This window comes from Verrucomicrobium spinosum DSM 4136 = JCM 18804 (assembly GCF_000172155.1).
GTDB lineage: Bacteria > Verrucomicrobiota > Verrucomicrobiia > Verrucomicrobiales > Verrucomicrobiaceae > Verrucomicrobium > Verrucomicrobium spinosum.
Genome location: NZ_ABIZ01000001.1, coordinates 403701 through 461371 on the forward strand (window position 1 = coordinate 403701; position 57671 = coordinate 461371).

At 62.1% G+C, this 57671-nt stretch carries 42 protein-coding genes and 2 tRNA genes (1 of these 44 only partly in view); 29 read left to right on the forward strand and 15 right to left on the reverse strand.

The window, feature by feature from the left end:
• Positions 1-354: 354 nt before the first annotated feature.
• A complete protein-coding gene (locus VSP_RS01505; RefSeq protein ID WP_157210680.1) occupies positions 355-1638 on the reverse strand; it encodes a Gfo/Idh/MocA family protein in 1284 nt (427 codons plus the stop codon).
• 248 nt (positions 1639-1886) lie between these two features.
• Here VSP_RS01505 and VSP_RS38760 point away from each other — a divergent pair, with 248 nt between their 5' ends.
• Positions 1887-3056, forward strand: coding sequence for a dioxygenase family protein (locus tag VSP_RS38760; RefSeq protein ID WP_009958254.1), 1170 nt, complete (start codon positions 1887-1889; stop codon positions 3054-3056).
• Positions 3057-3321: 265 nt separating this feature from the next.
• On the opposite strand, the gene VSP_RS01515 is transcribed toward VSP_RS38760, so the two are convergent.
• Positions 3322-4455: a hypothetical protein gene (locus VSP_RS01515; protein WP_157210681.1), complete on the reverse strand. Its 1134-nt coding sequence runs from the start codon at positions 4453-4455 to the stop codon at positions 3322-3324.
• Positions 4456-4552: 97 nt separating this feature from the next.
• Between VSP_RS01515 and VSP_RS01520 the strand changes: the two genes are divergently transcribed.
• Together VSP_RS01520 and VSP_RS01525 are read left to right on the forward strand one after the other, a co-directional pair.
• A complete protein-coding gene (locus VSP_RS01520; RefSeq protein WP_009958256.1) occupies positions 4553-5836 on the forward strand; it encodes an NAD(P)/FAD-dependent oxidoreductase in 1284 nt (427 codons plus the stop codon).
• 98 nt (positions 5837-5934) lie between these two features.
• Positions 5935-6939: an LLM class flavin-dependent oxidoreductase gene (locus VSP_RS01525; RefSeq protein ID WP_009958257.1), complete on the forward strand. Its 1005-nt coding sequence runs from the start codon at positions 5935-5937 to the stop codon at positions 6937-6939.
• 163 nt (positions 6940-7102) lie between these two features.
• Here the strand turns inward: VSP_RS01525 and VSP_RS01530 are convergent, their stop codons facing one another.
• Positions 7103-8026: a CREC-EF hand family protein gene (locus VSP_RS01530; protein WP_009958258.1), complete on the reverse strand. Its 924-nt coding sequence runs from the start codon at positions 8024-8026 to the stop codon at positions 7103-7105.
• 1048 nt (positions 8027-9074) lie between these two features.
• On the opposite strand from VSP_RS01530, the gene VSP_RS01540 reads away from it, so the two are divergent.
• Entirely contained in the window at positions 9075-9548 is a 474-nt protein-coding gene (locus VSP_RS01540) for a hypothetical protein (protein ID WP_009958262.1), read from the forward strand.
• Between the two features lie 840 nt (positions 9549-10388).
• On the opposite strand, the gene VSP_RS01545 is transcribed toward VSP_RS01540, so the two are convergent.
• The gene (locus VSP_RS01545) at positions 10389-13418 is read right to left on the reverse strand and encodes a M28 family peptidase (RefSeq protein ID WP_009958263.1); all 3030 of its coding nucleotides are present in this window, start codon (positions 13416-13418) and stop codon (positions 10389-10391) included.
• Between the two features lie 734 nt (positions 13419-14152).
• Here VSP_RS01545 and VSP_RS01555 point away from each other — a divergent pair.
• The 8 genes from VSP_RS01555 to VSP_RS33355 all read left to right on the forward strand — a co-directional run bounded on the left by VSP_RS01555 (position 14153) and on the right by VSP_RS33355 (position 24881).
• Entirely contained in the window at positions 14153-14638 is a 486-nt protein-coding gene (locus VSP_RS01555; RefSeq protein WP_009958265.1) for an EVE domain-containing protein, read from the forward strand.
• 11 nt (positions 14639-14649) lie between these two features.
• Positions 14650-15315, forward strand: coding sequence for a 3-keto-alpha-glucoside-1,2-lyase-like domain-containing protein (locus VSP_RS33350; protein WP_009958266.1), 666 nt, complete (start codon positions 14650-14652; stop codon positions 15313-15315).
• A gap of 1086 nt (positions 15316-16401) precedes the next feature.
• Positions 16402-17817, forward strand: a complete 1416-nt coding sequence (gene leuC / locus VSP_RS01565; protein WP_009958268.1) for a 3-isopropylmalate dehydratase large subunit — start codon at positions 16402-16404, stop codon at positions 17815-17817.
• A 48-nt stretch (positions 17818-17865) separates the two neighbouring features.
• Positions 17866-18465 carry a 3-isopropylmalate dehydratase small subunit gene (gene leuD, locus VSP_RS01570; RefSeq protein WP_009958269.1) on the forward strand — a complete coding sequence of 200 codons (600 nt, stop codon included), beginning with the start codon at positions 17866-17868 and terminating at the stop codon, positions 18463-18465.
• Positions 18466-18895: 430 nt separating this feature from the next.
• Complete coding sequence (locus tag VSP_RS01580) at positions 18896-20572, forward strand: putative manganese-dependent inorganic diphosphatase (RefSeq protein ID WP_009958271.1); 1677 nt, start codon at positions 18896-18898, stop codon at positions 20570-20572.
• Between the two features lie 680 nt (positions 20573-21252).
• Entirely contained in the window at positions 21253-22017 is a 765-nt protein-coding gene (locus VSP_RS01585; protein ID WP_009958272.1) for a hypothetical protein, read from the forward strand.
• A gap of 644 nt (positions 22018-22661) precedes the next feature.
• The gene (locus tag VSP_RS01590) at positions 22662-23897 is read left to right on the forward strand and encodes an MFS transporter (protein WP_009958274.1); all 1236 of its coding nucleotides are present in this window, start codon (positions 22662-22664) and stop codon (positions 23895-23897) included.
• Positions 23898-23948: 51 nt separating this feature from the next.
• Complete coding sequence (locus VSP_RS33355; RefSeq protein WP_009958276.1) at positions 23949-24881, forward strand: DMT family transporter; 933 nt, start codon at positions 23949-23951, stop codon at positions 24879-24881.
• Positions 24882-25336: 455 nt separating this feature from the next.
• Here VSP_RS33355 and VSP_RS41835 read toward each other — a convergent pair whose 3' ends face one another.
• Positions 25337-25828, reverse strand: coding sequence for a hypothetical protein (locus tag VSP_RS41835; RefSeq protein WP_156345935.1), 492 nt, complete (start codon positions 25826-25828; stop codon positions 25337-25339).
• A gap of 343 nt (positions 25829-26171) precedes the next feature.
• Here VSP_RS41835 and VSP_RS01610 point away from each other — a divergent pair, with 343 nt between their 5' ends.
• Together VSP_RS01610 and VSP_RS01615 are read left to right on the forward strand one after the other, a co-directional pair.
• The gene (locus VSP_RS01610; protein WP_157210682.1) at positions 26172-27596 is read left to right on the forward strand and encodes an arylsulfatase; all 1425 of its coding nucleotides are present in this window, start codon (positions 26172-26174) and stop codon (positions 27594-27596) included.
• 75 nt (positions 27597-27671) lie between these two features.
• Positions 27672-29039, forward strand: a complete 1368-nt coding sequence (locus tag VSP_RS01615) for a sulfatase family protein (RefSeq protein ID WP_009958281.1) — start codon at positions 27672-27674, stop codon at positions 29037-29039.
• Here the strand turns inward: VSP_RS01615 and VSP_RS01620 are convergent.
• Positions 29025-29489, reverse strand: a complete 465-nt coding sequence (locus tag VSP_RS01620; protein WP_009958282.1) for a methylglyoxal synthase — start codon at positions 29487-29489, stop codon at positions 29025-29027. The two genes, VSP_RS01615 and VSP_RS01620, sit on opposite strands and share 15 nt — an antisense overlap.
• Positions 29490-29668: 179 nt before the next feature.
• Positions 29669-32512 carry an ATP-binding cassette domain-containing protein gene (locus VSP_RS01625; RefSeq protein WP_009958283.1) on the reverse strand — a complete coding sequence of 948 codons (2844 nt, stop codon included), beginning with the start codon at positions 32510-32512 and terminating at the stop codon, positions 29669-29671.
• 150 nt (positions 32513-32662) lie between these two features.
• On the opposite strand from VSP_RS01625, the gene VSP_RS38765 reads away from it, so the two are divergent.
• From VSP_RS38765 to VSP_RS01650, 5 genes are all read left to right on the forward strand, one after another.
• Positions 32663-33286, forward strand: a complete 624-nt coding sequence (locus tag VSP_RS38765) for a YMGG-like glycine zipper-containing protein (protein ID WP_009958284.1) — start codon at positions 32663-32665, stop codon at positions 33284-33286.
• A gap of 181 nt (positions 33287-33467) precedes the next feature.
• Positions 33468-33704, forward strand: coding sequence for a hypothetical protein (locus tag VSP_RS01635; RefSeq protein ID WP_009958285.1), 237 nt, complete (start codon positions 33468-33470; stop codon positions 33702-33704).
• A 283-nt stretch (positions 33705-33987) separates the two neighbouring features.
• Positions 33988-35277 carry a S41 family peptidase gene (locus VSP_RS01640; protein ID WP_009958286.1) on the forward strand — a complete coding sequence of 430 codons (1290 nt, stop codon included), beginning with the start codon at positions 33988-33990 and terminating at the stop codon, positions 35275-35277.
• A 133-nt stretch (positions 35278-35410) separates the two neighbouring features.
• Positions 35411-35484 (forward strand) — tRNA-Gln (locus VSP_RS01645).
• 49 nt (positions 35485-35533) lie between these two features.
• Positions 35534-35607, forward strand: a tRNA-Gln gene (locus VSP_RS01650).
• A 52-nt stretch (positions 35608-35659) separates the two neighbouring features.
• Here the strand turns inward: VSP_RS01650 and VSP_RS01655 are convergent.
• Both VSP_RS01655 and VSP_RS01660 read right to left on the reverse strand, forming a co-directional pair.
• Complete coding sequence (locus VSP_RS01655; RefSeq protein WP_009958287.1) at positions 35660-35857, reverse strand: hypothetical protein; 198 nt, start codon at positions 35855-35857, stop codon at positions 35660-35662.
• Positions 35858-35905: 48 nt separating this feature from the next.
• Positions 35906-36151: a hypothetical protein gene (locus VSP_RS01660; protein ID WP_009958288.1), complete on the reverse strand. Its 246-nt coding sequence runs from the start codon at positions 36149-36151 to the stop codon at positions 35906-35908.
• A 257-nt stretch (positions 36152-36408) separates the two neighbouring features.
• Here VSP_RS01660 and VSP_RS01665 point away from each other — a divergent pair, with 257 nt between their 5' ends.
• On the forward strand, positions 36409-37029 hold the full coding sequence (locus VSP_RS01665) for a class I SAM-dependent methyltransferase (protein WP_009958290.1): 621 nt from the start codon (positions 36409-36411) through the stop codon (positions 37027-37029).
• Between the two features lie 776 nt (positions 37030-37805).
• Here VSP_RS01665 and VSP_RS01670 read toward each other — a convergent pair.
• The 5 genes from VSP_RS01670 to VSP_RS01690 all read right to left on the reverse strand — a co-directional run bounded on the left by VSP_RS01670 (position 37806) and on the right by VSP_RS01690 (position 45594).
• Positions 37806-39026, reverse strand: a complete 1221-nt coding sequence (locus tag VSP_RS01670) for a VWA domain-containing protein (RefSeq protein WP_009958291.1) — start codon at positions 39024-39026, stop codon at positions 37806-37808.
• A gap of 36 nt (positions 39027-39062) precedes the next feature.
• Positions 39063-41441 carry a DUF5682 family protein gene (locus tag VSP_RS01675; protein ID WP_009958293.1) on the reverse strand — a complete coding sequence of 793 codons (2379 nt, stop codon included), beginning with the start codon at positions 41439-41441 and terminating at the stop codon, positions 39063-39065.
• Between the two features lie 38 nt (positions 41442-41479).
• Positions 41480-42556, reverse strand: a complete 1077-nt coding sequence (locus VSP_RS01680; RefSeq protein ID WP_009958294.1) for an ATP-binding protein — start codon at positions 42554-42556, stop codon at positions 41480-41482.
• 73 nt (positions 42557-42629) lie between these two features.
• Complete coding sequence (locus VSP_RS38770) at positions 42630-44165, reverse strand: DUF5691 domain-containing protein (RefSeq protein ID WP_009958296.1); 1536 nt, start codon at positions 44163-44165, stop codon at positions 42630-42632.
• 52 nt (positions 44166-44217) lie between these two features.
• A complete protein-coding gene (locus VSP_RS01690; RefSeq protein ID WP_029190093.1) occupies positions 44218-45594 on the reverse strand; it encodes an SWIM zinc finger family protein in 1377 nt (458 codons plus the stop codon).
• 93 nt (positions 45595-45687) lie between these two features.
• Between VSP_RS01690 and VSP_RS01695 the strand changes: the two genes are divergently transcribed.
• The gene (locus tag VSP_RS01695; RefSeq protein ID WP_009958300.1) at positions 45688-47022 is read left to right on the forward strand and encodes a glucuronyl esterase domain-containing protein; all 1335 of its coding nucleotides are present in this window, start codon (positions 45688-45690) and stop codon (positions 47020-47022) included.
• Between the two features lie 99 nt (positions 47023-47121).
• Here the strand turns inward: VSP_RS01695 and VSP_RS01700 are convergent, their stop codons facing one another.
• Positions 47122-47400, reverse strand: coding sequence for a hypothetical protein (locus VSP_RS01700; protein WP_029190095.1), 279 nt, complete (start codon positions 47398-47400; stop codon positions 47122-47124).
• A 307-nt stretch (positions 47401-47707) separates the two neighbouring features.
• Here VSP_RS01700 and VSP_RS01705 point away from each other — a divergent pair, with 307 nt between their 5' ends.
• The 8 genes from VSP_RS01705 to VSP_RS01745 all read left to right on the forward strand — a co-directional run.
• Positions 47708-48025, forward strand: a complete 318-nt coding sequence (locus VSP_RS01705) for a DUF7587 domain-containing protein (RefSeq protein WP_156345931.1) — start codon at positions 47708-47710, stop codon at positions 48023-48025.
• A 23-nt stretch (positions 48026-48048) separates the two neighbouring features.
• Positions 48049-48576 carry a hypothetical protein gene (locus VSP_RS01710; RefSeq protein ID WP_009958305.1) on the forward strand — a complete coding sequence of 176 codons (528 nt, stop codon included), beginning with the start codon at positions 48049-48051 and terminating at the stop codon, positions 48574-48576.
• Positions 48577-48726: 150 nt separating this feature from the next.
• Positions 48727-51345 (forward strand): sensor histidine kinase, encoded by a 2619-nt coding sequence (locus tag VSP_RS01715; protein WP_009958306.1) that lies wholly within the window; start codon positions 48727-48729, stop codon positions 51343-51345.
• A complete protein-coding gene (locus VSP_RS01720; protein WP_009958307.1) occupies positions 51342-51992 on the forward strand; it encodes a response regulator in 651 nt (216 codons plus the stop codon). Before VSP_RS01715 ends, VSP_RS01720 begins: the two co-directional genes overlap by 4 nt.
• A 1195-nt stretch (positions 51993-53187) precedes the next feature.
• The gene (locus tag VSP_RS01730) at positions 53188-53865 is read left to right on the forward strand and encodes a hydrolase (RefSeq protein WP_029190096.1); all 678 of its coding nucleotides are present in this window, start codon (positions 53188-53190) and stop codon (positions 53863-53865) included.
• A 45-nt stretch (positions 53866-53910) separates the two neighbouring features.
• Positions 53911-54462, forward strand: coding sequence for an antibiotic biosynthesis monooxygenase (locus VSP_RS01735; RefSeq protein ID WP_009958312.1), 552 nt, complete (start codon positions 53911-53913; stop codon positions 54460-54462).
• A gap of 42 nt (positions 54463-54504) precedes the next feature.
• Positions 54505-56367 (forward strand): amidohydrolase, encoded by a 1863-nt coding sequence (locus VSP_RS01740; RefSeq protein ID WP_009958313.1) that lies wholly within the window; start codon positions 54505-54507, stop codon positions 56365-56367.
• A gap of 23 nt (positions 56368-56390) precedes the next feature.
• On the forward strand, positions 56391-57671 hold the 5' portion of the coding sequence (locus VSP_RS01745) for an alginate export family protein (protein ID WP_009958314.1). Its footprint extends 21 nt past the window's final position; only the first 1281 of its 1302 coding nucleotides appear in the window; the start codon lies at positions 56391-56393; its stop codon lies beyond the right edge, outside the window.

Consider the following 57671-nt stretch of genomic DNA (forward strand, 5'->3'; position numbering starts at 1 on the left):
AGCAGAGGGGTTGAGCGGGGAATGCGGTGAGTGTGCCGATCGTATGGTGCGTCAGTCGCGGGATATCTGCTGCAGACGCTTCAGTTAGTGCCTCCTCACGTCGACAACCACGCCCGGTGTTGGGGGGTGGTTCGGCAGAGGGAACGACGCCATTGCCAATGGGAGATCGGGCAGGCTGAGGCGTGTGGCGAGGCTCTGTTTGTTGTTCAAACTTTAGTTTGCTCAGTTATTCAATCGAGGACTGAGCAAACTAAAGTTTGAACTACAAACAGTATCCAATAGCGCCCCCAAACCGTGCGGGAGCTCAAGTCTTGCGTCTTCTGTCTTCTAGTCTTCTGTCTCCCGCAACGCGGGCTACACCGCCCGGTCATAAAGCTTCTCGAACACCTTTTCCGGACCTTCGGCGGCGCGCATGGGATCGACGATGGTGATGCCATCTGGGCCAAAGCGGGCGGTCACCGGGGCACCGTTGCCTTCGTTGAGGTACTTGAAGTTAAGGTCGCGAACCACGGCGGCGGCGTGCACAATCGCGGTGGTGATGCGGGCGTCTTCAGCGGTGGGGTAGATGGAGGCCACGTCATCCAGGGTGGATCCGTGGAACTTCACACGGCAGATGGCAGCGAGGCCGACGGTGAGGCTGTCCACGCCGTAGCCCAGGTAGCCGCTGGTGCCATCGGGGCGGGCTACTTCGCGGGTAAAGTGGTTGTTGCTGGTGCGGGAGCCGCCGCCAGCGTTCCAGAAGCGGAAGCCGCGGTACTGCTGATCGCTTTCCACCTTGCCATCGGCGCCGACGATCTCGTGGCCCTGGTTCACGGGCGCTTCGAAGTCGGCGGGCGTGATCCAGTTGTTGTGGAAGTTGATGCTCATGCCGTTCTCGAACTCCACGCGCACCTGCACGGCGTCGTAGGCATTGATGCCATCGCGCACAAGGCGCTTCTTCTGGCCGACGGCGGAGAGGGAGACGGGCTTGCTGCGGTAGTAGCTGTAGATCAGGTCCGTCCAGTGCGGGCCCACGTAGCTGAAGGGATCGCTGCTTTCCACCCACTTGAAGGTGCTGGTGCTGACCTCCAGCGGCTCTTCCAGATAAGCGGTGCCGTAGAGCGGAGCGCCGATGCGATTCTGAATGTCGTTCTTGATGCGCAGGTGGTCGGGATCGTAGCGCTTGTGCATGTCCACCGCGACCACGCAGTTCTTTTCCCGGGCGAGATCGATGATCTGATCCGCCTCATGAATGCTCAAGCACATGGGCTTCTCCGTCATCACGTGCACGCCCTTGGCCAGGGCGGCGAGGATGGGCTCAGTGTGGAGATGGTCCGGCGTGGCCACGGCCATCACGTCCAGATCCGGGAAGTCGCGCAGGATGTCATCCCACGGGGCTTCACCGTGATAAGCCTTGGGTTCGCGTCCGGTCATTTCCTTGAAACTGGCCGCAGCCTTGGCGGCGGAGCCGGGCGAGCGGGTGGCCACGGCCACGAGGTCAAAACGGATGAGGGCAAAGTCGCGGCTCCACGCATCCAGTCCCACGCGGGCGAGCTGGCCGGCGATGCCAAAGCGCTGGAGATCGGCATAGGCACGGGCATGCACGTCACCGCCGAACATGCCGGCGCCGACCAGGGCGATCTTGATGGTAGTTTCCATGAACGTGAGGGAAATGCGGATGGGGAAAGGATGCGACCCAGGAGGGGGACGGTGCGGCATCTTCGATGAACTTGTGGCGGATTGCTCCTCGTTTCCTCCCGACTTCAGATACAATTGTACCAGCCCGTTGTCATCCGGGCTCTTCGGCAAAACCGCGTTCCGGGGGAAATCTGCACGACTTTTTTCATTAGGCCGGGTTTTACCCGCCATGGCCCAGTCGGGCCGCGTTCACCCTCCCTGCCACCTCCATGCACCTCGTCACCTCGCGCACCCTTGCCACCCGTCGGCGTATCCTGGCCCAGCTTGCTGCCGGGGGCGCATTCTCCACCGTGAGCGGCCTCTTCGCGGAGGCGCTGACGGTCACCGCCAAGCTGACGGAGGGGCCCTACTACCCGGCCAACACCCCGTTCAACAACATCCCTCTGGACAAGGACAACGACCTCGTCCTGCTCAACGACAGTCTGACACCCGCGACGGGTCTGGTCACCCATGTGGCAGGGCGGGTGCTGGATCGCAACGGCAACGCGGTGCGCGGGGCCCTGGTGGAGATCTGGCATGCGGATCACCATGGCGAGTACATCCAGAGCACGACGGCGGTGCGCAATCCCAAGTCCGACCCGAATTTCGCGGGCTTTGGCCAGTACCTCACCGGCAAGGACGGTGCCTACCGCTTCCGCACCATCAAGGCCGGGCTCTATCGCGGGCGCACGCGGCACATTCATGCGGCGGTGACGCTGCCCGGCGAGAAGATCCGTACCTGCACGCAGCTCTTCTGGGATGAGCCTTCCTATGATCTGAATGGGAAGCTCTGGGCCCAGCAGAATGACAACGACGGCGTGCTGGGCGGGGTGCGCGATGCCTCACAACGGGCGGCACTGATCCGGAAGTTCAGCAAGGTGGCCGGAGCGGCGGGGGACGAGGAAAGCACGGTATGGGACATCGTCATGGGCAGTGCGGCCATGGAGCCGTCCTATCCCAACACCCCCGGTGGTGAACTCATTGTTCCCGGTGAAGCCGTGGGTTCGGATTCAGGTTCGGCGAAATCACGCTGGAAGATCGCCGTGCCCGCCTATCCCGGATATGCCTATGAGGTCTATGCCAACCCCACGCACGGCACGCCGGGTTATGCGGCCCTGCCCTTTGCCCTCACGGCGGAAGGCAAGGTGGACCGCAACATCACCGTGGCGGAGAAGGAGGGGACGCTGACGCTCTATGTGGACAAGCCCTCGGTGAAGGGGGCGTATCTCGTAGGGTATCGAGTTCCCGGAGCCAACCTCGGCACGCCATCCGGCCGTGGCATGGGGCCCGGGGGTGGCAGACGGCCTGGTCAGGGGCAAGGACCGGGGCCGCAGGGGGAGGGCGCCGGGCGTCCGGGTGGAGAGGTCGGGGAGTTGTTGTTTGGGAATGGGCCTTTTTAGGGGCACAAGACGCAAGGGCGCACGCGCAGGATTGCTGTTGGAAGCTGTTATAAGTTCAAACTTTAGTTTGCCTCAGTTGTTCCATGGAGGACTGAGCGGGCTGAAGCCTCAGTACGCTTTATTCCAGATGCACTGAGGCAAACTAAAGTTTGAACTACGAACAATCTCCCGCTGCCGAATTAACCAAGCACCAAGCACTAAGCACTAAGCACCAAGCACTAAGCACTAAGCACTAAGCACTAAGAACCAACAAACCCTTCCCCCCCTATTTCACCTCGAACGTCCTGCCATCCACGAGGCGTTCGTCTTGGAACAACTCGACCTTGAACTTGCCCTTGGGCAGGCCGTTTTTGGCTTTGAGGGTGGTGCTGATGGATTGATGAATCGTGGAGGGGATGGTGGCGGTGGCGATGACCTGATCCTTGGCGGAGCCGGCCTCGATGGCGGTCCAGACGAAGCGGATGCCTTTCACCATGGTGGGCTGTTTGAGCTCCCAGCCGGCGTGCAGCACCTTGTCCTGCGGGGTGAAGGCGCTCACGGTGGTTCCGGGGCCCCCGCGGCCGTCGTCTGAGGAGAGCTTGAAGGAGGTGGTCTCCACCGTCTGGGTGAGGGCGGGGCCGTTCTTGATGGTGAACTTCTCCCGGGACACTTCGCGGCCGTTCATGAGCAGCACGGCTTCATGCGTGCCGGCAGGCCAGCCGCCGTTGGGGATAAAGGAAAAACGGAAGGGGCAGCCGGTCTTGTTCTCCTTCAGCGTGATGCTGCGGGTTCCCTCCGAGTCGGTCATGCCGCCCAGCACCCAGCCCACTTCGATCCAGGTGCCCAGGCCAAGGTCGGCGATGCCGCTGAAGACCACCTTGTCCTTCGTGTCGAACTCCCGGGTCACGTCCACGGGCTGATTCTTGTCATCCAGCCCTTTTGAAAGCGTGACGGACTTCAGCTCACTGACGATGGCATCCTTGGGCGGGCTTACGCGGAAGGGGAAGGTGCCCAGAGGCTGGCCGTCCAGGGTGACCACGGCGCTGTAGCAGTCACCCACCGGCAGAGGTTGGTCGTGCGTGAGGTTGAAGCCTGCGAATGTGTTCTGCCCGGCGGAGAGCAGGATGCCCTTGTTCACCGCGGCCACATCCACCTCGGCCTCGGCAATGACGTTGTCACGAAAGAGGAACTGTGTGGCCACCTTGCCTGTCTTTGGCCGGCCCTTGAGCTCTACAGAGAGGTAGATCGTCTCGTCCGGGTAGAAGGCTTCCGCCTTGTCTTTGGGAGCTTGTGAATCCAGGAGCCCATGGCAAAACGTAGCTGATTTGAATGGAGACTCATCCCCAGAGGCAGCACCGGCGGCTCCCCACATCAATATTGCGGCAAGGACGGGCAAAAAGCTGCCATGGAGATTTTTCATGATCCGTTGTAATCACAAATTCGGCCTGCTGACAACTGACAAAGGCTTGTCCAAGTGCCGGGCGCGATTCGGCCCTGGAAATGCTAAGACCCACTGAATGAATCTCACGGAAGAACCATCCCCACCCCAGCCTCGTGTCGTCATCATCGGGGGTGGTTTTGGCGGGCTTGCCGCCGCCAAGGCCCTGGACAAGGCTCCGGTGAAAGTGACGCTGCTGGACCGGACGAACCACCACCTCTTTCAGCCACTGCTTTATCAAGTTGCCACGGCGGCACTCTCCCCGGCCAACATTGCCCAGCCCGTGCGCTCCATCCTGCATCACGCCAAGAACACGGAGACCATCATGGCCGATGTGACCAACATCGACGTCAGGCAGAAGGTGGTCACCGCCGGTGGGCAAAAGTTCCCCTTTGACTACCTGATCGTCGCCACCGGGGCACGGCACTCCTACTTTGGCCACCCGGAGTGGGAGGCCTCCGCGCCTGGGCTGAAGACGCTGGACGATGCCCTGAACATCCGCCGTCGTCTGCTACTGGCCTTTGAGCTGGCTGAGGCGACCACGGATGCCGTCGAGCGGGAAAAGCTCCTCACCTTTGTGGTGGTGGGCGCTGGTCCCACCGGGGTGGAAATGGCGGGCGCGATCAGTGAGATCGCCCGTGAGACGATGGTGCGTGACTTCCGCCACATCGATCCCCGCGAGGCCAAGGTGATCCTGCTGGATGCGGCAGACCGGGTGCTGCCCGTGTTTGACCCAACGCTCTCAGGCAAGGCCCTGGCCCAACTGCGTGATCTGGGTGTGGAAGTGAAGCTGGGCGTGGCGGTCCAGGGGCTGGATGAAAACGGCGTCACCATCCCTGGAGGCTATATTCCCTCCCGCACGGTGATCTGGGCGGCGGGAAATGCGGCGTCTCCGCTCGTGAAGCAGCTCCCGGGTGAATTCGACCGTAGTGGTCGCGTCATCGTACAACCGGAGTTGAACCTGAAGGAACAAGCAAACATATATGTCATCGGCGATACCGCCCACTGCTTGGGCAAGGACGGCAAGCCCCTGCCCGGGGTGTCCCCCGTAGCCATGCAGCAGGGGAAGCTGGCGGCGGCCAACATCCTGGCCCAAATCGCCGGACAACCGCTCAAGCCCTTCAAGTATTGGGACCGGGGCAGCATGGCGACCATCGGTCGGCATCGTGCGGTGGCAGATCTGCATTTTGTGAAGTTCAGCGGCTGGGTGGCGTGGATGGCTTGGGTCTTTGTTCACCTGATCTTCCTCATCGGGCTGCGGAGTCGCGTCTCGGTCTTCCTGATTTGGGTGTGGTCCTACTTCACCCGCTACCAGGGGGCGCGGCTTATCACGGGGCAAAAGGGAGGCGACGCCAATTCCTGAGGTGATGGGGCAGCTGGAGCGGAGGAGCCCACACCTCTGCACTCGTTCCTGGAGCGGCAGGCGTAGTTCTTTATAGTAAAAGAACTCCTGCCTCCTGCATGCCTTCCCTTTCTGACCTGCCGTTTTCTGTTCTCGATCTCTCACCAGTCCTCCAGGGAGGCACGGTGGCGGAAGCTCTGGGCCGCAGTGCGGACCTGGCCCGCCATGTGGAGGGCTGGGGCTTCCAGCGCTACTGGCTGGCAGAACACCACAACATGCCTGGCATCGCGTCCGCAGCCACGGCAGTCGTGATCGGCCATGTGGCGGCTGCCACCAAGACCATCCGCGTGGGTGCCGGTGGCATCATGCTGGCCAATCATGCCCCGCTGGTGATTGCCGAGCAGTTTGGCACTTTGGACGCGCTTTTTCCGGGCCGGATCGACTTGGGGCTGGGCCGTGCGCCGGGCACGGATCAGGTGACGATGCGGGCTCTGCGGCAGAACCACGGCAGCCATGGCGAGGACTTCCCGCAGGAGTTGGAGGTGCTGCGCAGCTTCCTGCGCCCGGTGCTGCCGGGACAGAAGGTGCGGGCTGTACCGGGAGCGGGCTCGCACATACCCCTGTGGCTGCTAGGCTCAGGCGGCTTCAGTGCCCAGCTCGCCGGGCAGCAGGGGTTGCCCTTTGGATCCGCCGGCCATTTCTCCCCGGACAACGTCCTGCCGGGGCTGGAGATCTACCGGAGCCACTTCCGACCTTCGGGCACGCTCGAAAAGCCCTACGCCCTGGTGTGTGTGAACGTCTTTGCCGCCGAGACGGTGGCGGAGGCCGAGCGACTGGCCACTTCCCAGTACCAGGCGCACTTGCATCTGGCCCGCGGCATGCCCATGCCACTGCCGCCCCCGCTGGAGAATCGTGAGGAGGTGGATCTCGTGATGGGTACGCTGGACAGCAATCCCTTCCTGCGCGGCTCCATCATCGGCGATGCGACCACGGTGAAGGAAAAGCTCATCGAGTATGCGGAGGTCACTCAGGCGGACGAGATCATGGTGCACTCTATGATCTTCAGCCATGAGGCACGTCTGCGGTCCTACGAGATCGTGCACAGGGTCCGCCAGTCTCTGTGATGGCTCAGAGATGGGGCGGTCTCTCGCACAGGAGAGTTTTTGCGAAAAGGATAGTGCCGCATTGGAGACCCCCTCCAATGCGGCACTTCTCACACAACCGGCAGCTCACCTGCCAGTGATCTCCTTTGGCCAGGCCGGATGAACGCCGACCCGACTGACGGAATCAGTTGGCCTCGCCTTCTGGGCGCTGCGGACGGGGGCGGGCCCCGCCTTCGGCACCAGCACCGGCCCCGCCAGGGCCACCAGCTCCACCTTCGGGGCGACGGAAACCTTCGCCGCGCTGGCCGCCTTCACCACGACCACCGCCGAACTGCTCGCGCAGACGCTGGGCTGCGGCATCGGCTTCTTCCTTGGTCACCTTGCCGTCCTTGTCGGCATCCAGTTGCTCAAAGCGCTCCATGTTGCCGGCCACATACTCGTCCTTGGAGACGATGCCGTCCTTGTTGGTGTCCATGCGCAGGAGGAAGTCACCCATGCCCATGCCGCCGCGGCCGCCACGACCCCCACCGGATTCACCGGGGGAGCGCTGACCCAGGCCAGGACCACCTTGGGGGCCGCCTTCAGGGCCACCCTGCTGCGGGCGGCGGAAACCTTCGGGGCGGTCGCCGGGGCCGGGAGGTGTGCCTTCCGGCGGGCGGCCTCCTTCAGGGCGGGGGCGGTTGCCTTCCGGGCCTGCTCCGGGACCGCCGGTGCGGCCAGCCATGCGCTCGCGTTCCTCACGCAGACGACGCCCGGCCTGTTCGGCCTCTTCTTTCTCCACGGAGCCGTCGCTGTTGGCGTCCATCTTGCCGAAGCGGTCTTCCGCTTCCTTCACGGCGTTGGTGGTGAACTCTTCCTTGGAAATCTTGCCGTCGCCGTTGAGGTCCATCTTCTTCCAGGCCTCTTCCAAGCGGGCGCGAGAATCTCCACCAGGGCCTCCGGGACCACCAGGACCTCCTGGGCCGCCGGGTCCACCAGGGGGGCGGCCTTGGCCTTCACCTGCGGGCGGCGGGGGTGCATCCTGTGCATGGGCCATCGTGAGGCTGAAGCTGAACGTGCAGCCCACGGCTGCGATCGCACTGAGAAGAATCTGTTTTGTCAGGGTCATCGTCTTCGTTGGTTTGATTTCGGTGTACAGGGGGTGAAACAGATCCCCGCATAAAAAGTTGCACCGGGTTGCGTGAGGTTTTTTGGGAATCGCAGCCCGTGTTGCGGGCAGACACAAGATTTTAAGACAGAAGACCCAAGACTTGAGGGGAGAGGAGCTTGATTTGGATGAGACGGGTGTCGGGGGAGATGGTAGAAGAGCCGTCCCGGCTCTTGGGGGGCTCAGCAGGCTGGCGAGAAGGTTTAGGGGGGCAGGACGATTATCCGGCAGGCGAAAGCCGCGTCGAGCCGCCTGGCACCTTCGATCTGCACGACAGTGTCTTGGTGCCGGTGGTTTGACACCGTTTTTGCACCCCTGGTGATGACCTAGAACCGGAGGACGGTAGCAGCGCGGGTGGGGCTCTTCTGGCTTTCAGCCTGCCTCAGCGGAGAAAGGTTCAGCGTTATTCCTTCTGCCTGAGCGCAACCAAAGCCGGTCGTAGTTGTCGACGTGAGGAGGCACAAATTTCCCGGCATGTGGCGATGTGGCCGGGAAGAGGATCAAGGAGCCAAGGTGGGCGTGCGGAGGTTCGTCACGGGATTCACGCCGCAGACGCTTCAGTTTGTGCCTGCCAAGGAACCTGGGGGCTGACGTGGGGGTGTTGATGGAGGTGCGGAGAAAGGGAATGCCGTCCGCCTTCCCACCTGATCATCTCCTGCGACGTTACCCAAGGTTGACTCGCTCAAGGCTCGTCCAACCTTGGGCTGTGCTAAAGATCCCATACTGGGATCAACTTCGGTCTGAGGCGGGTACTTCCAGGTGATTCCTTGGCGGCCACCCCAAAAAGCGCGCGGTTGGTCCGTTCTCCTCACGTTGACAACTACGACCGGTGTTGGAGGTGGATTGGCAGAAGGGGAGATGGTGTTGCCAATGAGAGATTGGGCAGGCTGATGGCGCAGGGACGTGCCTTTGTTTGTTCAAACTTTAGTTTGCTTCAGTTTGCGACGGACATCCTGAGGCAAACTAAAGTTTGAACTACAAGCAGCTTCCGTCAGCGTGTCGCCCCACCATGAACATGGTCCTCCTATTGCCCTGGCATCTAATTGAAATCATGGGAGAGTCTTTTGATGACCCCTCGATGGATGAGCCGTTCTCACCGATGCTGCTCATGCTTTTGTTCACGCTGTTCCTGGCAATACTCGTCGTCCTCGCCCTGGCGATCATCGTCATCATGGTGACGGTATTGACGGCGCTGGGGATCGTGTCGTCCTCGGCGCTGGTGGGTGTTTTTCGCCGACGCTGGTCAACGGCGTTGCGAGCCTTTCATTATCAGCTTTGCGTGGCGCTTGGCGTGGCCTGCGGGATCGGATTGACCTGGAGTGTTGCCCGGCTGAGCAATGTGCAACTCAGCGTGCGTGAGGTGTTTGCTGTAGGAGCTCTCGCAGGTCTGTGCGGCGGCACGTTGGTGGCTTGGGCGATGGACCGGCTGGTCTGCATGATGCATCGCCGCAACTTCCCGGCGATGCCGCCCGATGATCGATGATTTGATACGCCCGGCGCTGGCGGATCTCGTGATGATCTGGAGCCGGAGGACGGTAGCAGCGTGGTTGGGGTGGATGCCAAGGAACCAGCCTTGAGGCGGCCGCCCCAGATCGAAGCTGATCCCCAGTGGGGATCTCTAACACAGCCCAACGTTGGACGAGCCCTAAGCGAGTCAACGTTGGGTGCCTCCCAGGACGATGATCAGGTGGGAAGGCCGACCGCATCTGCTTTCTCCCCACCGCCATCAACACCCCCACGTCAGTTGGACCTGATGTCATTCGCTGACTGACGTTTGCGGCAAGATGCCGCAAACAGCACGCAGGATGCGTGCGCTCCCCGAGCTTCCCAGGCACAGGCCATCTGAAGCCTGTCGGCCTATGCTTCATCACCCCTCACCACCCCAGGTTCCTTGGGAGGCACAAATTTTGGTCTATGGCGATGTCGCCGGGAAGAGGGTCAAGGAGCCAAAGTGGGCGCTCGGGAGGATGGGAGCGGGGTGTTGGGTAGGTGGGAGGTTTGTGGCGGGATGATCGTTGCAGACGCTTCAGCTAGTGTCTCCTCACGTCGTCAGCTACAACCGGCTTTGCTCGAGCTCAGGCAGAAGGAAACGTGCTGGGCCAAACGTAGGCGTAGGCAAGCTGATGGGACGTGGCGTTGATTGGAATTCTAAGGGATGGCCTCGTGATGGGACGCTTGGGGCGGAGCGGTCGATTGCCAATCGGCGGCACAGCAGACTGCCAGTCTGCGCTACAATGAGCGCTCCGCTGGGCATGTCCTCTCATACGACAGCTCAGGTCTGAAGTCTTGTGTCTGGCAGTCTGGCGTCTGCTGCGAAGCAGCTTCAATCCCTCGAACCGGGTGTCAATTTCATCTCGACGGTCTGACCGTTGCGCTGCACCACGATGGTGGTCTGCTCGCCGATCTTCAGCTCGCCCATGATGTAGGTGTAGTCATAGATGTTCTGAATGTCCTTGTTGCCGAGCTTCACGATGATGTCCCCGGCCTGGACGCCGGCTTTGGCAGCGGGGCCCACGGGGGAGACGCCGCTGAGCTTCACGCCTTTGATGTCGCCTTGGGCGTAGTCGGGGATGGTGCCGAGATACACGCGCAGGCCGGTTCGGGTGCCCTGGTTCTTGGGTGCCTCCATGGCGATGTAGTCCGGCACCTCATGCGTGGTGGAGAGGGAACGGGCGACCAGCCCCATGAACTTGGCGATCTGCGCCGCCTTGTCGTAGTTGATCTTGTCCGCGGTGTCGGTGGGCATGTGGTAGTCCTCATGCGCGCCGGTGAAGGCGTTCAGCGTGGGGATGCCGCGGGTGTAGAAGGTGGTTGAGTCCGTGGCCAGGTGGGCGTCCGCCTGGGCGCTGATGGGCAGGCCCAGGGGGGCGTTGCGTTTCTCTATTTCCTTGGTCCACACGCTGCTGCTGCCCACGCCCTGGAGGACGAGCGTCTTGTTGAAGCGGCCGATCATGTCCATGTTCAGGCACGCGGCGATCATGCCGGTAAGCTTGGCATTGGGGTCACCCTTGATCATCTTGGCCAGGCTTTCCACGAAGTGGCTGGAGCCCAGCAGGCCCAGTTCCTCACCGGACCAGGCGGCGAAGAGGATGTCGCGTTTCATGTCCAGCTTACCCTGCTTTTTCAGGTCCACCAGCCACTGGGCGATCTCCATCATGCCGGCGGTGCCGGAGGCGTTGTCGTCTGCGCCGAAGTGGATTTTGCGCAGGTCGTCGCCCTTGGCGCGGGAGTTGGAACCCCCGCCGGAGCCGAGGTGGTCGATGTGCGCGCCGATGATGAGCGGGGCGATGTGGAAGTCGGGCTCGCTGCCCTTGCAGAGCATGCCCAGCACGTTGCGGCCGGTCTTCTTTTCCTGGGCGATGGCGATGTTCACGCCGAGCTTGAAGCCCTCGCAATTGATGCCGCCCATGAGGTCGCCGGTGTCCAGCTTGTCCTGCAGGGCCTTGAGCGTCTTGCCCGCGCCGGAGAGGAGCTTGTCACCCACGGCGTCTGAGATGCTGATGGCGGCGAGGCCGGAATCGGCCATGGAGGCGTCAAAGGTGAGCGGAGCGAGCTGCTCCACCACCTTGCTGTTGGGACCGCTCACCACCAGGATGCCACGCGCGCCTTTTTCACGGGCCGTTAGTGCCTTGAACCGCAGGCTGGCAAAGCGCATCAGCTCATTGCGACGGTCCTGGGCCATGCCCTCCGGCAGGTAGCGGAAGACGAGCACCCATTTGTCCTTCACATCCAGGTGAGCGTAGCTGCTGTACGTCTCCAGCTTTTTGCCATCGCTGGTGGTGGCGTTGTCCGGTGTCTCAATGCCGTACCCGGCGAAGACTACGTCAGCGGGATCGAACGCGCCGGTCTTGGAGAAGGAGAGGGGCCGCCAGTCCTGGTCCGCGGTGAATTCTACCGGGCCGTCCTTGCCGGTGAGGGTGAACTTGTTGCCCGGGGCCAATGCCACGCCAGCGGTGAACTCAAAGTTGTCGTACCAGCTGTCCTTGTCGCCAAAGGGCATCAGGCCGATCTTCTGGAACACCTCCGCCACATACTCGGTAGCCAGGCGCTCACCCTCCGTGCCGGTCATGCGGCCGCCCAGCTCGCGGCTGGCAAGGTAGGTCACATGTTGTTTCATATCCTCGGGGTTGATGTCCCCGGTGGTGGTGGAGAGGTCCGGCTTGTTGGCAGGAGCGGCTCCGGCTTCATCTTTGGCGGCGACCGGGGCTTTGTTTCCTAAATCCAGCGCCTTGCGGGCAGCTGCGTCATTCCAGTCGGCCAGGAAGATCTGGCTCGCGCCGCCGGAGGTGCGGCCGCTGGTCCAGCTCAGCTTTTTGCCATCGGGGGAGAAGACGGGCAGCCCGTCGAACCCGTCCGTGGTGGTGATGCGCACCGGTTCGTGCTTGCCCGCAGCGTCCACCGCGTACAGCTCGAAGTTGGCAAAGCCGTTCACATTGTTCGTGAAGATCAGGTAGTCCCCGCTGGGGTGGAAGTACGGGGCCCAGGACATGGCGCCCAGCTTGGTGATCTGCTTCTGGTCACTGCCGTCGGCGTTCATCGTGTAGATCTCCGCGATGTCGCCTTTTTCATTGAACCGCCGCCAGCAGATCTTGCTGCCGTCGTGGCTGAAGAACGGGCCGCCGTCATAGCCCGGTGTGGTGGTGAGGCGCTTCACGTCGGTGCCGTCCACGTTCATGGTGTAGATCTCCATGAAGTACTGTTTGTCGATCTTCAGACGCTCCGTGTCAGCGGGGCTGAGGGGCTCGCTGTAGGCGGCGCGGTTCGAGGCAAACACAACGCGCTTGCCGTCCGGGGAGATCGCGCCCTCGGCGTCATAGCCCTCCTCCCTGGTGATCTGCTTGAGCGACTTGTCTTTCAGTGAGTAGAGGAAGAGGTCATAGCGCTGGTCATAGTCCCAGGAATAGCGGCGCACGCGGCTGCTTTCGCGCTCCTTGTACTCCGCGTCTTGCTTGGCCTTGGACTCCGGGTCGAGGTGTGTGGAGGCGAAGAGGATGTGGTCATTGTCCGGGTGGATCCACGCACAGGTCGTCTTGCCTGAGCCCGGGGAGATGCGCTCCTGGTCACCGGTCTCCAGGTCCATGAGATAGATCTGGTAGAACGGGTTCCCCGGCTCGCGCTCGCTCTGAAAGATCATCTTTGAGCCGTCCGCGTTGAAATAACCCTCCCCGGAGCGTTTCCCCTCAAAGGTGAGCTGCCGGATGTTCGTGACGTAAGTGGACTCCGGGATGGCGGGGGCGGCAGGTGCGGCGGCTGCGGCCGGGGGCTGCTGGGCCTCTGAGAGGGCCGTGACGGCGAGCGTGGCGGCGACTGTGACTGCGGGCAGGAGGAGGACAGCGGGGGAGATTTTTTTCATGCTCGGCAGGTGGGGAAAGGGAAGAGGGCGGAGAGAGGGGTAAGGGAAAAGGGAAGAGTGGGGGAATTCTGAAAGTACAAGTACGCAGAGACAACGATCAACTCCGCGATGTTTGGCCAGAAAAGACGCAAGATTAGAAGGCACAAGACGGAAGGCACGAGGACAGGGGGCCAGCCGGGGTTAAGGTAGGGGGCGTCGGAGAATGTAGAAGAGCCGTCCCGGCTCTTGGGTGCGCTGGGTGATGCGGGAACAAGAACCGGCAAGCTCCATGCGGAGGGGAGCGCAGGCGGCCCGCCTGCTCAGACCGGCGGGCCGCCGGTCTTTGTTGATGGATGGCCAAAGGGAAGGGACTGGCAAATAGAGGAGTGGGTCGCTAAGAGCGACGTGCTGCGCGGGAGGGCCGCCCTTGCGGCAGGCGGGCCGCCTGCGCTCCCCAATGACAGAGGCTTGTGGGCTCTCAGGTCTTTCGTCTTCTATCTTGCTTAAACGGATCAACTTGGTTGGCCAGCTGCTGCTGGTGCTCACCCACACGGCGGATCCAGCCAGGGTCGGCAATGCCCTCTGGCGTGCTCGGTGATCTCGCGTAGGCGGAGGAGAGAGCCGTAAGCGTCAACAAGGTCCCCATCAACCGCCAGCTCAGGTCTTGTGTCTTGCGTCTTCCAGTCTGGTGTCTCCCGCGCAGCGGGTTCAAAATCCATTGGCACCCCACTCGCATCCCGCCAGTATGCTGGCCCATGCGCTACTGGCTACTGAAATCCGAACCGGACGTTTTCTCTTTCGACGACCTCAAAAATCGCCCCCAGCGCACCGAGCCTTGGAACGGGGTGCGTAATTATCAGGTGCGCAACATGATGCGCGATAACATGAAGGTGGGAGATCTCGGCTTTTTCTACCATTCGAGCTGCCCGGAGCCTGGGGTGGCGGGCGTGATCAAGATCGCCTCCGAGGCGCGGCCAGATCCCACGCAGTTCGAGGTGGGTGGTGAGTATCACGACCCCAAAAGCAAGCCGGAGAATCCCGCGTGGCTGCTGGTGGACGTGGCCTGGGAGGCGGACCTGAAGGGTTTTGTGAGCCTGGATGCCCTGCGCGAGGAGCCCCGGTTGGCGGACCTGCTCATCCTGCGCCGGGGCAACCGGCTCTCCGTCACGGAAGTGAGCAAGAAGGATTTCGACCTCATCTGCAAGATGGGCGGGGGCCTCAAAAAGGCCGCTGCATCATAGGCATCAACGTCATGAAACGCCCCGGGCTGCCGCTGGTCTCCTTGCTGTCGCTGTCGCTCGCCCTCATGGCCTGTGACAGCCCGGACCACGCGGAGGCCCTGGCTCCGGGCTGGATCCTTTTTGCCGCGCCGCATCTGGAGCGCTGGAGTGAGGCGGACATGGCCCACAGCGGCGGTTTCACCCGGGATACCGATCGCTTTGTCCTGAAGGCGGGCCATCCTATGACCGGCGTGGTTTACCGCCACTGGCAGGCCGATGGGCTGCCCGTCATCGACTACGCCATCAGCTATGAGGCCAGGCGGGTGAGCGGCGCTGACTTCTTTGGCACCGTGACGTTCCCCGTGGGCAGCGTGGACCGCTGCGTGAGCTTCGTCCTCGGCGGTTGGGGCGGCTCACAGGTCGGCATCTCTTCCATCGACGGCTACGATGCCTCCGAGAACCTCACCGGCAGCCGCCAGACGCTGGAAAACGGGCACTGGTACCACATCCGCATCGAGGTCCGGGAGAAATCCCTCCAGGTCTGGCTGGACGGTCGCCCCATCATCAACACCAACATCGCTGGCCGCCAGCTCAGCATGCGAGCGGGGGAGATCGATCGTTGCATGCCGTTTGGGTTCGCGTCGTTTCGGACGGAGGCGCAGCTGAGGAACTTGCGGGTGGAGAAGCTTCCGGAGTGAAAAGTGGAGAGTAAAAAGTGAAAAGTGGGGGAGACACCAGACTGCCAGACGCCAGACATCAGACTTGATCTGGCGCTTGGGCAGCTGCCCAAAGGAATTGAACGTCAGGGGTAAGGCGCGGCAAGCGGAGCGCTTGCCCTACAGCCCGGGGTGGTTGGAGGTTGGGTCGGATGCAGCGTCATGGGACGCTTGGAGCGCAGCGGTCGTTGCCAATCTGCGCTGCCCTTTCGCTAGCCCATCTGTCTCCTTCCCGCCTGGCGCAGCCAAATCACCGCCCCCGTTCCGCAGCAGGGTTGGAGTGCCGCTTTTAAGCGGAATCACACCCCGCACGTCTCATGACGTCCGTCCATCCCCCAGACACCCAAGCCGTCGTTGGCCGGTCGGGCGTTTTCCACCTGGGCAAAATCAAGGAATCCGCGAAACCTGATTCCGCTTTTAAGCCAATGCCATCAGGGAAAAGCTGGTGAGGTCGATGATTCGCCTTTGGCGAACGAGCTGAGGGCTGAAAGCCCGGCATGATAGCAGCCTTGGGCAACGCCCAAGGTTGGCGTTGGTTATAGAGGTTGAGGGCTGTAGGCCCGACGTCATTCAGGGATGCTCGTCATAGGCAGACTTGTTGACACCGGGCCTACAGCCCTCATGGGTAGTTTGGCCATCTATCCCTGGGGCGTTGCCCCAGGCTGGTATGAACCCGGACCTTCGGCCCTTCTGAAAGGGGCTCACCAGTTACAGTCGTGGCGGTTGCGCCATCGCGGCTCCGGGGCGCGCCAAGGCAAAACAGCAAGACGATGCGTTTTCCCTGATGGCATTGGTCCCGCATGCGGGACGGCACTCCAACCCCGGCGCGGACCTTTTGCAGACACAAGTTCCTCACGCCGCCCTGCTGCCATACTACAACACACAGCCAGTGCCCCCTCCGGCGAGGATTTCCTCCATTGCGTCAGCTCAAGTCCGGTGTCTGGAGTCTTCTAGTCTGGCGTCTGCTGGCGAAGCCGGCCCAAAGATTACACTTTCCCCCCGCACCTTCCGTGTTAAACTCCGTTCCCCCGGTCCGTCCCGGTCTGGGCCACACACGTACTGAAGCAAATGGGCAAGACACTCTTCCAGAAAGTTTGGGAATCTCACTCGGTCGCCACGCTCTCCAATGGGCAGACGCAGCTCCTTATTGATACCCACCTGATTCACGAGGTCACCAGCCCCCAGGCGTTCGGCATGTTGCGGGATCTTGGCCTGAAAGTGGCTTATCCCCAGCGCACGTTCGCGACCGTGGACCACATCGTCCCCACCGACCAGCGTGAGGAGCCATTCTCGGACTCCTTGGCGGATGCGATGATCAAGGAACTCAACCGCAACGCCAAGGAATTCGGCGTCACCTATTTCGACCTGCGCAGCGGCAAGCAGGGCATTGTGCATGTGGTCGGACCGGAGCAGGGCATCACCCAGCCGGGCACCACCATCGCTTGTGGCGATTCCCACACCGCCACGCACGGAGCCTTCGGCGCCATCGCGTTCGGCATCGGCACCACCCAAGTGCGCGACATTCTGGCCACCCAGACCATGGCCCTCAGCCCCATGAAGGTGCGTCGCATCAACGTGGACGGCGAGCTTCGCCCCGGCGTGTATGCGAAGGACGTCATCCTTCACATCATCCGCCTCCTCGGCGCAGGTGGTGGCAAGGGCTACGCGTACGAGTACGGCGGCAGCATCTTCGACGGCTTCACGATGGAAGAGCGCATGACCGTGTGCAACATGTCCATCGAGGGCGGTGCCCGTGCTGGCTACGTCAACCCGGACGAAAAGACCTTTGAGTACCTGAAAGGCCGCCCGTACTCGCCCAAGGGCGAGGAGTGGGACAAGGCTGTCGCCGCCTGGCGCGCCGTCGCCTCCGATGCCGATGCCGTCTATGACGACGTGGTGAACATCCGCGCTGAGGACGTGCCGCCCACCGTGACCTGGGGCGTGAGCCCGGACCAGGCCATCGCCGTGAATGAGCAGGTGCCCACCGTGGAAAGCGGTACCAATGCCGAACAGCGCATCTCCATCCAGGAAGCGCTGGAGTACATGAAGCTGGAAGGTGGTGCCCCCATCAAGGGCACCAAGATCGATGTCGCCTTCGTTGGCAGCTGCACCAACGGCCGTCTCTCCGACTTCCGCGAAGTGGCCCGCTTCCTGAAGGGCAAGAAAGTCGCTGGCCACGTGAAGGCCATCGCCGTTCCCGGCTCCCAGATTGTGGACGTCCTGGCCCGCCAGGAAGGCATCGATCAGGTCTTCACCGACGCTGGGTTTGAATGGCGCGGCGCTGGCTGCTCCATGTGCCTGGCCATGAACCCCGACAAGCTCGTGGGCGATCAGCTCTGCGCCAGCTCCAGCAACCGCAACTTCAAGGGCCGCCAGGGCAGCCCCACCGGACGCACCATCCTCATGTCCCCGCTCATGGTGGCCGCCGCTGCCGTCACCGGTGAGGTGGCCGACGCCCGTGAGGTCTTTGCCCTCTCCGCATAAAGTTTGGGCCTTCTCCCTCTTCCCTTACCCCTTTTCCCTCTTTCACCCATGGCCCTTACGAAAGTCACGCAGATCGCCGGCACCGCCGTTCACGTTCCCGGCACCGACATCGATACCGACCGCATCATCCCCGCGCGCTTCATGAAGTGCGTCACCTTTGACGGTCTGGGCGAGTTCGCCTTCTACGATGTGCGGAAGAACCCCGATGGCACGGACAAGCCCCACCCGCTCAATGACGAGCGTTTCAAGGGGGCAAACATCCTCCTCTCTGGTGCCAACTTTGGCTGCGGAAGCTCCCGTGAGCACGCCCCTCAGGCCCTCTACCGCTTCGGCTTTCGCGCCGTCATCGCCGAGAGCTTCGCGGAGATCTTCTTTGGCAACTGCACCACCCTCGGCATCCCCTGCGCCGTGGCCGCCCACAACGACATCGTCGCCCTGGCGAAAGAGGTGGAGCGCAACCCGAAGCTGGAAGTGACCGTGGACCTCCTCGAGGGCAAGGTCTTCTTTGAGGATCAGGAGTTCGCCATCATCGTGCCCCACACCGCTCGTGAGGCGCTCACCACCGGACAGTGGGACCCCATTGCCGAGCTGCTGGAGAACAAGGACGCCGTGGACGCAAAGATCCGCGAGCTGGCCGTGGTGGCTTAAGAGGCTTGGAGTTTCAAGGGACTTGTGGCTTCCCAAGCGGAGCGCCACAAGCTCCCGATAGAGAGCCCTTATGCGACCGGTGGTGTTAGCCTATCCCAGAGCGGCCGGAACGCTTCTGGTTCTCATCGGCATAGGCTTGCTGTATTTTCGCCTCGTGCTGCCGTTGTTGAATGCTGAGCGGGGTGTGGGGCCCATCGTCACATCGGTGACCTCCACTTTGGTCGGAGTGATAGGGCTAATTGTTGGGCTGATCTATCTCATTTTGGGAAGCGCAGGCGTCATGATAGCTTGGCCGGAGCCTCACGAACCCCGGGTTCGACGCTGGGCGCTGCCAGTCATTTTGGGGACCATTGGTTTGGCAATCCACTTTCTTGCGACGGAGTACATCAAGTCACTGGGTTACACCTTCTGACCTTCACGTTTTTATTCCATGGGCGATATTATCCACGTCATCGGGCACCGCAATCCGGATACGGACGCCATCTGCTCCGCCATCGGGTACGCCGCCTTCTTGCGCGCCTCGCGCGGGGTGGATGCCCGTCCTGCCTGCTGCGGGGAGATCAACGTGCGGACGAACTGGGTGCTCAGCGAGGCCGGGGTGGAGGCCCCGCGCCTGCTCATGGACGTGCGCCCCACCGCCGCCTCTGTCTGTCGGCGGGACGTGGTCACCGCCTGCCAGGACGAGACCTTCCTCTCCGTGTACCGGAAGATGGTCGAGCATGGGTTCCGCGGCATCCCTGTGGTGAATCACGAAGGCGTGCTCGCTGGCATGCCCACCCTGCAGGAGCTCGCCCAGCTCTTCATGCCTGCCACGGCCAATGACGACGATGCGAACCGTCATGTCCGCACCAGCGAGGCCAATATGGTCGCCGCGCTTGATGGCGGTTTCCCCAACGGCCGCGCCCCGCGTGAGACGGTGGAGAATCTCATCCTCATGGTCGCCGGGTCCAGCCTGGAGACCTCCTCCACGCGCATGAAGCGCTTCCCCTCCCGCACGGTCATCATGATGGTGGGGGACCGCCCGGACGTGCAGCGCATGGCCATCCTCGCCGGAGTCGGCTGCCTCGTCATCACCGGCGGCTTCTCCGTGGGTGAGGAAATTGGCAAACTCGCTCGGGAGCAGGGCGTGCCCGTCATCGAGACCCGGTACGACACCGCCAGCGCCGCCCAGCTCGTGCGTTTCTCCCGCCCCATCGCCGATGCGCTGGACGAGACGTTCCTGAAGTTCAGCAGCAAGACCCCGCTCAAGGAGCTCATCGCCAGCGTGCATGACTCTCATCAGCCGCTTTTCCCCGTCGTGGATGACGAGACTGGCAAGCTGCTCGGCGTCTTCTCCAAGTCCGACCTTGTGGACGTGCCGCGTACTAAACTCGCGCTTGTGGACCACAACGAGTTCTCCCAGGCCGTGACCGGGGCCGATGAGGCGGACATCCTGGAGGTCATCGACCACCACCGCCTCAGCGGGAACCTCCGCAGCAAGGAGCCGATCCGCTTCATCAACGAGCCCGTGGGCAGCACCAGCACCATCGTGGCCATGATGTTCCGTATGAGGAACCTGGCCCCCGACAAGGCGACTGCCATCTGCCTCTGCGCCGGGATGATTTCGGACACGCTGAACCTCACCTCGCCCACCACGACCAATACCGACCGCGAGATCCTCTCCTGGCTCGCCGAGCTCGGCGGCATCGATGTCGCCGCCTTCACCGCCGGGTTCTTCGCCGCCGGGTCCATGCTCCGCGACCGCCCCGCCGAGCTCGCCCTGGAGTCCGACCGCAAGGAGTTCGAGGAGAACGGCTGGCGTCTCAGCATTTCCCAGATCGAGGAACTCGGCCTGGATGAGTTCTGGAAACAGGAGGCCGCCCTCCAGGAAGCTCTGGAGAAGATCGTCGTCCAGCGCAAGATGCACTTCGCCTGCCTCCTGGTGACGGATATCACGGAGCACGACAGCGTCCTCATCACCGCCGGCAACGACCGTGTGGACGACGCCATCGAGTACCCCAGGCTGAAGCAACATGTCTTCGAGCTCGCCGGCGTGGTGAGCCGGAAAAAGCAGCTTTTCCCGTACTTGAGCCGGGTGGTGGGCAAACTGACTGCCCCTACTTTGTAAGGGAGTCAGGGGGAGGCGGGCCGTAGACACCAGACTGCCAGACGCCAGACATCAGACTTGAGCTGGCGCACGGGGAGGACGTCCTCGCCGGGAGCGGACCCTGTAGCGCAGATTGGCCATCGGCATCAGTCGCCGGAGAGGGCCTTGGCTGTGGGTTCCAAGACATCAGCAGGGCGTTGTGAGGAACTTGAGACTGTAGAAGGTCCGCGCCGGGGTTGGAGTACCGCTTTTAAGCGGAATCACTCCGCAAGCGTCTCACGACGACACCCTCCGCCCCAACGCCCAACCACCCCGGCGACGCTGTAGGGCAAGCGCCCCGCTTGCCACGCCATACCCCTGACGATTCATTCTCACACAAAGGCACGAAGACACAAAGATTTCCGCCTGCCTAAAGGAGGCGGGGGTTCCCAGCCCCGCTCAGTCCGAAGCTGTTCGTACTACAAACAGAGCCCCGCCAGCACATCCCGAGCTCCTCTTTGTGCCTTCGTGCCTTTGAGTGAGAATCGAGAAGCCGCGCAGTGGCTCCCACTTATCCCTTATCCCTCGTTTGTCCTTTTCCCTTCACCTTGATTGAATGAACATCCTCCCAGTGCGTCGAAGTCTCAGAGAAACTCCCTCCTTTCCTTCTCCCCTCAGGCCCGTCTAATGTTTAACACATAACGTCTAACCTCTCACCGAACATGCCCCTCGCTCCCTCTCCGGCACCGGCCCACGCGCTGGCAGCGGCCACGCTCGCGCTGGCACTCACGCTCGCGTTTCCCCCAGCCACCGCCTCCGCCCAGAGCAGCAGCTTGGGCAATCGCTCCCGTCTGGCGGCAAATACCGAGCCTGGGGCCATATACATCGAGGACATCCTGCCCAAGCCTGTGCGTCTGACCGTCGCTGGCGAGTCTGTCATCTACTACCAGCTTGATCTCCAGCGTCCCCTGGGGGCGATGGCTCCCGGTACCCTGGTGCAGCTCGTTGCCATGGCGGAAAATCTCTACAAGGTCCGCGGTCGCGCCCGCCACGGCGATGTCGCCGGCTGGATGAAGATGGACGATCTCAAGTCTGCCGACCCGAAACTGGCTGAGAAACTGAAGGCCTTTTTTGAACGCCAGAAGGCTGTGGATGAGGTCATCGCCAACAAACAAGTCGCCCTGGGCATGACCGTGGATGAGGTCAAAACCTCCCTCGGCAATCCCAGCCGCAAGTCCTCCAAAATCACCGCCGCGGGTCGGGAGGAAGCCCTGGAGTACAGCATCTTCGACCGCGTCCCCCAGATCACCACCGGTCGCGATGCCGAAGGCAACCTCGTCCAGCGCACCATTTATGTGAAGGTCGAAGTGGGCCGCCTCACCGTCAGCTTCAAGGACAACATCGTCACCGAGATCCAGGAGACCATGGGCAATCCACTGGGGCCTGGGGGAGTCAGGATCATTCCGGGGCCGATTACCGTTTACTAGCTCGCTGCGCGGGAGACATAAGACCTTAGAACCTGTTTGGATAAAAGCGCTGGGTGTGTTGCGAGGCGTTTTGAGTCTGGACAAGGCGCGAAGAGGGCGTGAATCGTGATTCACAACCGATGAGCCATGCCGTCCAGGCTCAAAAGGGCCGCCCCAACACGGAGGGGCAGATTCAGCCTCGGCCAGGCCTCTCTTATCTTAATCCCTTAATTTACCGTGCCACACCCAGATGTTTTTGTCCAAACAGGTTCTTAGCAGAAACCCAAGCCGACGTCCAACAAGGTGGGCATTTCATAAAGGAGGCGGGGTGAAGGCCTTTCATCTTCCCGTCCGAGCTCCCTTCATGAGCAGGCCCAGCTGCGAAGCCAGTGAGCCATGCTCCCGATTTGACAAAATGCTTTTTTTCCATACGCTCTAAACCTCGATGTCCCCGCAGCCCAAAATGCACCTCACCTCCAAGCGTCACGACTTCGCTCGTGCCGTCATTGGTACCGTGTGGGCCTGCTGCGCAAGTTGACGTCGTTTTCATCCCTGTCTCCCGTCTCTTGCACCCGCCCACGACCTCGTGAGCGGGTTTTTTGTTTTCAGCTCATCATGCCAGTCGCTCCTCCATCGCCCTCGTCGTCCGCTTCCCGCTCCCAGTCATGTCCTCGCCTCCCACCTTTAGAGAGAGTTTAAGAGCCTTTCCGCCCGCCTTCTGGGCCCTGATCGGGGCTACGTTCGTGAACAAGTTCGGTGTCTTTGTGGTGCCGTTCCTCACGATCTTCATGACGCGCAGTGGATTCACGCCGGCGCAGGCGGGATTGACGGTGGCGGCTTATGCTGCGGGAGGTTTTCTGGCCGCAGGTCTGGGAGGATGGATGGCGGACCGGGTGGGAAGAAACATCACCATGGCCACAGCGTCATTCACCGGAGCGGCGGCGATGATGTTGCTTTCCCAGGTGCACACGTTCCCGTTGCTGGTCTTGCTCGCTTTTCTCACGGGGTTGTTCATGGAAGCGGGGAATCCCGCGACGAGCGCCCTGGTGCAGGACATCATCCCGGTGGAACACCGGCTGGCCGCGTATGCGGTGATGAGATTCTCGGTCAATCTGGGCTGGGCGGTGGGCCCCATGGCTGCGGGTTTCCTGGCGGAGCACTCCTTCTTCTGGCTCTTCGCCGGGGACGCCGCCACCGCGGTGTTCTTTGGTCTGGTGGCCCTGATTTTGTTGCCGAAGGGCAACCGAGGCACCCGTCAGACCAGTGGATGGGGGCACGCGCTGGCTTCCATCCGGCGCAACCGGCCGTTTCTGGCGCTGGCGGCGGCTTGCGTGACGATCTCCATCGTCTTTCGTCAGCTCACCACCACCTTTGCCCTGCACTTCGAGAACAGTGTGCCCGCGCTGGACTGGCATGGTTTCCAATTCAAGCCCCTCGAGCTCTATGGCTTCGTCATGGCGGTGAATGGGATGATGATCTGCCTTATGGAGATGCCGTTGACGGCAGTCACGCGGGCCTGGCCGGTGCGGAACTGCATTGCCATGGGCTATATCGGTATGAGCGTGAGTTTTCTGGTGCTCTCGTTTGGGGCAGGGTTGGGGGCGTTTCTTCTGGCCATGGTGGTTTTCACCTTTGGTGAGATGATGGCCTTCTCCCGTCAGCAGGCCTATGCCGCCAGTCTGGCCCCGGATGACATGCGTGGCAGGTATTCGGGCTTTTTGAGCTGGGCGTGGAGTCTGGGGAACATTTCTGCGTCCGCATTCAGCCTGGGAATGTACCAGTATTCACCGAATTTGGTCTGGCTGTCGTCGGTGGTGTTGGGCGTGCTGGGTGCCTTGCTCATTGCGGGCCGCATCAGCCGCCCGGTGCCAACCGCAACCCCGGCCGTCAGCATTTCGTAGTCAGCGGGGCGGACTGTGATGTCTGCTCGTATTCCTTCACCTCCAGTCGTTGTGTCCTCCCTTCCTGCCAACTCTTCCTCACCATCCGCCAGTTGGGCCAACTGGCTCCAGCTTCACCTGGTGGTGCTGGCATGGGGCTTTACCGGGCCCTTGGGCCGGCTCATCTCCCTGCCCCCGGTGGAGACCGTGGCCTGGCGCACAGGAATGGCAGCCTTGGGGCTGGCCGTGGTGGCCCGGATGTTGAGGGCGGGGTTGAACGTGGGTGGCCACACCGCGCTGAAGCTGCTGGGCAACGGGCTTCTCGTGGGTGGGCACTGGATGCTCTTCTTCCTGGCGGTCAAGCTGGGCAACGTGTCTGTGGCCATGGCGGCCCTGCCCACCACCATGATCTGGTGTTCCCTCCTCGAACCCCTGTTTGAGAAAGGCCGTCGCATCAGCCGGCTGGAGCTGGGCATGGGAGTGCTCATGGTGCTGGCGGTGGGGCTGATCTTCCGGGTGGAGTTCGCCTACTGGCAGGGGTTTGCCGCCGGGCTGGGCTGTGCGTTTGTGGGGGCACTGTTTGCCGTCATCAACAAGCACCTGGTGGCGCGGGAGCATTTCGCGGTGATTTCCTGTTACCAGATGGCCGGGGCGTGTGTTGGGGCGGTGGCAGTGCTGGTGGGTCAGTGGCTTCTGGGCACCTCTCCGCAATCACCCCAAACGGCGGACTGGGTGTGGCTCCTCGTGCTCTCCCAGGTCTGCACCGTCGGGGCCTATGCCGCCTACATGAACGTGCTCCGCCACCTGTCTGTGTTCTCCATCAACGTGGTGTATAACCTCGAACCTGTGTATGGCATCGTGCTCGCGGCCCTGTTGTTTGGGGACAAGGAGCGGATGAGCGGAGGGTTCTACCTCGGAACCGGGATCATTCTCATGGCGGTGGTGGTGACACCGTGGTTGCAGGCCAGGGCCCGCTCCGCGGGAGACACAAGACGCAAGACCTGAGGGGGTGGGGAGTGAGGCATCCGGGGTTCTTTGGCAGAGGAGATTCACCGTACAAATGCCATCAGGGAAACGGAGAGTGTTGCCGCTTGTCCTTGGTGAGTCCCGGAATCGCGATGTTGCATCCTCGCTATGCAGGAGGCCGCAATGCCCCTTCAGAAGGGCCGAAGGTGCGGCTTCAATCCAGCGTTGGGCAACACCCAAGGCTGGGATTACTCCGGGCCTGCAGCCCTCAGCTCGTTCGTAAAAAGGGAAATCATCGGCCTGGTTATCTTTTGCCTGATGGCCTTGGCATAAATGCGGTAAAGACGCAAAGATCCACAGTGTCCGAAAATGCAGCACTCGTTCGAGGCTGAAGATACGTTCTCGGTCACGTCAAAAGGCTGCCTGTTCCGGCAGCTTTGGGGTTGGGTGGGCCTGTTCAAGAGGGGTAGAGCATGCTGCCGGCCAGAAAGGTTTCATTCATCATTCGCAAGCAGCCCAAGATCCTCCAAAGTCTGCTTTACCGTCGGAGTGTAGTCCGACCGGCGCAGATACAGGCTTTGCCCCTTGCTCGAACTGCTGGAAATCACTGTGGGAAAATTGAACTGCGAGGCGATTTTTCTTTGCTCCTGCTGGGTGAGCTTTGGCTTGAGGGGGATTTCCACCGCACTGCATTTCAAGATGATCACGGGCGAAATCAGGCAGACGATGCCGAGGAGGTGAGGGAGAAATCTCAGCAGTCGTGCTCGCCAGCCTGAAACTATCAGGGGAAGGATGAGGAAACAGAACACCATCCACACATGTGAGGTGATGGCAAAGCTCGCGAAGGGTAGCCCCAAAGTCTGCACTTGCCCGCCGTAATGCGAGGCTGCGAAAGACGCGGGGAAAAACAACAACAAGGATGACAACCAGTCCATTCGACCGGTGCTCGTGGTGGTCGGATGATCGAGGGGGGACGCAGTGCTCATGTGGCTCGAGGTCATCGAGAGATCCGATTCGCCACCCAGAGGATCAGCCCACCTTTGATTGTCTCAGGCACGTGCTTGGTTGGAATTTCCCCAACGCAATTTCTCCCCTGCGAAGCTGGCCCCCATCCGTCCTGCCCTGAAGGAAGGTGTCGTTTTGGGCAAAGCCCTTGAAGATGGATCATTTGTGCTATTGAAACACCAGCAGGCTTCCTTGGCAATCGCCACGTCACTCGGGTCCCATTTCCGATCCAGAGCGCATCACTTTGTGAGGGGTTTGTTCAAACTCGGATCCTGGCCTGACAAAAGACTTCGTCACAAGATTCGCGCAAACCCTTCGTTCCCCATGTCCATGTTTCTGCGCCACCTCCTCTTTCTCTGCATCGGTGTTGCCATGCTCTCAGCGAATCAGGCTGCGGCGCACGCCGCACCGCCCAATATCATCTACATCCTCAGCGATGACCTGGCCCAAGGGGACTTGGGGTGTTACGGCCAGAAGCTGATCAAGACGCCGAACTTGGATCGGATGGCGGCGGAGGGAACGCGGTTCACGCAGGCCTATTGCGGCACCAGCGTGTGTGCTCCTTCGCGGTCTTCGCTGATGACGGGGCTTCATATGGGGCACTGCCCCATCCGTGCCAACCGTGAGATCAAGCCGGAAGGGCAGATGCCACTGCCTGCCGACACGCTGACGGTGGCGCAGGTGCTCAAAGGCGCGGGCTATGCCACGGCCTGTGTGGGCAAGTGGGGGATGGGCATGTTCGACACCACGGGCAGTCCGTTGAAAAAGGGGTTCGACCATTTCTATGGCCACAATTGCCAGCGCAAGGCGCACAACTACTTTCCGCCTTACATCTGGAACGATGACCAGCAGGTGGCGCTGGATGGCAAAACGTATGTGCAGGATCTGTTTGCCAACGAGAGTCTGAAATGGGTGCGCGAGCAGAAGCGCAAGGCTCCGGACCAGCCGTTCTTCCTGTTCTATGCCATCACATTGCCACATGGCGACTACCAGACCGACAACCTGGGCATCTATGCCGATCAGAAAGACTGGACGCCCACGCAGAAGGCGTATGCCGCGATGGTGACGCGGTTGGACAGTGATGTGGGGCGTCTTCTGGACCTGCTCAAGGAGCTCAAGATTGATGAGAACACGCTGGTCATGACCTCTGGAGACAACGGCTCTTCCTTCCCGCCGGATTCGGAGCTGGGCCGCCTGTTTGACCAGGCTATGGGCGGCAAGCTGCGCGGGTTCAAGCGCGGTATGTATGAAGGCGGGCTGCGCCAGGCTTCGATCGCCCGCTGGCCCGGCGCGATTCCGGCAGGCCGGGTTTCGGATGAGCCCTGGGCATTCTGGGATTTTCTTCCCACGGCGGCTGATCTGGCGGGGGCCAAGCTGCCATCCGGGTACAAGCCTGACGGTCTGTCGCTCGTATCCTTCCTCAAAGGGGGCCCTGCCCCGCGGCGGGAGTACTTCTACTGGGAGCTCCATGAGAATGCGTCCCTCCAGGCGTTGCGCTTTGACCAGAACTGGAAGGCCGTGCGCAATGGGCCCAACCAGCCGGTGGAGCTCTACGACCTGGCGACGGATGAGAGCGAGGCGCACAACGTGGCGGCGGCGCATCCAGACCGGGTGACCCGGGCACTGGAGTTGATGAAGAGCGCCCGGGTGGACTCTGCGGACTTCCCCATGAGAGGGGCCCGCGCTGGGGGCGGCAACAAAAAGACCGGCAACAAAGCTCCGGCTGCCGACGTTCCCAATGCGAACTGACCGCCCGTCTCTGCATGGAAAGCTGAGCGAGAGGACAGCCCGAACTCCTCATTGCCTGCCTGCGTGCTCCCTGCCATGCGTCATCATCTGTCCGTCCTCCTCCTGTCATTGATCGCTTTGTGGACTTTGCCCCGACTGGGGGCAGCGGAGGCCGGGCCTTTAAATGTGGTGGTGCTCTATGCCGATGACTGGCGCTTCGACACGCTTTCCTGCGCCGGGAATCCAGTGGTGAAGACGCCGAATCTGGATCGACTGGCCGCAGAGGGCACGCGGTTCACGCGGTCCTGCGTGACCACCTCCATCTGCGGTGTGAGCCGGGCCACACTGTTCACGGGTCAGTGGATGTCGCGGCATGGGAATCCCGCATTCCAAATGTTCAAGACTCCCCTGAGCGAGACCTATCCGGGCTTGCTGCGTGACCAGGGCTACTGGGTGGGGCACGTGGGCAAGTGGCACAATGGCAAGTTTCCTCAAGAGGCCTTCGATTTTGGCCGCTCGTACAGCGGGAGGCATTTCATCAAGGAGCCCGACGGGAGCATGGTGCACGTGACGCAGAAGAATCAGAAAGACGCCTTGGAGTTCCTCGATACGCGACCAAAGGATAAACCCTTCTGCCTCACCCTGGCCTTCTTTGCCACCCATGCAGAGGACCAGAATCCGAAGCAGTATCTCTACCAGCCGGAGAGTGAGAGCTTGTACAAGGACGTGAAGATCACCGTGCCGGCCACCGGGTCGGATGAGCATTTCAAGAAACTGCCTGCCTTCATCGCCAACGAGAAGAACGAAGGTCGCAATCGCTGGCACTGGCGCTTCGACACGCCGGAGAAATACCAGGAGTACATGAAGGCTTACTACCGCATGGCCACGGAGGTGGACACTGCCTGTGGCAGGGTGCTGGAGGCGCTCAAGTCGCAAGGCGTGCTGGACCGCACCCTGGTGATCTTTACCACAGACAATGGCTACTTCCATGGGGAGCATGGTCTGGCAGACAAGTGGTACCCGTATGAGGAGAGCATTCGTGTGCCGTTGATCGTACGGGATCCCCGCACCCCGGAGGCCCGCCGGGGCGGTACGAATGACGAGTTCGTCCTCAATGTGGATCTGGCCCCCACCATCCTGGCGGCCACCGGAGTGAAGGCCCCCGCCACCATGCAGGGGCAGGACTTTGCCCCGCTGTATCTTGCTGCTGCTCCGCCGGCGTGGCGGCAGGAGTTCTTCTACGAACATGCCACCATCAAGAGTGTGGACTTCATCCCTTCATCCGAGGCGCTCGTGCGGAAGGAGGTGAAGTATCTCTTCTGGCCTGACTTCAAGCACGAGGAGCTCTTCGATCTGAAAACTGATGCCCAAGAGGAGCACAACCTCGCCGCGGACCCAGCCCGTGCAGCCCAACTGGTGGAGCTGCGGAAGCGGTTCGAGGAACTGAAATCAGCAGCCCGCTGAGGTGGAGGCGCGCAAGCTTTCAGCCTGGAGTTCCCGGACGGCACGATAGTTCGTGTGGTCCGGGATGAACCGCTGGTAGGTTCCTTGCGCAAGGCCGATCAACAGAAGGTCGGCACCAGCCTCATTCATGGCCACCGGCACGTTCCACAGGACGGCCACGCGCAGCAGGGCTTTCACATCCGGATCATGCGGCTGGGCGGAGAGGGGATCCCAGAAGAAGATCAGGAGGTCCATGCGGCCCTCGGCGATCTCCGTGCCAATTTGAAGGTCGCCCCCGAGCGGCCCGCTCAGGAAGCGGCGCACAGGCAGCCCCAGTTCCTTTTCCAGAAGACTTCCCGTAGTGCCCGTGGCGCAGAGGGTCCAGCCCTGGAGCTGCTCCCGGTGCTTCTGCGCCCAGGCGAGCAGGTTGTCCTTGCAGTGATCATGAGCGACGAGACCGATGGTTGGCATGGGGGAAAAGTGGGCAGTGGGCAGTTATCAGTAGGCAGTAATCTGGCGCGGAGATCTAGGGCAAGAACGGGGTCAACAGGCTGAAGGGAAGGCAGTTTTCGAAGGCTGGCAACACGTGGAAATCAATCGGAGCGGCTCCAACACCTTGACCACTGCCAACTGCTTACTGCCCACTGGTTCTACTTCCCTTTCTGCTTCCCGATGAGGCCGAAGATGGTGATGCTGTAGCAGGCGACAATCCAGCCGCCGAGCACGAGGAAGGAGCTGATGGCGGGGTCGGCGAAGCGGAAGAGGGTGCCCATTTCGTAGCGAACATCGTTGCGTTGCTCGGTGGACTGGTCATACACCTTCACCCCACGGCGCATGGCGAAGAGGTGGTGGTGCTGGCCCACGCGATTTGGGAAGACGACGAGGTTCTGCCAGCTCACGTTCCAGTCGGAGACCTTGTCATACTTCTCCGTGTATTCCTTGCCGGCCTCTGTCCAGGTGACGGACTCCTGCTCGCCGGTGGGAGTGAGGAAGACGGGATACTTCGTGCGGTTGCTGATGCGCGGTGTGGTCTGGCCGTAGATGCCAGCTACGTCCATCATGCGCTGGGCGCAGTAGCTGGGGACGATGGTGCTGGCGATCCGCACGCTGGCGGTCATCTCCGGCCGGGTGACGACGAATCCGCCAAAGAGGATTTGAGGAATCAACACCAGGGGCACCCACATGACGGCCTGGGTGCTGTTCCGCACGAGCGCAGAGATGGCGAGGCCGATGGCTACGCCCACAAAGGCGGCGGCGAACAGTGCAAACAGTTTCAAGAGCATGACGGTGATGCCAATGCCCAGCATCTTGATGCCCGTGTCTGGCCCTGGAGGTTTGCCCTCGCCGGGATCAGTGGTGTCCAGAAGGTTCTGGCCGAACTCGAAGAAGTGGGCGGCACGCAGGAGCGTGGTGGTGATGAAACCGGGACCTTGGGGGGCGGCAGGTGGCTCGATGGCCACGGCTGGAGCCGGGGCTGCTGAGGCACTGTTGGCCGTGTCCTTGGTCTCCTCGGTGACGATCTCGAACTCATCCAGAGAGACAGCGGGGGCCTGGCCGCCACCAGCTTCGGGTGCCTGGGAGGCCGTGACCTTGGGAGTGACCCGTTCGGTCGCCTTTTTCAGGAAGTCCTCCGCTTTCAGGTCAGACGGGTTCAGGAGATGACCCACCCCCAGCGTGACGACGAAGAGCACAATGGCCTGCAGGACGGTGACGAAGGTGAGGAAGGCGTATTTGCTCTGCAGGTAGGCATTGAGCCCCAGGCCGCAGACGCGCTCGCGACGGAAGATGGAGATCTCCCGCACGATTTGCTGGGCACCGTTGCTGCAGCCGAACCAGAGCGTGGCCACGATGCACAGGAACATCCGCAGCACGGCGTCATCTGCCACCCAGCCAACCAGCACGGCGATGATGACCGGCTGGGCGAGGAGGAAGAGCAGGTTGAGCAGGTCCGCCTTGAGGATGCTCCACTGGCGGCGCAACTGGATGAAAAGGGTGGGCAGCCAGCCTGGGCCCAGTTTGGGCCGGCTCTGCTGGAGGGGATCATCCTGGGCCGGGGGCAGATAGGCCAGGGGCTTGGCCTCGGGACGTGAGCCCTCGAACTCCTGACGCCACTGGGCGGCGGTGCGGGTCTCATCACCGCCCACCTTCAGGTAGATTTCATCCAGCCCGCGCTCGACTTTGAAGTAGCGCTCTGCCTCGTCCGGCGTACCGTTGAAAATGACGTGTCCGCCGTGGACGAAGAGCAACTGGTCAAAGAGGTAGGCACGACCCAGCACATGGGTGGTGCAGATGACGGTGCAGTCCGTGCCCGCCAGCCGGCGAAGGAGGGACATGAGGTCAAACTCCGTCTTCGGATCGAGGCCGCTGGAAGGTTCATCCAGGAAAAGCACGCTGGGCTTGGCCAGCAGCTCGGTGGCGATGCTGACGCGCTTGCGCTGTCCCCCCGAGAGCATGGAGATGCGCTTTTCCTTGTGCTCGGCCAGGCCCAGGCGGTCGATGGTCTCCTCCACAAGATCACGCACCGCTTTGCGTGGGGTGCCGGAGGGGAGCTTCAACTGGGCGCTGTAGGTGATGGCCTCGGTAACGGTGAGCTCCTGGTGCACGATGTCATCCTGCGGCACATAGCCAATGCCTGAGGCCGCCATCTGGCGCGGATCGCCCAGCCGGGCCCCGTTGATGTACACCTCGCCTGCGCTGGCGGGGTTCACCCCGCAGAGGGCGTTCATCAGGGTGCTCTTGCCCTGTCCCGACCCACCCAGGATGCCCACAAAGGAGCAGGGGGTGACGTCGAGTGAGACGTCATTGAGGATGTTGCGTCCGTTCGGCAGTGTGAAGGTGAGATGCCGGGATTCGACCTTGGCACCGCCGAAGGCGGAAACCTGGCGGAGGGAGGTGCCGGTGAACTCAAAGGTGTAGCTGCCGAGCTTCAGGCGATCCCCCACGATGAGCTGGCGGCGGTCAAAGCGCTGTCCGTTGAGGAGGGTGCCGGTCTGACTTTTGTCAGATGCGAAAGCTACGCCAGACTCGGGTTGTTCGATCTCCAGGTGGACGCGGGAAACGCGTGAATCTTCGGCATCGAGGTCCACTTTAGGGTCACCGGGAGCATCCCCACTGGCGCGGCCCATCACCAGCTTGCGCAGCCCTTTGAGAGGGATTTCAGCCGTCGTCACGCCACGGAAAACGGGCTGTGCTGAGGTCAGGCCAAAGCGGATCAAAACGTCCGGCATCTCAATGATGTCGCCATCTTCCAGAGGGGCCACCGTCGAGAGGGACTGGCCGTTTAGACGCAGGGTGCGCTGGGCATTGGGTGTACCGGCGCTCAAGACCCAGGTGGAGGCGCGGGCCTCCCAGGAAAGGGTCGCATGCGCGGGTTCCAGGCCTGGCGCAGGGATTTGCAAATCTGCCGAGGGCGACGAGCCGATGACGGTCGCCTTTTTATCCAGGGAGAAGGCGCGCAGTTCGTCCTTGTAGCAGAGGGTGATGTTGCCGGTCATGCAGGATGATTGTGGGGACGGGAGTTGTCGTGACTCTTGCCTCGCGTCTGTGTGAAGAAAAAGGAATTTATTTGCCTTATGCGTTAGTTTTTGAGAGAGTCCTGCAGCCCCATTTAGGCCCTGACTTTTCATCACCTTTGCTCCCCCGCTATGAAAATGAAGTTCATCCAGTCCACTGCCGCCTGCACTGCGCTTGCCATGCTCGCCAGCTGCGCAAACATTCAGAACGACCAGACCCGCACCCGTACGGAAGGTGCACTTGCCGGCGGTGCGCTGGGAGCTCTGGCAGGCGGGATCATTGGCAACCAGAGCGGACGCGCCTGGGAAGGTGCCCTGATCGGTGCCGCCGCAGGCGGTCTTGCCGGCCTTGCCGTGGGTGACAGCGTCGCCCGCAAGAAGGCCCGCTATGCCTCCCAAGAAGCCTGGCTGGACGCCTGCATCTCCCAGGCAGAGCGTGTGAATTCCAAGGCCGTGGCCTACAACCGTTCCCTCAGCCAGCGCATCCGCGAGCTGGAAGGTCGCTACAGCCGTGCCAAGGCCAGTGGCGACACGGGTGAAATGCGCAAGATCAAGCAGGCCGTGGTGGTCATGCAGACCGAGTCCCGCAAGGAAGTGCAGCGTGTGGATGTAGAAATCAAAGATCAGACCACCGTCGTCTCTGAAACCGGCAGCTCCTCCCTCCGCAGCCGCGTGAGCGAACTCCGCAGCACCCGCTCTTCGATCAGCTCCAACCAGGAACGCCTGGCTGATCTCGGCAACCAGATCGACGTCTAGTCCGGCGCCGGGGCACCTTGTTTCACCGCCTTCGGCTCATTGCCGGGGGCGGTGTTTTTTAAGGCAGGCCCGGTTTCGATTGTTTTCAGCACGGCTTTTCTTTGAGATTCCGCAGTTCGTGGTGTCACAACTTCGGCGGCGGGCACAAGCAATCCTTGAACCACTTAGTTGATTGACCGCCATGATCCGCACCACCCTGCTTCTTTCCCTCGCAGCTTCCAGCATGCTGCTAAGCTCCTGCGCCACCACGGGCGACCCGAATCAAGGGGGTCTGTTTGGCTGGTCCCAGAGCCAGGCCGACGACCGTATCGCCGTCCGCCAGCAGCACCTGAGTGATCTGCAGAGCGACACTGAGTACCAGCAAGGCCGCAGCGAGCGACTGCGCCGTGAGGTCAATCGCCGTGAGAACGGCTATTGATCCTTCCCGTTGGTCTGTTCGCCCGTGCACCGGACTTTACGGCAGTATGGCGGGGAGCATTCCCTGCTGCTGACCCTCTATCGGTGGTCTCGGCATGACCCTTGCTGCCCGGTTTCTGTCTTCGCTTGAGGCGAGACTCTGCCCGGGCAGCTTTTTTTTGAGACGTTGCAGCGGGCGCAGTCTTCGCCCATCTTGTGCTGGCTCCAGTCTGGCAGGGTATTTTTTGCCATAGCCGTCTCCTTAGCAGGCATCGTTCATCCGTCCCGCCAGCCTTGTCTGATCCATGAAAAATTTGTCCACCTCCGCCACCCGCTCACTCCTGCTCGGACTCGGGCTGGGGCTGGCAACGCTGGTCTCTCCGCCACTGGGGGCACAGGCTCCGGTCGGGGTTCCCGCCGCCGACCAGGAAGCGGATGTGGCCACCGTCACTGCGCTGGTGAATGAGGCGGTGGGTCAGATCTACAAGTCGGCCTACCGGACGGAACCGATTCCCGTCATCTATACCAAGGCATTGCGCGGACTACTGACCTCTCTGGGCGAGGGAGCCCAGGCGCAGGCCAAGGACCTTTCAGGCATGATCGATGGCGCTGCAGAAGCTGAATTCATCAGTGCTCTCCAAGCGATCGCCACCGCTCCCGGCCAGCGACAGTCTTTGCGGGATCTGGCGGAGACCGCCATCAAGACCTACTGCAAGCAGCATGATCCCTACACCCGCTATATTGAGGCGGATGACGTGCGTATCTCCCAACTGATGGGTAAGGCGTCCGGCAGCGGCGTGGGGATGTCCATCAATGAGAAAAACGGCATCTTTCTCTGCTACCCCTTGCCAGGCTCGCCTGCGGAAGCCGCTGGAGTCAAGGCCGGGGACAAGCTGCTGACGGTCGATGGCAAGTCGGTGAACGAAAAGCCCCTCGAGTACCTGGCAGGCCTGATCCGGGGCGCTCCGGGGACGGAGGTGAACCTCCGGGTCGAGCATGGCTTCGGGCGCGCCCAGACCGTGCGGGTCACCCGGGAGGCGCTCACAACTCCCACCGTGTTTGTGGAAAAGAAGGTGACTGGCGTGGTCCTGCGAGTGCGCAAGTTCAGCAAGGAACTGCTGGATGAGGCCCGCGCCGCCTTGGGGCAGCTCACGGCAGGCAGCACCCTCACTCTGGATCTGCGCGGCTGCCCGGGAGGTGATCTGGACGTGGCCATCGCTTTCACCAGCTTGTTTCTGGAGGCTGGCGAGCCAGTGGTGACCGTGCGTACGCGGGGCAGACCGGATGAAGTGAGCACCGCCACCAAGCCTCGCGAGTTCAAGCCGGCCGCAATTGTCCTCCTTCAGGACGAAGGGACCGCCTCTGCGGCAGAACTGGTTATTGCCGCCCTGGTGAACAGCAAAACCGCCCGAGCTGCCAGCCAGGGGGTGAAAACCTATGGCAAGGGAGTGCTACAGACCCGCATTGAGTTGCGCGGCGGCGGCGTCCTCATGGTCACCACGGGCGAGCTGATCGCTCCCCAGGGCCAGACTTGGGATCTGACCGGCCTGCTGCCCTCGCTGGAAAATCGTGGCCGCATTTTCCCGAAGGAGTAGGGGCGGGAGAGGAAGTTGAGACGCTTCGCTGGAGGGTCAAGGGGGACTCGTTCGCAGGTTTGCCGCCTCCTGCGCCATTTTTTCTTGCGGACACCGCCTTCCTGCGTACTTTATCGGCCCGCAGTATCCCAACTGCCGCGTGGTGTAACGGTAGCACAAGAGATTTTGGTTCTCTTTGTTAAGGTTCGAATCCTTACGCGGTAGCCATACTGACGGGTTTCATATACGGTGAAGGTGCAAGCCTTTGCCAGACAACTGCCGCGTAGTGTAATGGTAACACGAGAGATTCTGACTCTCTTATTTCAGGTTCGAGTCCTGGCGCGGTAGCCACTCCCTCACAGAGGGGGCATTTCCTGTCAAGATTGGGAGCGGCGGCCGTCCGCTAAATGCCGCCAAACCACTTCTCCAGCTTTTTGCAGGGCGCGAACACGGCCATCAGGAGAAGCATGAGGCCAAAGGCACACACTGCACCGGCCACCCAAGATGGCTGTCCGCGGATGATGGCGAGGATTCCGATGACCAGGAAGAACGCGCCCAACGAGCCACCGCCAATCCTCAGAAGGTAACAGCTTTCCCGCATGCCTCCAGTCTCGCTGGGCCGGAATGGGAATTCAAGGGGGGAAATGCGTTACCCATATCCGACACGCATCCACAACATCCAGTACTCAGTAAGCGGTTTCCAAAGGGGTGAGTTTTGCTCCAGCCAGTCATAGGGTGCGCAATAGACAGCCAGGGGTTGCTCATGCACGCCGAGCTTGTCACCGGCTACATAGACGACTGGCGCGGATAGCAGGTAGCCCATGGGGAGGATGACGGTCGCCAACAGCCACAGCCCCGCATGAGATTTCGGAGGGTCTCCTTGCTGCATCTGCATCAGATAGATAAACGGGGAAGCTCTGCTCCACTTTCGTAAGAGGGGCAGGATTGCGAAAATCCATAAGAACCACGGGACACTGCAGCCATCACAGCACGCTCCCTGAGCGCGGGCTGACATGAGGCACTCCTTTGAATATTATATTTAAATAAATAATGCATGATCCACAGCTATTAGTTTTGAATTGCTTGGAGTGATGCAACAAGTCATTTTGGGTGGCGCTTCCCAATTATCAATTCACCCGGAATGGACTCATCATGCTTGGCATTCGACAACTTCCGAAGCTAGCCCTTGAGGCGTTTGTGATTCGCCGCTACCGCGGCATTGAGGGATGGTTCACCTGGAAGGAGGCGCTGAGCCTCTATGAACTGGCGAAGGCGCTGCCGAGCAACAGCACGGTGGTGGAGATTGGGAGCTGGAAGGGGCGCAGTACGTATTGCCTCGCACAAGGCCTGAAGGACGGCTCGGTGCATGCCATCGACCCGTTTGATGGATCGGGCGAGGAAGGCAGCGCGGAGACCTATGAGCGGGAAGCCGGCGAGGGCGACCTGTATGCGGGGTTCTGCCAGCGGATGAAAGTCTTGGGGATAAATGGAAAGGTCAAGCCGCACCGTGGGTTTTCGAACCAGTTTGTGGATGCGTTCGAGAAGATTGACCTGCTGTTCATCGATGGCGATCACTCCATGGAGGGGTGCACGTTCGATTTTGAGCACTACGCTCCCAAGATCCCGTCGGGAGGCTATATTGCCTTTCATGACTACTCCTCCATTCGCAAGGATCTAGGACCGACGCATGTGGTGGAGAAGCTGCTGCTGCCTTCGGGGCAGTATGAGTTTGTTGGGTTGTTTGGGTCGTTGTGGGCGGGGAGGAAGATCTAGGAAGACACCAGACTGTCAGACGCCAGATATCAGACTTGAGCTGGCGCATGGTTGGAGGTCCCTGGCCTGTACGGTAATCGATCGAAATCTGGGCAGTGTGCTTGGGGAATGGCGTGCTCCAAGCCTGCTGCGCGTGGAGGACCAGGGTCTGTCGAAACTCGGTGGCATCGGCAGAATGCGAAGCTTGCAGACGCTTCAGCTAGTGCCTGCCGAGGAACCTGGGGGGACTGATTTGGGGGTGTTGATCGCGGTGGGGAAAAAGCCGATGCTGTCGGCTTTCCCACCTGATCTTCCTTTGCGGAGTTACCCAACGTTGACTCGCTTAGGGCTCGTCCAACGTTGGGCTGTGCTAGAGATCCCCGCTGGGATCAACTTCGAACTGAGACGGGCGCTTCCAGGTGGCCGCCAAGGAACCTGCACGGTGTCGAAGCTCTTCCTCGAAGAGGATGGGGCTACAAGTCCAACGTTGTCGAGCTTCGAGCGAGCTTACGTTGGGTATGAGTTGCCTTTTGCGTCCAAGGTTCCTTGGCAGGCACTAAATTTCCGGTATGCGATGGTTCCTCGTGGAATGCTGCCAAGAGCCCAAGGGCAACTGCATGGCCGCGTGGCGTGGCAGAATCAGACCCCCCAGAATCTATTTCCCGAGGAAGAGCGCATTGAAAAGTGCCGCTGCGGGGCCATCTCATGGGAAGCTTGGGGCGAACCGGGACAAGAATGTCCCCTGCTCCGTATGCTGACCTTGTCGCTTGGCGTTAGTTCAAGTCATGTCCTGTGTCTCAATGTCTTGTGTCTCCCCGGGTGGTCACCACCTCATGCTTGGCGGCCCAGGAGTTGATGTCCTCGCGTTTGATGGCGGCGGCCATGAGGTCGGGGAAGAGGTCCGGGGTGCAGGCGAAGGAGGGGACGCCAAGGGCGCCCATCCTGGCGGCGAGTTCGTGGTCATAACAGGGCGAGCCTTCATCGCTGAGGGCCAGGAGGGCGAGGAACTGCACACCGCTCTCGACGAGGTCGGAGGTGCGTCGCAGGAGGTTCTGCTCCACCCCGCCCTCGATGAGATCGGAGATGAGCACGAGGATGGTGTTGGCGGGATCGGTGATCAGGCTCTGGCAGTAGCCTACGGCGCGATTGATGTCCGTGCCGCCGCCGAGCTGGGTGCCAAAGAGGAGTTCGACCGGATCGTCAAGCTGATCGGTGAGATCGACCACGGAGGTATCAAAGACCACGAGATGGGTCTTCACCGCGGGCAGGCTGGCCAGAACTGCCCCGCAGATGCTGGAGTACACCACGGAGGCGGCCATGCTGCCGCTCTGGTCAATGCAGAGGATGATCTGGCGCTGGGTGCGCTGCTTCTTGCGGCCGAAGCCGATGCGCTTCTCCGGGACAATCGTCTGGTGCTCGGGCTGCCAGTGTTTAAGGTTGGCCTGGATGGTGCGGGGCCAGTCCATCTCGGCGATGCGAGGCCGCAGGTTCCGCTCAGCCCGGTTCAAGGCACCACTCACGGCGGAGCGGATGGGCTCCTCCAGCTTGCGAGTCAACTCGTCCACGACACGGCGCACCACGAGGCGGGCGGTCTCCTTGGTCTTGGTGGGCAGGATGCTGTTAAGCGCGATGAGGCTGGCCACCAGATGCACATCGGGTTCCACGGCCTCCAGCATCTCCGGCTCGGTCAGCATCTCCTGGAGCTTCAGCCGGTCGAGCGCGTCCTTTTGCATGACCCGCACCACGGTTGAAGGAAAGTACTTCCGGATGTCTCCCAGCCAGCGGGCCACGCGGGGGCGGCTGCCTTCGGTGCCGCCCTTGGCGGGCCGGTTCCGGGACTGGAGCCCCTTGCCTTCCTCGGCATCATAGAGATCACCCAGGGCGCGATCCATCTCAAGATCCGCCCCGGCAAGGGCCAGACCGGTGCCATCGGCGCCTTCTCCACCCAGAATCAGCCGCCATCGGCGAAGCTGCTCCTGGGGATCGATGCTGGGTGAGGAGGGGGCAGTGGAGTTCATGGAAAGCACAGTGGGAAAGGAGATGAAAAAGGTGGATCAGGAAGGGAGGCCAAAGATCTGGCGCAGCACGGGAATCATCAGGCGAGCCCTCTCAGGATCCCAGGCGAGGTCAGTGCCGTCCCCGGCATCTGCACTGCCAGATGTACCTGCCGCTGCTCCACCATGTTGGCGGGCGCGTTCGCCCAGTTGCCGGCGTTCTGCGCTGGCGAGAAGGGCAAAGGCGCGTCGCACCAGGGGAAGGATGGCTGTGAAGTGGTCCGCGGTGAGGGATCGCACCCAGTCATCCAGCAGGCGGAAGAGCACATCGTCATGCAACAGCACCATGCCGCTCTGGTTCAGGAAACCTTCCAGCCAGGCGGCGCCGGACTCTGGTGGCGTGCCCCGGGAGAGGGCGCGGCTCATGCGGGCTGAAACGGCCGTCACGGCGTCGTCCTCCGACTTTTCATCCAGAAGAAGCCGGGCACACAGGCCGGCCACCTGCCCGTGGATGCCGTGTCCGTCCGCCACCAAGGTGAGAGCGCGCAACCAGGAAGGCAGGTGGGAGCCTCCCTCCAGCAGCTTCACGGCCTGATGCACCGCCGTGATCTGCCTGCTCATGACGCTGGCGGCTTCGTCATCGAGGGAGGCGCACGCATTGGGCGCGCCAATGCAGATGCGGGTGAGCATGCCGTCCAGCACGTGCAACACCTGGGCGCCGTCCGTCTTGCGCACATCCCCGTAGCGGGAGACTTGGGCCAGCGGCGGCACTGCCCCCATGAGCTGGCTGATGTCGCCCGTCACCGCCGCACGATTTTCCAGCTCGTGGACGATTGCAGTCAACGCCGCAGAGAGGTTGGCCAGGAGCGCCTCTTTGACCAGCGTGGTCAGGGTGGGCAGATCCGTCGCCCGGGCAGCTTGATCCCTCGCAAAGCCAGCGGCGGCATCTTCCACGGTGCCGCCCCACGGTGAGGCCTCGATCAAGGCCACGGCAAACTCAGGCTTCCACTGGATGCGCCAGAGTTCATGGAAAGTACCCTTGCCGCTGCGGGCGTCAGTCACCTCGCCCCAGGGCACGCGGAGAAGGCGCAGGCGGTGGAGCAGATGGCTGCGAAGCAGGTCGTTCTCCTTCCGCAGGTCCAGATCCAGGGCTTCCTGCGTGGGGCTCACTTTCAGGCGCAGGCTCTTCTGCAACTTGAGCAGGTCCCGTTGCAGGGGCACGGTGGGGGCGGACTCTGGCACGCTGCCGAGACGCTCACCGATGATCAGCTTTTGCCGCACCAGCCGCAGGGCGGTGTCGTCACCCATGCCAACGATGGCGCGCGCCGCTTCCATGAGCTCGGCCAGGCCCGGCGCCGGTTTCTGGCGCATGGCCGCGAGGGCCTCGGAAAGGCGGACGCACTCGATGAGGTGGGCGCTGGAGCAATCGAGATCCGCCTCCCGCAGCACGGCTCCCACCCGGGCGAACCAGCGAGGCAGGCTGGCATCCTGACGCAACCAGAGATGCTCGTACCAGGCAGGAGAATCCACGCCTGCGCCGTAGCCGCTCTCGGCTGCGAGCCGGCCATAGGTCCACGGCACCCAGGTGGCCTCTACCTTGGTCTTGGGCAGGCCTTTGAGAAGATCGTTGTCGAACGCGGCGGAGGGCATCTTTGCCAGGGCGGGGACATGCCAGGCCCCGCACACCACCGCGATGCGCTGGAAGCCTTCCTTCTGGGCGGCGCGGATGGTCTTCCGCATATGCGCCTCGCGCAGGGCCTCGCGGCGCAGTTCGGTGTCGTCCTTGGTTGCCGGGGCCTCTGCGCGCACGGCGGTCATCGCTTCCTCGATGGCGGCAAAGAGATCCTGGCCGTCGTGACGTTGCTCCACGAGGTGCTCCCACCATTCTTCACCATCACCGAATCCGGCCGCCCGGCCCAGCCAGCCAAGAGGGTCACCGCGGACGGTGTCATCTGCTCCATCCTCCACGAGAGTTGAGGCATCAACTTCCAGCGCTTCGGATTCGGGCGTTGCATCGGCCGCCTGATCCAGAGATGGATTCGTTGACTCCTCTGCCGCCGGTGCTGCCGCTTCAGAAGATGGGTTCTCCGGCTCCTCCTGGCGCTCCAGGGCCAGGGAGTGGGCCACCGGCAGGTCCATGAACCGCACTGGCACCTGATGCTGCAGGGCATGCCGGATGGCCTGCCACTCCGGTGAGAACGCGGCAAACGGGTAGAAGGCGCTGCGGCGGGCGTTGTCTGCGACATAGATCAGCAGGGCCACCGGGGGAGTCATGCCCTCCTCCATCACCAGGGGCAGCAGGGCATCCGCCTCCGGCGGGCCTTCAATGAGCACACAATCAGGCGAAAGGTCCACGAGCGCTGCCGCCAGGCTGCGGGCGCAGCCGGGGCCGTGGTGACGGATGCCGAAGAGATGGACGTAGCTGGCAGGGGAAGCCATGGATGAGGAAACAACAGTGACGGGGCGGAGAGGTGGGGTCAGGCAAGGTCGCGGCAGGCGCGGTACAGGTCCTTCCACTCGTCACGCTCCTTCACCACCGTCTCCAGATATTCGCGCCAGACCACGCCGTCCTGCACAGGGTCCTTTACCACGGCCCCGAGCAGGCCGCTGGCCATGTCTGTGGCGCTGAGCTGGCCGTCGCCGAAGTGGCCCGCCAGGGACATGCCGTTGTTGATCACGGAGATGGCTTCCGCGGTGCTGAGCGTGCCGGTGGGGGACTTGACCTTGGTCTTGCCGTCGGCGGTGAGGCCGCTGCGGAGTTCGCGGAAAATCTGCACCACCCGGCGCACTTCCTTCAGCGCGGGCGGCTCCGCAGGCAGTTCGAGAGCCCGGCCCAGTTCCGCCACTCTTTTCTGGACGATCTGGACCTCCTCCTCCTCGCTGTCCGGCAGGGGGAGAATCACGGTATTGAAGCGGCGCTTGAGGGCGCTGGAGAGTTCGTTCACCCCTTTGTCCCGGTTGTTGGCGGTGGCGATGACGTTGAAACCGCGGGCGGCCTGCACTTCGCTGTTGAGCTCCGGGATGGGCAGCATCTTCTCGGAGAGCACGGTGATGAGGGTGTCCTGCACGTCACTGGGGATGCGGGTGAGTTCCTCGATCCGGGCGATGCGGCCCTCCTCCATGGCGCGCATCATGGGACTGGCGACAAGTGCCTCACGGGAGGGGCCTTTTGAAAGGAGCAGGGCGTAGTTCCACGAGTAGCGGATCTGGTCCTCGCTGGTGCCCGCAGTGCCCTGAAGGAGGCGGGTGGAATCGCCTGCCACCGCGGCGGCCAGATGCTCAGACACCCAGGACTTGGCCGTGCCCGGCACCCCGTAGAGCAGGAGGGCCCGGTCGGTGGCCAGGGTGGCGACGGCGATCTCGATGAGCCGGCGGCTGCCGATGTACTTTGGGGTTACCTCGAACCCATTGTCCAGCTTCCCACCCATGAGGTAGGTCGCCACGGCCCAGGGCGAGAGGGCCCAGTTGGCCGGGCGCTGCCGGGTGTCGGACTTGCGGAGCTCATCAAGCTCCTGGGCGAACTGGATTTCGGCGTGCTGACGAAGAACGGACATAACAATTATAAATTATAAATTAGGAATGATAAATTGTGAATGATGGGGAGTGAGTTTTAGGAAATGAATAAAATCAGGAGGTCATTTCTAATTTTGAATTTAACATTTGGCGCAGCCGGCTGCGTCGTTCGAGGGTTTGCTGGAAGCGGTGGGCGGCGTCTTCGAAGGAGGGCCAGTGTTTGGTGCCGGTGGGCCAGGGGGTGGGAATTGAAGTGGCGGTCATGGGGATGCGGCAGGCGAGCTCGGGGAGGAGGTTGCGCAGCTCGTAGTCGTACTGTGCTGCGTCAGTGTGCAGGTGGGCGATGAGTTTCTTTTCCACAGCGAGCCAGAAGGCGGTGTCCCAGGTGAAGGGTGCCTTCATGACGAGTCGCAGCCACCAGGTGAGGGAGGGCGCGGACGATGTCAGCTTGAGCCAGGCTTCGCGCTGTTCCTTGCCATCGAGTCCGCCGATGAGTTCCGCCGCTTCCTGAGGGGTCAGGACGTCCGCATTGATGATGGCATGGATCCAGTCAGGATCGGTGTCTTGCAGGGTGACGGCCTCGGCCAGCCCTTGAAGAAGGGCGTCCTTCCATTCAGTCTTGGCGGCCCACAGGACGAGTTCCATGGGCGTCATGCCGGTATGGGCGGTCCACCACCCCAATGGGGTGCGGGCGGTGATCTGGCGCAGCCACCACGCGCGTTCGCCCACGCGGATGCCGCCGGGTGGTTTCTCCTCGATCCCGTCCTGCGCCGCGTTCGCCGGGAAGGACTGTGGCGGAGCTGCCACCCAGTGGGTGCGGAAGAGTTTCTTCTCTGTGGTGATGCAATCGTGAAGCCGGGTCTGCATGCGCTGGGCAAAGGCGGACTGTGGCAGGGCCGAAAGGAGGCGGGCGGCGAGCGTTCGCACCTCCTTGCTGCGGTCACTGGTCAGGAGGTTTTGCAACAAGGTTTCATCGGACGGGCTCAGGCGTGTGCGCAGTGCGCCCAGCAGGGTGACTCGGTCCCGGGCGGACTCCTGCGCCAGGGTCTTCTCAAGAAGTTCCCGGGCTCGGTCGGCGTCTGTCTGGCGCAGAGTCTGAAGATAACGGGCGCGGGAGGCCACGTCCCCTTCCTCCCACTGTCGGATGTTAATTTCATCGATCCCGGCTGTGACGGCGAACTTCCATTCGCGGTTCTTTGCCGAGAGCCAGGCACCGCGGGAGCCTGCGGCCTTCAGCACTGGATTGCGCAGCGCGCTGGAGCGGTGCGCAGCATCGAAGTACGTCGGCAGCAGCCGGTGGGGCAGTGAGAGCCCCGCCACAGCCAGAAGCTGGCAGGCCTCCGCAAGCAGCGGCTCCGGGCCCTCGGTGGCGATTTGGGCCAGCAGGGAAACCACTTGGGGATCGCGACACACGTCTTGCGGGAATGGCGCGGCAGGCTCGGGCAGAGTTTCTTCCGTCGAGGCAGTTTGCAGTCCCGCGGTCTGGGCCAGTCCGGCCACTGCTGCCGTGCGGAGCAGTCTTTCTTCCGGGGCGGAGCCATCATCCAGAGCGAGTTCCAGAAGATCCTGCGGGAGGGAGGGCAGGGCCGCGGTTCGCGCTGTGCCCAGGAGGGCCACAGTGCTGAGTTGTTTCCAAAACGGGGCGGACATGAATCAAATAGGGAGCGATGAAATAGGGTAGGGTGCGGGAAGGGACGGGGCTTCACGCCGGGGCGGTCTCTTGGAAGGCGCAGAAGCCCTCCTCCTCGTGCCAGCAGGCCAGCAGTTTCAGGGCGCCTGCGCCCGACCATTCTCCGATGACGGTGAGGGGATGCCCCCCGGAGATGGCGAGCAGTTCCCAACCGTGACGGCTGGCGGTGAAGGGTTGAAGGGGGAGGAGTGCGCCATGGCTGTCCCGCAGCAGCCATTGGCTGGGCTGGTCCGGCCCCAGATCCCGGTGCAGGGGCACGACCTGGGTGAGGACGGCAGGGAACAGGGTGAGCCAGGGGTTTGCGCCCAGAGCAGCGGCATAGTCCTGCAGCAGCGTGGCCACATCCGGAGTGGTCTTAAACGGACGCTGCAAGGGGCTGGTGCTTGCAGAAGGCGCGTTAAGCAGGGCCCGCAGGGGACTGGCGGAGGGGTAGAAGAAGAGCTCCGTCTGAATCACCGTGCCAGGGACCAACGGCGTCTCGAACGCCCGGTTGCCATGGGAGAAGTCGAGAATGAGCGCCATACGCCCCGACTGGCGTCCCTGAAACCAGGTGCGGCGCTCCCAGAGGCGCTCCCTTTCCTCGAACTCCTGGCCCAGCACAGCCCAGTCGTCCGTGATGCGCTCGCCAGCGGTCGCGACTTCCTCCTTGTCCACGGACCAGCCCAGCACGGTGCGAAGGTCGAATTGCAGCGGCAGGTCCAGGGACTCGAAGCGGCGCAGCGCCTCGAGCCGGGTATGAAGCCGTCCCATCTGGGTGAGTGCCATCGCAGGCCATCGCTCCCCTTGATAAGGCATGCCGCTCAAGAGGGAGACTTCCTTTTCCAGGCCTGGCATCTGGTAGTCCACCATGCGGGCGGCGAGGGATTGCCAGTGGGCACGGGGCTGCTGGGGCCAGGTGGCGATGCCGTGGCGGATCTGGTCGGCCATCCAGCGCTCCAGATCTTCAGCGCCTTCGCGCATGCGGCTGAGTCGCTTGGCGGTACGTTTGGCGGCGGCTTCAGGGTCAGCAGGGGCCTTGGGCCCGGCCTCCACTGCGGCGGCCTTTTTCTCTGCTTTGTCACGGCGCGTCTGCAACCAGGCGGAGACCCAGTCGGGCGGTTCCCCTTCTTTCAGCGAACCGGGCCGGTCCGCGGCCATGAAGAGCAGGCCGAGGCCGTGTTTGCACGGGAACTTGCGGCTCGGGCAGCTGCACTTGAAGCCAGGGCCGGTAAAGTCCACCTGCGTCTGGTAGGGCTTCGATCCGCTGCCCTGGCATTCGCCCCACGCAGCCTCGTTGTTGCAGCCCAGGGTGGGCCATTTGGCGGGATTGGTGAGTCCACGACCGGCTTTCACGGACGCAGTGTCCGGGGCCAAGGCGGTGACCTGTTCGGCTGAGAAGGGGACGGGCATTTTTTGCATCATTGGAGCCAGTGAGCAGCCGGATGGCAAGCCAGATGATATTTTCTGGCGAAAGGTTTGCGCTTCAGGCAGGGTTCTTTCCCCATGAACCGCTATTCGCCCGCCGCAGTCCTCCTGCTGAGTATGGGGACGCTGGCCACCGCCTCCCTCACCATGGCCCAGACCGCAACTTCCCCAGCCACTGCGGCCAAGCCGCAGGAAGTGATCAACCAGGACGAGGCCCACGTGGGCAGCCTGCCCATCCCTGACCCGCTCACCTGCGCAGATGGCACCAGGGTGACCTCCAAGGAACAGTGGCTGGAGAAGCGGCGTCCGGAGTTGTTCAAGCTCTTCGAGAGCGAGATGTACGGGCGCACACCGGAGAGGAAGCTGGAAGGCTTGCGCACGGAGGTGCTGCTGGAGAACAAAATGGCGCTGGAGGGCAAGGCCACGCAACGGCTCGTGCGGATCTACTTCACGAAGGCGGACGCGCCGCATCTGGACGTGCTGGTGTACCTGCCCAATGCCGCGTCCAAGGAGAAACCGGCGGGCGTGTTTGTCGGACTGAACTTCGGAGGCAATCACGCCGTGACAGAGGACCCTGCCATCCCGGTGCCCCAAGGCTGGTTCCGCAACAACAAAGAGACTGGCGTCACGCAAAACCGCGCCACAGAGGCGTCTCGCGGGGCGGACGCCCGGCGCTGGCCGATTGCCGAGGTGATCACCCGCGGCTATGGCGTGGCCACGGCCTACTATGGCGATCTGGATCCCGACTTTGACGACGGCTTTCAGAACGGGGTACAGCCTCTCTTTTACAAAGAAGGGCAGACCAAGCCGGAGGCCGACGAATGGGGCTCCATCGGGGCCTGGGCCTGGGGGCTGAGCCGCATGGCGGACTATCTGGTGACCTTGCCAGAGGTGGACGACAAGCGACTGGCCGTGCTGGGCCATTCCCGGCTGGGCAAGACCTCTCTCTGGGCAGGGGCGCAGGACACCCGCTTCAGCATCGTCATCAGCAACAACTCGGGCGCGGGTGGGGCGGCGCTGAGCAAGCGCCACTTCGGTGAGACGGTGAACAAGCTCAACACGAACTTCCCCCACTGGTTCAACGGCAACTTCAAGAAGTACAGCATGAACGAAGCTGCGCTGCCGATCGACCAGCATGAGCTGATCGCCCTGTGCGCACCCCGGCCGGTCTATGTGGCCAGTGCGACGGAGGATCTCTGGGCGGACCCCAAGGGCGAGTTCCTGGGCGCCAAACTGGCGGAACCGGTGTACGCCCTCTTTGGCAAGAAGGGGCTCGGAGTATCAGAACCGCCTGCGCCAGATGTCAGCGTGGGTGAAGCGCTGGGGTATCACAATCGCACCGGCAAGCACGACATCCTGCTCTTCGACTGGGAGAAGTACATGAACTTCGCCGCAAAGAACTGGGGGAATTGAGGTCGGTCTTATGTCCTGATCGGCCTATTCCAAGGATGCGTAATGCACATCAAGTGCGGTGAGAACGTGAACCAAGGTTTCACGTTCTCACCCGAAAAGTTAAACGCTATGCAACACCATGGGTGCTTGCGTTGGCTCAGCGGCAGCCTTTTTAATGATTTGTGCAAGAAGTCTTAATGTTTCTCTGCTGAAGCCATGATCCTTCCGTAGCAATAGAGCCTTCCTTAGGTCAAAGGATGAGCCCTCTACATCATTATTGGTGTGTACCACTGCAATTGGATTCTTGGCATCTGAGCTGACTTCCGCCGCCGTCACGAAATCTCCAGTGGTACTGCGGAGATTCAGCTCGCGGAGATCAACCTTGAGTGAAGGAATCATATGAACAGTATATGGCATGCCTCATGCCGTGCAAACGCTAAACTTCTAGCCAAAGTAAAATAAAAAGAACCAGTGCACAACTCGATGCCAACTGCTGAGGCAGACAAATGAGCGAGGTTTTTTTAAAAGATTTGTCGATGTCATTGACATGAAGTCTAAATATTGGTAACGTTCTCAAAATTCCCTCTCTCTTATGCCTACGATGTACCGAGGTGAGCGCTTGAGCCGAGATGCCCCGACCCCTGAAGATCGGAAGCGGCACGGATTTCCCGCACATAGGGTTGCTGTAAGCCAAACTCCGGAGGACATGATTCGGCATATTATCGATGGGACTTTGGACTCACCTTTTATCTCTGTCAGCCGCAGCCGGATGGTTGCATCGCAGTATGCGACTGATCAGGGTGTGGTTTATGAGCTCGAACTGGATTCATCCGTCGTTTTGATCGATCCGGTGAAAGCCATCCGTGCATGGATGATTGAAAACGGCATCTGGAGTGGCGAAGGCTATTCGCGAGCGGCTGAAGCGATCCAGCTGGCCGAAAAAGATGAAGAACTTCTGGTGGCAGTGCACATCCCGGCGGAGGCGATCATCAGTTCTGATCTCACCGATGGTTTCAACAGTTAGGCTCAATTTCTATGGAACCCGTTATGACGCAGCAAAGCCTCAACACACTTCAGATGTTTCAGAATCTGAGTGCCGGGGAAAGGGAATGGACCTTGTTGTCCATTCTCACGGGTTTGGGAGCCGGTCGTGCTACGCTTGATGAGGTGACTCGCCTTTCAGCTGGTTGGGGTGCTGGAGGAGATCGAGGCAAGAAGGTGTTAATTCCCACTTATGAAAATGCAAAGGAGCGTCTCTTGGATGATGCTCTTCTTTCAACTTCGGAAAAAGCTCTGCTTGCGTCTTTTGCAATCACTGAACTGTACGAGGTGAAGTCATTCACCACACGGCAGGTGACGGAGTTTCTTCGAGATACTGGCAATGAAATTGGGAACGTGACCGCAGCGCTTAATGCTGCCTGTCAAAAGGGCTGGGCCCAGGTGGGTTCAAAGGCTGGAGAGAGCCAGCAGGCCCAGAAAAAGTATGAACTGACTGCACAGGGGCACTCAAAAATTCGCAATTTGCTGGAGACACCGGCTCAAGTACGCGAGGCCCCATCCAGCGCCAGCGCGTAGATTCGTGCATGGAACGAGGTGGTTGATTGTTGCTCGTATCGGCCCTGTTCCTATCCGGCTGGGTAAGGTGCCTACCGCCGCTCATGGGCGGGAAAATCTTGTCGGCTGTCGTGGCATGGGAGATGATCGCTTTTTGCGCACGATCCTACCATGCCATCCGACGTTGCCCTCCAGACAGAGCCTGCTGCCCAGCTTGACCCGGTGCTGGCTGGGCTGCTCTTCCAACAGCATCCCGATGCGGTGCTGCTCGTGGACTTGAGCGGCCGCCTCCTGGAGGTGAACGACGCTGCGTGCCGGCTCGCGGGATGGTCGCGGGCGGAGATGCTGGCAATGCGCCCCTGGCAGATGCTTCTGGCCACCTCACCGCTGGAGGTGCGGGAGTGGCTGCGCAGCCGCTCGCGTGATGCCGCAGAGACCTTCATCCTCACCCTCGCGCACCGCCTGGGCCACGTGATTCGGGTGGAGGCCCGCGTGCGACGCGTGGCCAGCCCTGATCGGGGAGACTGCCTCATTGTCTCTTGTCGTGAGCTCCCGGCACCGGGTAGCTCCACCGGGCCTTCGGCGGCTTTGCCGCCCAGCCAGTTCGCACATCTTCAGCAACAGCTCGTGCAGTTGCGCCAGCACAACAAGTCCCTCATCGAGGCGGAGGAGCGCTTGCGCCTGGCCATGGAGCTGGGCGGGTTGGGGTTGTGGATCTGGCAGGCCACTCCAGACTCCAACCCGGGCCACTGGTCGGACAGGTTGAAGGAAATATTCGGCGTGCCGCTGGATGCGGAGGTGACGCATGACATGTTCCTCACCGCCGTGCATCCGGCGGACCGGGAGAAGGTGGACGCCGCGGTGAAAGGGGCTCTGACGGGCCAGGACGGCGGAAGGTATGCCCTGGAGTACCGCACGCTGCGGCCGGAGGCAACCGGGGGGCGATGGGTGCTGGCACGCGGGCAGGCCTTTTTTGATGAAACGGGGGCACCTGTGCGTTTCATCGGATCGGTGCTGGACATCACCGAGAGGAAGAGGGCGGAGGAGGCGCTCGCACAGCTCAACGACGGCCTGGGACAGCGGATCGAGGAACGTACCGCCGAGCTGAAGGAGGCGAACCGGGCCCTGACCCGCGAGATTGAAGAGCGCCGGAGGGCGGAGGAGACGCTCCGGCGGAACAAGGACAACCTGCGCATGGTCATCGACACCATCCCGGGCCTGGTGTGGAGCTCCCTGCCTGATGGGAGCATCGACTATCTCAACAAACGCTGGCTGGACTACACTGGCCTGACGCTGGATCAGGCGTCGGGATGGGGCTGGCAGACGGCGACTCATCCCGACGATCTCGACCGGTTGGTCGCGTATTGGAGGTCCATCCTCGCGGAGGGGGTGGCGGGCGATATTGAGGCGCGACTCCGGCATCACAGCGGGGCGTATCGGTGGTTTATCTTCCGTGGCGTGCCGCTGTACGACGCGGAGGGGCGCGTGGTGAAGTGGTATGGGACGAACACGGATGTGGAAGAGCGCCGCAAGTCAGAGCACCTGGCGCGCGGCCAGATCAGCGCGCTCACCCAGACGCTGTCCGCCGTTTCCCGTGAGGCCAATCCCGACCGGCTTCTGGCGCATGTGCTTTGCGTGATTACCTCGACCCTGAAGGCTCACAGTCTGGGGGTCTGGCAGAAGAATGACGAAACCGCCGCGGTGAAGATGGTGGCCAGTTGGGAGGGCGGAGAGCTGCATCTCACCACGGTGGACGAATCGGAGCCGCAATCCATCGACAAGGAGGATGAGGTGCCGCATCCCATCTGGGCGGACTTCTTTGCCTCTGGCAAGTACTGTGTGGCAGGTGACTGGAATGGCGGAAACATCCGCGTGCAAATGCTGGATGGCAGCGACGGACCTTGGTACCCCTGGCGCGCTGGCGAGGTGGAAAACCCGAACGTCCCCATTGTGGTCCAGAGACTCCTGGACCAGGGGGTGCAATCCACCCTCGTGGTGCCCATGCTGCTGGCCGGCCGGGTTACTGGATTTCTCAGCATCCGGTTCACGCGTCCGCCTCACTTTCAGACGGAGGAGATCGAGCTGGCCCAGGCGCTGGCGCATCAGGTGATACTTGCGCTGCAGCTCATCCGCCTGACGCAGGAGGGGCATCGTCTCGCGGTGCTGGCCGAGCGCAACCGGATGGCGCGGGAGTTGCATGACACCCTCGCCCAGGGGATCACGGCCGTCATCATGCAGCTGGAACTGGCGGAGGACGCTTCTGCGCGCGGGTTGGTGGAAGCGGTGGACCCGCATGTGAAGCGCGCCCGGGACCTGGCCCGGCAGACATTGCGGGAGGCTCGACGGTCGGTGCGGGCCATGCGACCGCAGGCGCTGAAGGCCCAGGATCTGCCCCAGGCGCTGGGCGCACTCTTCAAGCAGATGACGGAAGGCTCCGGCATGCAGGCGGAGGTGATCCTGCGTGGCATTCCCTGCCACATCCCCACACGGTGCGAGGAAAATATTCTACGGATCGGGCAGGAGGTGCTGACCAACGCCCTCCGGCACGCTGGGGCGAGCCGGTTCACAGGGAGGCTCATCTTTGCTCCCACGGCCATTCTTCTGCATCTTCATGACAACGGTCGCGGATTCGATCCCCAGGGGCAGCATGATGGCTTTGGCCTGACGGGCATCCGGGAGCGGGTGGAGGGCATGGGGGGACGTCTCTGCTTGCGCAGCAGGCCGGGGCAGGGTACTTCCATCCGCATCCGCCTGGGGCGTCTCAAGGCGGAGAGCGGCAAGTTTGTATGAAACAACCTCCACCCGGCACCAGACCCGCCTCACTCATTCGCGTGCTGATTGCGGACGATCATGTCACGGTGCTGGAGGGGCTCAACGTCATCATCAACCGGAATGAAGACATGCAGGTGGTGGCCGCGGCAGCCGATGGCTCAAAGGCGGTCGCGCTCTGGCAGCAGCACCGGCCGGATGTGACTCTGGTGGACATCCGCATGCCCGGCCTGGACGGGGTGGCGGTGATCGAAGAAATCCGGCGGCTGGACAGCTCGGCCCGCGTGGTGGTGCTCACCACTTGTGACACCGACAATGAAATCTACCGCGCCGTCAAAGCCGGGGCCCGCGCCTATCTGCTGAAAGATGGGCCGCGGGAGGAGTTGGTGGATACCATCCGCCGCGTGCATCGTGGTGAGACCTGTCTGGCCCCGTCTCTGGTGGAGAAGCTGGCCGCGAGCGTGAGCAATGAGCCTCTCACCCGCCGGGAGCAGGAGGTGCTGGAACTGCTGGCCAGGGGACGGAGCAACAAGGAGATCGCCAGCACGTTGAGCATCAGCGAGCCCACCGTGAAGACCCATCTGCGCAGCCTCTTTGGCAAGCTGGACGTCCTGAGCCGCACGGAGGCGATCGCCGTGGCGAGCCGCAAGGGGCTGGTGAGGGTGTAGGCCGGTAAGAGGTGGGACTGAAGCGTCGCTGCGGGAGTAGTCCGACGGTTCCCGTCGGTGCGGGAGCGGAGGAATTCGTGGGTGAAGTCGATGGCGTTCTGACCAGTCACCAGGGTGCGTGCGGGCTCGTCCAACCTTGGGCGGTGCTACAGATCCCGTACTGGGATCAACTTCGGTCTGAGTCAGGCACATCAAGGTGCCATTCCAGCCTGCTTCCTCGTGTCGGCAGCAGGGCGTCTAGGTAAGCACTGTCCGAAAAAGGTCCGCGCCGGGGTTGGAGTTCCGTCCCGCATGCGGGACCAATGCCATCAGGGAAAAGCTGGTGAGGTCGATGATTCGCCTTTGGCGAACGAGCTGAGGGCTGAAAGCCCGGCATGATAGCAGCCTTGGGCAACGCCCAAGGTTGGCGTTGGTTTTAGAGGTTGAGGGCTGTAGGCCCGGGGTCATTCAGGGATGCTCGTCGTGGGCAGGATGGATGAGGCCGGGCCTTCAGCCCTCCGATTCTCTTTCAACCCCTAACCTGGGGCGCTGCCCCAGGCTGGTATGACACCGGACCGTTGGTCCTCAGTTTCATCATGCAACGGCGTTGATCGCTCTGCCCAACCTTTTCCCTGATGGCATTGGCCTTTAAGCGGAATCAGGAGACGCATGGTCCACGATGTCGCATGGGTGACCGCATCTGACCAACTGGCGACAAATGAATGTCATGGGACGCACGAGGGGTGATTCCGCTTAAAAGCGGTACTCCAACCCTGCTGTAGAACGGAAGTGATGAGTTTGACTGGGCCATTCGGGGAGGTGCCGGATGAATAGCCGCAATCGCCCGTCTCCTCGCGATGGTCGTCGGTCTGAGGCGGGCACCTCACGGTGGTTTCTTGGCGGCCACCCCAAAATGCGTACGGTTGGTCAGTTCTCCCCTGGAGTTTGAAGTTTGGATTTTGATCATTGGATTTTGCTCCCCCCCCTCCCTCATCCAAAAGGATGAGTCACCCCCCGTCCTCCTGTCGCTCGCAAAGATCATCCCCATGCCATCTGGTCAAAAAGCGACCGGGGTGAGATGATCGCTGAGTTCCCCTGACCGGGGAAGAGGCTAGACCCGACAATCTAAGACGAGGTGGATGGCGCAGACCTGAGCCAGGTCCCGGCAGGCTCATCCACCGCCGTCAAGGACGGTCTAGGAAACATCCCACACGCCATGAGCCCCTACCACAAACTCTACACGCCCGAGGACAGCGCGGTTGTCTTCATCGACCACCAGCCGCAGATGACCTTTGGCGTCGCCAACATCGACCGCGCTACCTTGATCAACAACGTGACGCTCCTGGCCAAGGTGGCCAAGGAGTTCAACATCCCCGCCGTGCTCACCGCGGTGGAGACGGAATCCTTCAGCGGCTACATTTGGCCGCAACTCCTGGATGTGTTCCCCGGCCAGCCTGTGGTGGAACGCACCTCCATGAACTCCTGGGATGATGCCGGCTTCCGTGCCGCCATTGAGGCCACCGGGAAGAAGAACATCCTCATGACCGGTCTCTGGACGGAGGTCTGCGTGACCTGGCCCACCATCGAGATGCTGGGCGCAGGGTATAACATCTACGTCGTGGAGGACTGCTGCGGCGCCACCTCCCAGGCGGCGCATGAGGCGGCCCTCTCCCGCATGGTCCAGGCCGGTGCAGTGCGCGTGACCACCATCCCCGCCCTGCTCGAGTGGCAGCGCGACTGGGCGAAGCGTGAGCACTACAACAACCTCATGGGCCTCATCAAGGGCCAGGGTGGTGCGTACGGCGTGGGCGTGGAGTACGCCTACACCATGGTGCACAAGGCTCCGCAGTCGGCCATCAAGCCGCAGGTGGTGCCCGCCTCCGCGCATCATTGATCGATTCCTTCAATTACTCACCCCTAACCTGAGAGCTTCAGGACTATGGACGACGCCGTGCATGTCGCCATCACCCGCCGGGTCCGGCCGGAACACGTCGGCGCTTTTGAAAAGGCGCTGACGGAGTTTGCCCGTGACTCGCTCCATGCCCCGGGCACCCGGGGCGTGCAGTTCCTCTATCCGGCTCCGGGTTCAGGGTCCAACGAGTACGGCATCTTGCGCACCTTCTCCAGTCAGGAGGCCCGGCAGGCGTTTTACTCGTCACCCCTTTATCTCAACTGGCAGGAGAGCGTGAGACCGCTGGTGGAGGGCGAGGCCGAGTGCCGGGATCTCCATGGCCTGGAGGCGTGGTTCAGGGATCCCTCCGGCCGACCCCCTCCGCCCAAGTGGAAGATGGCCCTGCTCACCTGGGTGGCGGTCTGGCCGGTGAGCATGATCGTGCCCCGTCTTCTTGTGCCCCTGCTGGGCAGTTTTCTGCCAAAGCTCCTGCTGGCCGGGGTGGTCGCCGCCGGCATCACCGCCACCCTCGCGTGGGTGGCCATGCCCCTGCTGGTGAAGCTGGCCCATGGCTGGCTCCATCGGCCCGGGCGGCATTGAAAACGTCTTTTTCATTTCCCACACCCCCAAACTCTTTCTGCCATGAGCGCTTCACCGGCACCGGATCTGATCCTCATCAACGGCCGCATCACCACCCTGGAGTCCTCTCATCCGGAGGCAAGGGAGCTGGTCATCAAAGACGGCCGCATCGTCGGCGTGGACAATGCCCGTGACTTCGCGGCAGGTCCTGAGACCCGGGTCATCGACCTCCAGGGACGCCGGGTCATCCCGGGGCTGAACGACTCCCACCTGCACGTCATCCGCGGTGGGTTGAACTACAACATGGAGCTGCGCTGGGACGGCGTGCCCTCCCTGGCAGACGGGCTGCGCATGCTGAAGGCCCAGGCGGCCCGCACGCCACCCGGCCAGTGGGTGCGCATCGTCGGCGGCTGGAGCGAGTTTCAGTTCGCGGAAAAACGCATGCCCACGCTGGAGGAGGTGAATGCCGCCGCACCGGACACGCCCGTGTTCATCCTTCATCTGTACTGCCGCGCCTTGCTGAACAAAGCGGCGCTGCGTGCCTGCGGCTACACCCGGGACACGCCCAACCCTCCGGGCGGGGAGATCCAGCGGGATGCGGATGGCAACCCCACGGGGCTGCTCATTGCCCGGCCCAATGCGACGATTCTCTATTCCACCCTGGCAAAGGGGCCCAAGCTGCCGCCCGAACACCAGATCAACTCCACCCGCCACTTCATGCGGGAGCTCAACCGGCTCGGCCTGACCAGCATCATTGACGCTGGCGGCGGATTTCAGAATTATCCGGAGGACTACGCCGTCATTGATGAACTCCACAAGCGGGGTGAGCTGACTCTGCGCGTGGCATACAACCTCTTCACTCAGAAACCCAAGGAGGAGAAAGCGGACTTCGCCCGGTGGATCAAGATGACCGGCCCCGGCGTGGGGGATGACTACTACCGCTGCAACGGAGCGGGGGAGATGCTGGTGTTCTCCGCGGCCGACTTCGAGGATTTCCTGGAACCGCGTCCCGATCTGGCCCCCACCCTGGAGGCGGAGCTCAAGGAGGTGGTCTCCCTGCTGGCGGCCAATCACTGGCCCTTCCGCCTGCATGCGACTTATGATGAGAGCATCTCCCGCTTCCTGAATGTGTTTGAGGAGGTGAACCGCGAGATCCCCTTTGGGGACATCCACTGGTTCTTCGACCATTGCGAAACCATCTCTGACCGCAACCTGGAGCGGGTGAAGGCTCTTGGCGGCGGCGTGGCCATCCAGCACCGCATGGCCTATCAGGGCGAGTATTTCCTGGACCGCTACGGGAAGGCCGCGGCAGAGCGCACCCCGCCGGTGCGTCGCATGCTGGAGATGGGCCTGCCCGTCGGTGCTGGTACGGATGCCACGCGGGTGGCCAGCTACAATCCCTGGGTGTCTCTCTACTGGCTCACCACCGGGCGCACCGTGGGCGGCACGTCCCTGTATCCAGAGAAGAACTGCCTGACACGGGAGGAGGCCCTGCGTCTCTACACGCAGGGCAGTTCCTGGTTCTCCACAGAGGTGGGGAAGAAGGGCGCGCTCAGAACCGGGCAGCTTGCGGATCTGGTGGTGCTTACGGAGGATTATTTCAACGTACCGGATGAGGCCATCAAGGGCATCGAGTCCGTGCTCACGGTCGTGGGTGGAAGGGTGGTGCATGCCCGGGATGAGTTCAGCCCACATGCACCCGGGCCTCTGCCTGTGCTGCCGGAGTGGTCACCCATCAGCGTCTTCGGAGGCTATGGTGCTCCGCTGGATGTGAAGAAGGCGGCGCGCGCCGGGGTGCCGCTGCCGCTGGAGCATCCGGCCCGTACGGGTCGGGCGCAGGTGCGCTCGCTCAGCAGCGCTGCCGATGGCGGGAGCAATCCCTTTGGTTCCTTCTGGGGCTCGGGCTGTGATTGCTTTGCTTTCTAGCTCTCCACCGCGGGGCGTGTCCCATGTCGTTCAGCACCTCTCCCATTCTGATGGCCGTGATCTCGGTCGCTTGTTTGGGAAGGGGGGCGGCAATCGCAGCGGGTCCGCTGGAGGGCTGGACGGGTTCGATCTCGGGGCATGCCCGGACCATGCAGGAGACCTACCGGGGCCCCGACCTCGGGCTCGGTCCGGTCAAGGACGACGCGTGGGTTCATCAGCGGGTGCAGGTGCTGCTCACCGCGGACTATGAGGAGACCTTCCGGCTGGCCTCAGAATTCACCTGGGGGCGAATGTGGGGCAAGGATTCACCGCTTGCTCCCCCGGACCAGGACGAGGTGGATTTCCTCCAGCTCTATGCGCAGTATCGGCTGCCTCTGGCAGAGACGTATTCTCTGACCTTCAAGGCGGGGCGGCAGACCCTCTACTACGGCTCTGGCAGGCTTCTGGCAGCGCGGGAAGGGGCCAACCAGCGTCTGGCGCATGACGCACTGCTTCTTTCCTGGAAGCAGGGTGATGCCGTTCAGGTGGATGCCTTCATGGCCTCGCCAGTCGAGATCGAGGACGGCGCTTTTGACAACACCTCGCATCCGGAACGGGTTCGGTTCTGGAGTGTGTATGGCGTGTTTCCTTCCCCCCTGGGGGAGGGGCATGCGGTGGACCTGTATTACATCGGGCTTCACGATGAGGATTCTGTTTTCCTTGAACCCAATGGCGAAGGCGGGCGTGAGCTGCGCCACACCGTGGGCACACGCTGGTGGAACAAGACCCGCCCCGTGATCTACAACACGGAGCTCATCTTCCAGTTCGGCCGGGCGGGGGACCGGGACATTGTGGCCGGTGCCGGCAGCCTCGGCCTTGGGTATGAATTTGCCCAGACTCCCTGGCAACCCACCCTCATGTTGCGGGCCGACCTCATTTCCGGCGGCGGTCCGGAAGGGGATCTGCACACGTTCCACCCGCTCTTTCAGGCCAACAACTATTTCAATGAAGGCGGCTTTCTCTCGCCTTCCAATCTGTACAACCTCAACCCGGTGCTGAGCTTCAAGCCGCACTCGAAACTGGAGGCGTCCGTGGGAGTGAACTTCCTCTGGCGCTTCAGTGCGGAGGACGATGTCTATGCCCCGCCTCTGCAACGGCTCGCTGGTCCGGCCCCTGAGGGAGAACGCTATCTCGGCACCGCCTTCAATGCCGCACTGACCTGGAAACTGACGGAGAAGACCGAGCTCTTCCTGGGCTACACCCACCACGAAGCCGGGGACTCTCTGACGTCAGTCGGGGCGGGGAATGAAGACTACTTTCAGGCG

Excerpts from the sequence above, each read along its gene's own strand:
- VSP_RS01530 (WP_009958258.1), bottom strand. The coding sequence starts at position 8,026 with ATGACCCTGACAAAACAGATTCTTCTCAGTGCGATCGCAGCCGTGGGC.
- VSP_RS38760 (WP_009958254.1), top strand. The coding sequence starts at position 1,887 with ATGCACCTCGTCACCTCGCGCACCCTTGCCACCCGTCGGCGTATCCTG.
- VSP_RS01555 (WP_009958265.1), top strand. The coding sequence starts at position 14,153 with ATGCGCTACTGGCTACTGAAATCCGAACCGGACGTTTTCTCTTTCGAC.
- VSP_RS01505 (WP_157210680.1), bottom strand. The coding sequence starts at position 1,638 with ATGGAAACTACCATCAAGATCGCCCTGGTCGGCGCCGGCATGTTCGGC.
- VSP_RS01660 (WP_009958288.1), bottom strand. The coding sequence starts at position 36,151 with ATGCAGATGCAGCAAGGAGACCCTCCGAAATCTCATGCGGGGCTGTGG.
- VSP_RS01635 (WP_009958285.1), top strand. The coding sequence starts at position 33,468 with ATGATCCGCACCACCCTGCTTCTTTCCCTCGCAGCTTCCAGCATGCTG.
- VSP_RS01730 (WP_029190096.1), top strand. The coding sequence starts at position 53,188 with ATGAGCCCCTACCACAAACTCTACACGCCCGAGGACAGCGCGGTTGTC.
- VSP_RS01655 (WP_009958287.1), bottom strand. The coding sequence starts at position 35,857 with ATGCGGGAAAGCTGTTACCTTCTGAGGATTGGCGGTGGCTCGTTGGGC.
- VSP_RS01740 (WP_009958313.1), top strand. The coding sequence starts at position 54,505 with ATGAGCGCTTCACCGGCACCGGATCTGATCCTCATCAACGGCCGCATC.
- VSP_RS38765 (WP_009958284.1), top strand. The coding sequence starts at position 32,663 with ATGAAAATGAAGTTCATCCAGTCCACTGCCGCCTGCACTGCGCTTGCC.
- VSP_RS01525 (WP_009958257.1), top strand. The coding sequence starts at position 5,935 with ATGCCTTCCCTTTCTGACCTGCCGTTTTCTGTTCTCGATCTCTCACCA.
- VSP_RS01720 (WP_009958307.1), top strand. The coding sequence starts at position 51,342 with ATGAAACAACCTCCACCCGGCACCAGACCCGCCTCACTCATTCGCGTG.
- VSP_RS01705 (WP_156345931.1), top strand. The coding sequence starts at position 47,708 with ATGATTCGGCATATTATCGATGGGACTTTGGACTCACCTTTTATCTCT.
- VSP_RS01590 (WP_009958274.1), top strand. The coding sequence starts at position 22,662 with ATGTCCTCGCCTCCCACCTTTAGAGAGAGTTTAAGAGCCTTTCCGCCC.
- VSP_RS01540 (WP_009958262.1), top strand. The coding sequence starts at position 9,075 with ATGAACATGGTCCTCCTATTGCCCTGGCATCTAATTGAAATCATGGGA.
- VSP_RS01520 (WP_009958256.1), top strand. The coding sequence starts at position 4,553 with ATGAATCTCACGGAAGAACCATCCCCACCCCAGCCTCGTGTCGTCATC.
- VSP_RS01695 (WP_009958300.1), top strand. The coding sequence starts at position 45,688 with ATGAACCGCTATTCGCCCGCCGCAGTCCTCCTGCTGAGTATGGGGACG.
- VSP_RS01585 (WP_009958272.1), top strand. The coding sequence starts at position 21,253 with ATGCCCCTCGCTCCCTCTCCGGCACCGGCCCACGCGCTGGCAGCGGCC.
- VSP_RS01515 (WP_157210681.1), bottom strand. The coding sequence starts at position 4,455 with ATGAAAAATCTCCATGGCAGCTTTTTGCCCGTCCTTGCCGCAATATTG.
- VSP_RS01625 (WP_009958283.1), bottom strand. The coding sequence starts at position 32,512 with ATGACCGGCAACATCACCCTCTGCTACAAGGACGAACTGCGCGCCTTC.
- VSP_RS01640 (WP_009958286.1), top strand. The coding sequence starts at position 33,988 with ATGAAAAATTTGTCCACCTCCGCCACCCGCTCACTCCTGCTCGGACTC.
- VSP_RS01620 (WP_009958282.1), bottom strand. The coding sequence starts at position 29,489 with ATGCCAACCATCGGTCTCGTCGCTCATGATCACTGCAAGGACAACCTG.
- VSP_RS01710 (WP_009958305.1), top strand. The coding sequence starts at position 48,049 with ATGACGCAGCAAAGCCTCAACACACTTCAGATGTTTCAGAATCTGAGT.
- VSP_RS01545 (WP_009958263.1), bottom strand. The coding sequence starts at position 13,418 with ATGAAAAAAATCTCCCCCGCTGTCCTCCTCCTGCCCGCAGTCACAGTC.
- VSP_RS01670 (WP_009958291.1), bottom strand. The coding sequence starts at position 39,026 with ATGAACTCCACTGCCCCCTCCTCACCCAGCATCGATCCCCAGGAGCAG.
- VSP_RS01715 (WP_009958306.1), top strand. The coding sequence starts at position 48,727 with ATGCCATCCGACGTTGCCCTCCAGACAGAGCCTGCTGCCCAGCTTGAC.
- VSP_RS41835 (WP_156345935.1), bottom strand. The coding sequence starts at position 25,828 with ATGAGCACTGCGTCCCCCCTCGATCATCCGACCACCACGAGCACCGGT.
- VSP_RS38770 (WP_009958296.1), bottom strand. The coding sequence starts at position 44,165 with ATGTCCGCCCCGTTTTGGAAACAACTCAGCACTGTGGCCCTCCTGGGC.
- VSP_RS01680 (WP_009958294.1), bottom strand. The coding sequence starts at position 42,556 with ATGTCCGTTCTTCGTCAGCACGCCGAAATCCAGTTCGCCCAGGAGCTT.
- leuD (WP_009958269.1), top strand. The coding sequence starts at position 17,866 with ATGGCCCTTACGAAAGTCACGCAGATCGCCGGCACCGCCGTTCACGTT.
- VSP_RS01615 (WP_009958281.1), top strand. The coding sequence starts at position 27,672 with ATGCGTCATCATCTGTCCGTCCTCCTCCTGTCATTGATCGCTTTGTGG.
- VSP_RS01735 (WP_009958312.1), top strand. The coding sequence starts at position 53,911 with ATGGACGACGCCGTGCATGTCGCCATCACCCGCCGGGTCCGGCCGGAA.
- leuC (WP_009958268.1), top strand. The coding sequence starts at position 16,402 with ATGGGCAAGACACTCTTCCAGAAAGTTTGGGAATCTCACTCGGTCGCC.
- VSP_RS33350 (WP_009958266.1), top strand. The coding sequence starts at position 14,650 with ATGAAACGCCCCGGGCTGCCGCTGGTCTCCTTGCTGTCGCTGTCGCTC.
- VSP_RS01700 (WP_029190095.1), bottom strand. The coding sequence starts at position 47,400 with ATGATTCCTTCACTCAAGGTTGATCTCCGCGAGCTGAATCTCCGCAGT.
- VSP_RS01610 (WP_157210682.1), top strand. The coding sequence starts at position 26,172 with ATGTCCATGTTTCTGCGCCACCTCCTCTTTCTCTGCATCGGTGTTGCC.
- VSP_RS01690 (WP_029190093.1), bottom strand. The coding sequence starts at position 45,594 with ATGCCCGTCCCCTTCTCAGCCGAACAGGTCACCGCCTTGGCCCCGGAC.
- VSP_RS01665 (WP_009958290.1), top strand. The coding sequence starts at position 36,409 with ATGCTTGGCATTCGACAACTTCCGAAGCTAGCCCTTGAGGCGTTTGTG.
- VSP_RS01580 (WP_009958271.1), top strand. The coding sequence starts at position 18,896 with ATGGGCGATATTATCCACGTCATCGGGCACCGCAATCCGGATACGGAC.
- VSP_RS01675 (WP_009958293.1), bottom strand. The coding sequence starts at position 41,441 with ATGGCTTCCCCTGCCAGCTACGTCCATCTCTTCGGCATCCGTCACCAC.